Consider the following 55,852-nt stretch of genomic DNA (forward strand, 5'->3'; position numbering starts at 1 on the left):
AGACAGCCATGACCCAGACCGACCGCCGCGCCTTTCTCACCCTTGCCGCCAGCGGTGCGGCCCTGACCGGCCTGGCTGCCTGCACCACTGCGCGCGCCGCCTTCTCGCCGGGACTGAGCGCCCTGCCCACCGTGCCCGGCGTGCTGGCGGGCTCGGGGCGCTTTTCGCTGGCACCGCTGCCCTATGGCGAGGATGCGCTGGTGCCGGTCATCGACGCCGAGACCATGCGGCTGCACCACGGCCTGCACCACAATGCCTATGTGAACGGCCTGAACGACGCCATCGGGCGCGATCCCGCACTCGCCCCGCTCACCCTCGAACAGATGCACGCGCGCATGAGCACCCTGCCGGCGGCCGTGCGCAACAACGGCGGCGGCCACTACAATCACACCCTGTTCTGGGCGCTGATGGCCCCGCCGGGCACGGGCGGCGCGCCCTCGCCCGCCCTGCTGGCCCAGATCGAGCGCGACTTCGGCTCGCTGGAGGCCATGCGCGAGGCCTTCAACCAGGCGGGCACGGGTCAGTTCGGCGCGGGCTGGGCGTGGCTGATCTGGACCGGTCAGCGTCTTGAGGTCACCTCCACGCCCAATCAGGACAATCCGCTGATGGATCTGGCGGGCACGCGCGGCCAGCCGATCCTGGCCAATGATGTCTGGGAGCACGCCTATTATCTCGGCTATCGCAACCGGCGCGCCGAATATCTGTCAGCCTGGTGGCAGGTGGTGAACTGGTCCGTGGCCAGCGCCCTGTTCGATCAGGCCCGCGCGGGCAGCTGATCTTGGCCGGGGGGCAGAAGACATCCGCAGGCAGGGCGCGCGGTCGGGCCAAGGCCAGCGACCGGGCAGGCGGCTGGCCGCCCGATCCTGCGCGGGTCGAGGCGATCTTCACGCGCCTGTCGGCCATCATGCCCGAGCCCAAGACCGAGCTGAACTTCACCGATCCCTTCACCCTCGTCGTCGCCGTGGCCCTGTCCGCCCAGACCACCGACGTCGCCGTCAACAAGGCCACCGCGCGCCTGTTCGCCGATGCCCCAAGCCCGCACGCCATGGCGGCCCTGGGCGAAGAGGGGCTGATCCCCTACATCTCGTCCATCGGCCTTTATCGCAACAAGGCGCGCCACGTCATCGCCCTGTGCCGCATCCTGATCGACCAGCACGGCGGCCACGTTCCTCTGACGCGCGAGGGGCTTCAGGCCCTGCCCGGGGTGGGGCGCAAGACCGCCAGCGTGGTGCTGAACGAGCTGGGCATCGAGCCCGCCATAGCGGTGGACACCCATGTCTTTCGCGTCTCGCACCGCCTCGGCCTCGCCAATGCCTCGACGCCCGACAAGGTCGAGGACCAGCTTCACCGCGTGGTGCCGCTCCCCTGGCTGGACAAGGCCCATCACTGGCTGATCCTGCACGGGCGCTACACCTGCACGGCGCGCGCGCCCAAATGCCTGAGCTGTCCGATCAGCGATCTGTGCCCCGCCATTGGTCAGGCCAGCCTTCAGAGCACCCCGGCCACGGCCTCGGCAAAGCGGGCACCGCGCAAGGGATCAAAGCCCAGATAGAGATCGGGCTCGATCAGCTCGGCCTCCATCAGACAGGGTCTGCCCTCGTGGCGCACCAGATCGATGCGCGCATAGAGCAGCGGCTCGTCGATCACCGCCAGCACGCCCTGCGCCGCCTCGCGCACGTCTTCGGGAGGCGTCGCCGCCTCGATGTGCCCGCCGTATTCGGGCTGGATGCGGAAATCGCCGCTGCGGGGCCGCTTGGTGATGGCATGGCTGAAGGTGCCGCCACAGAAGATCAGCGACCACTCGCCCTCGCTCTCTATGGCCGGCAGATAGGGCTGGATGATCGCCGCGCCCTCCGGCCCCTCGCCCGTGCGCCAGTCATCGAGGCTGTGGATGCGCAAGGTGCGATAGGCACTGGCCGAGACCTGCGGCTTGACGATCACCGTGCCGTGGCGCGCCAGAGCCTGCGCCACCATCGCCTCGTCGAGACGCTCGACATGGCTTGAGGGCACCACCGGCGCGCCGCGCGCAGCCAGCTTCGCCAGATAGGCCTTGTCCGCATTCCATGACAGCACCTCAGGCGGGTTCATGACCGCCGCGCCCGCCTCGCGCCACAGCGCGCACGCGCTCTGCCAGTCGGCCCCGCGCCTGTGATAGCCCCAGACCATCAGCGGCAGCACCAGCCGCGCGCCCGCCAAAGGCCCCGTGTCCGCGATCACTTTCGTCCAGGGAAGATGGCTGACCGCCAGCCCGCGCGCCTCCAGCGGATCGGTCATCCTCTGGCAGACCTCGCGCCAGCGGCCCGAGAAGGCAGGATCATCGGGATCGGGGGTCAGGATCAGCACATCGCTCATGGCCCCTGCCTTAGCGTCGGTGCGTCTGGCTGTCATCACGGGCCCCTCGCCTGTCAGCCCTACACGTGTCAGCCCCCTTCGCTTGTCAGCCCCCCTCGCTTGTCAGCATGGCCTGCGCCCGCTAGAGCCCGCCCATGAACAGACCCGCCCCCCTGTACGACATCACCGCCATCGGCAACGCCATCGTCGATGTGCTGGCCCCCTGCGATGAAGCCTTTCTTGACCGGCAGGGGCTCGTGAAGGGCTCCATGCAGCTCGTCACGCCCGAGCAGAGCCACGCGCTCTATCTGGCCATGGCCGATCAGGTGAAGGCCCATGGCGTCGAGGCCTCGGGCGGCTCGGCGGGCAACACCGTGGCGGGCATCGCCTCGCTGGAGGGGCGCGCCGCCTATGTCGGCAAGGTCGGCACCGATGCGCTGGGCGAGGTGTTCACCAACGACATCCGCCGCGCGGGGCTTCATTTCGACACCGCTCCGCTTGCCGGTGCTCCCACCGGGCGCTGCCTGATCAATGTGACGCCCGACGGCCAGCGCACCATGTGCACCTCGCTGGGGGCCGCCAGCCAGCTTCAGGCCGATGACATCAACGAGGCCCTGATCGCCGCTTCGTCAATCGTCTATCTGGAGGGTTATCTGTTCGACCCGGCCCCTGCGCGCGCGGCCTTCGAGCGCGCCGCCCGGCTTGCGCACCAGTATGGGCGGCGCTGTGCCATCACCCTGTCCGATACCTTTGTGGTCGATCGCTGGCGCGCGCCGCTGATGGCCTTTGTCGAGGGGGGTGCCGACATCGTGCTGGCCAACGAGGCCGAGCTGCTCAGCCTGTTTCAGACCGACGACTTCGAGAGCGCCTGCACGGCCCTGGCCCAGCGGGTCGAGATCGCCGCCGTGACCCGCAGCGAGAAGGGCTCGCTGATCGTGTCGGGTGGCCAGCGCATTGAAGTGCCCGCCGCGCCGGTCGCGCAGGTTGTCGATACCACCGGCGCGGGCGATCAGTATGCCGCCGGTTTCCTGCTCGGGCTTTCGCGCGGCGAGAGCCTGGAGCGCTGCGGGGCGCTGGGCGCGATGGCGGCTGCCGAGGTCATCGCCCACTGGGGACCGCGCCCGGCCACGTCTCTTGCCCGTCTCGCCGAGCGCCTCTAGCGCCGCCCGCGGAAAAGTTCCTCGCGCCGAACGACATACATACGGCTTGATGCGGTAATTTCCGGGCGCATTTCGTAGGCATGCCACTCGGGCATTGTGCCATCCCACCCCGGTGGAGGGATGTGGGTGAACAGGAAGCGCTCGATTTCCGCAAAGGCCTCGTTCTGGTCAGGGTAACGCCAGCGCGAGTGGCGCGCAGAGCTCAGCCAGACCGTCTCGACCTCGTGCCCGGCCCGTCTCAGCGCGCGCGCCATGCTCTCCGACTGTTCAATGGGGACAACGCCGTCCAGCCGTCCGTGAATGAGCAGGGTCGGCAGACTCCAGCGGTCGGCATGGCGGATCGGAGAGATGCTCTCCAGACGTTCGCGGTCGTGGACCGGGTGTCCGAGTGACTGCGCCCAGTACTGGAAGCGCGTGGAGTCCTCACCGTAGGTGCGCCGCTCCCACTGCTGTATGGCGACCGGGTCGGACACCCCGGCAATGGAGATCACGCACCGGTAGATAGACTGCTGGGTCGCGCCGGCCCACAGGGCGACATAGCCGCCATAGCTGGCGCCCATGATGCACATGGCATCGCCATCGACGAGGTTCTCGTTGACCAGATGCATCACCCCGTCGGTGACATCATCCTGCATCAGCGCGCCCCACTGTCCATAGCCTGCGCGCGCAAAGTCCCGGCCGAAGCCGGACGAGCCACGGAACTGGGGCTGGAACACCGCATAGCCCCGGCTGGCCAGAAACTGGACCCAGAGGTCATAATCGTAGTGGTCACGCACTTCAGGCCCGCCGTGGGGCAGCACCACCAGCGGACGAGGCGCGCTCGCGCCGGGCATCTCGGTCAGATAGCCGAACAGGCGCGTGCCATCGCGGGCGGTATAGTCGATGCGACGCATCACCCCCATGCGCTCCATGGCAAGGGCGGGATAGGCATTGCCGATCAGCTCGACCTGCTGCCTGTTGCGATCGTAGAGATAATAGGTGCCCGGCTCGTCCGGTCCCGAGACGCTGAGAACCCAGCGCGCGTTATCCCGGCTCTGGGACGTGATGCGGATGTTGCGCTCGTCCTCGAAGAACCTGTGCAGCCCCGCCATGGTCTGCGCTGTCTCGGGATTGGCAAAGTCGCACCGGTAGACGTCTGCCCAGTAACATCCGGCAAGGAACTCGCCGCTGCTGCTGACCATGATCGCATCCGCATCGTATACGGGATGGGCATAGACCGAAGGCCCGAGTGATCCGGTGGTGAAATCGTAGCGGTGAACGGCCGAGGTGCCGCTGACACCGTCATCGGGACGACGGATCACGAAGAACTCGCCCGGGCTGTCCGTGGGTCCGAGGATGGTCAGCTCGGGCTGCGCCTCCAGGTCGCGCCGACTGATATTCGCCACGCGATGCCAGCGGCCGTCTTCGCCCCTGCGCTCGATGATGGACCTGTCGCCACGGGCATTGGCACCGCGAATACGCCCGACCACCTGACCGTTCGCGTCGATGTGATAAGCGCTGATATAGCGCACGCCCTCGTCCTGCATGCGGTGCTGGCCCGTGTGAATGTTCACGCGCCGTGTGCCCACATGTCCGGTGCGCGTTGTCACCGTGATGATGATCTCGTCGCTTTGACCCCTCAGCACGGACGCAAGCCCCACGATCCGGTCCGTGCCAATCGCGAAATCCGAAGTGATCAGCGAGCGGGTTCCATCGGGGCGGAACAGCAGGAACCCCCGCGCAGAATAGTCATCACGACGCCAGTTGCGTGACGGATCGATCAGCATGGGCAGGGAAGAGCCGGTCCGGATAATGCCATAGCGCTGCTCCAGCACCTCGACGACCAGACTCTCGTCGTTCTTCCAGTGCAGCGCTCCGACCCTCATGATCTGGGAATCGCCGATCTCGCCGACATCCATCAGGGACACGCGCTCGCCCGTTTCGAGATCGCGCAGATAGAGCCTGCCACGGCCCTGATGGCGCACCTCATAACTCAGATAGCGGCCCGACGGGGACAGCTGCACATGATTTAGCACCGGCTCCGACAGCAGTTCCCACATGATCAGGGGGCCCGCGCCACCCAGCTCCAGAGCGACTCCCGTGCCCTGTTCCTCTACGGCACCCTCAGTCCCCTCCTCGGCATCCTGCGCCTGAGCAGTCGTTGCCAGCAGCAGCGCCACGACCACAGACGCGAGCAGCGCCAGAAAACCGCTCACCCAAGCCTGCGGTGCGAAACCGGCAACACCATGGGCACGCACCCGCGAGCGCGCACGGCACGACATGACGAAAGACATTGAAACACTCCCCCCTACAACCGCTCCAGTGAGCCTGTCAGGCGGGCAGCCGTCAACCCCCGGGTGCGAAGTCGCCAGAACTCGCGTACCCACGCCAAAGCCCGAGCACTGCTGTCTGACAGGGGCGTTGCAGCGCACGACCGGACGAGCGCCGCGCTCAAATACTCCCTGAAATCCGCAGCTTCTGTGCGCTGGATGGCAATCTTCGCGCATCGCTTCTGGCGCGGGCCACGCTTGGGGTGCCCCTTCGGCATGGGAGAGCGCGCAAGGCCTTCGCAGCTTGTGTGCCTGAGGCGGCGCGAGAGGTGCGGGGCACTTTCTGGCCCCTGTCGAAAGCAGGGGTGTCCGCTCTGGCGTCAAGGCCGCCGGAGCGCCCGCCGGCAGCGAAAGCGCAAGTTCGTGAAGAGCGAGCCGCGCCTGGCCACCGCAAAACCTCTCGCGGTCAGATCAAGGGCGCGCGCCGAAACGGTCCCTCGCCTCAACATCCGGGCGCGTGCACCGGTCCGGCCGGACTCTCCCGCCTTCCCCCCGCTGGGCCAGCGCCCGCGGGGCCGCACGCGCAGCGGGTGAGCGCATGGCAATAAAGGCTGTGAGAAAAAAACTGGCGCACCCGACAGGATTCGAACCTGTGACCTCTGCCTTCGGAGGGCAGCACTCTATCCAGCTGAGCTACGGGTGCATCATCATGAGCGGCTGGTGCGACAGCCGCCCGCAGGCGCGCTGCTTACATCACGCCAGCGCCCCGCACAACCAAGCAGGCGAGAGCACCCGCCCGCCCCCAGTCTGTCAGACCTGCCCGCCCACCAGCCTACCCATGAGCCAGCCGGGCGCCTGATCGAGCCCCCTTTTTCACCCTGGCCCGCCCTGTGCTAGAGTGTGCACTCGATGACTGCGGCCCGAGACGGACCCGCCGCTGCACCCTCGCCGGGCGCTGGCGCGTTCCGCTCATGACGCCCAAGCCCGCGGCCCCCTGACGTGGCCGCCAGACAAAGGATCGAACCGCTATGAAAAAAATTGCCCCCTCCACCCTCATCGCCAGCCTGATGGCGGCCAGTGCCGTCCTCGCCGGATGCGTCGGCGGGCCTGTCCAGCAGACCTATGCCGAAGAACTGGCCGCGCTCAGTGCCAGCTGCGAGGCGCGCGGCGGCATTCTGACGCCCGCAGCAGGTGCGCCCACGGGCCGGGTCGCCACCGACCATGTGTGCGAGATCCGCGACGGCGGCTCGCGCGTTCGCCAGTAGACTTCGCCAGCAGGGCTCTGATCGGCCCGTCTCGCGGACGGTTCACGCCGAGCTAGAGCGGACCTGAAAAGGTGTCGCAGGCGGCCGGATCGCCCTGCTCATATCCGCGCCGCAGCCAGCGCGAGCGCTGTTCGGACGTGCCGTGTGTAAAGGTCTCGGGGCGCGCGCCCTCGCCCTGCAGCCGGTCATCGCCGATGGCCGCCGCCGCGTTCAGCCCCGCCTCCAGATCGCCGGCCTCCAGCGCCACCGCACCGCCCGAGACCCGCCCCGCGTGGTGCGCCCACACCCCTGCGTAACAGTCGGCCTGAAGCTCCAGCGCGACCGAATAGCGATTAGCCGCCGCGCCCCCGCCTGCCCTCGCCTGGGCCGCACGCACCCGGTCCGCCGTGCCGTCAAGCGTCTGAATGTGATGGCCGACCTCATGGCCCAGCACATAGGCCCGCGCGAACTCGCCGCGCGCGCCAAGCTGGCGCTCCATGACCTGCCAGAAGGACAGGTCCAGATAGACCGAGCGGTCGGCGGGGCAATAGAACGGCCCATAGGCCGCTTGGCCATAGCCGCAGGCCGTGCCCGTGCCCTGTTCGTAAAGCACCAGCCCCGGCGCGCGATAGCCGGGCAGAAGCTGGCTCCAGACATCGGTGGTGCTGGTCAGGATCACGTCGACGAACTGGCCGCCTTCGTCCTCGGGCGAGCCGATCTCTCCGGGCTGTTCGCTGCCGGCCTCGAACTGGTTGAGCACGCTGGTGGTCAGCTGCGGGTCGATGCCGAACAGAAGATAGCCGATCAGGGCCAGCGCCCCGACGCCCAGCCCCCCGCCCACCAGTCCGCCACCGCCGCGACCGCGTCGATCCTCGATACCGCCGCCCCGTCTTCCGCCCCGCCAGCGCATGCGTGCCTCCCGTGCCTCGCGCGATCAGTCCACGCAAAGGTCAAATGCATGAAAGGTCAAGCCGGTTCTGTCGGACCAGCAACGCTTCTCTCAGCGGGGATTTTCTCTCAGCGGGGATTTTCTGGGCGCGCCCGCTCGAGCCAGCCGTCCAGCGTGCCCAGATCGCGCTCCATGCGCTGGCGCCGCCCCTCGGCCTCCAGCCTGCGATCGCGCTCGACATCGAGGTTGAAACGCTCGGGCGGAGGCATGGACACCGCAGGCGCGGTACGGGCCCGCTCGATCTCATACAGCGTCAGGCGCGTCTCGATGTCCTGAGCACGCGACATGGCATCGTGCTGGTCGGCCAGCGCCCGCGCACGCTCGCGCATCAGACGGTCCTGCTCGGCGGCGCGCGCCGATGGATTGCCCGGCCACGGCTGGGCCACCGCAAGCGTGCCTGCGGCCAGAGCCACAGACAGGACGATCAGGCAAGGCGTCACGCGCTTCATGGCTCCATCATGCCCGCAGGCAGCGCAAATCCCAAGCGTGGCCGCAACTCTGGCTGAAACCGTGATTGCAACTCTGGCGGCCCTGCGCGGTTGTCGCCCTGAAAGCTCCCCGGCGCCGCACAAGGATCTCCCTTCATGGAAAGCACCACCGCCTCACGCCCCGACCTCAGCGGCCGCAAGATCGCCATTCTCGCCACCGATGGCTTCGAGCAGGTCGAGCTGACGGGGCCGCGCGACTATCTGAAGAAGGCGGGCGCGAGCGTGCATATCCTCTCGCCCGAAGGCGATGCCATCCAGGGCTTCAATCACTTCGACCGGGGCGAGTGCTTCGAGGCCGATCGCGCCCTCGGCGAGGTCAGCGTGGCCGATTACGACGCGCTGGTGCTGCCGGGCGGCGCGCACAATCCCGATCAGCTTCGCACCCGCGACGACGTTCGCGACTTCGTCAAGGGCTTCGTCGAGGCCGACAAGCCCGTGGCGGCCATCTGTCATGCGCCCTGGGTGCTGATCGATGCGGGCGTGGCCGAAGGGCGCACCCTGACCAGCTATCCCACGCTGCACCGCGATCTGGCCAATGCTGGCGCCCAAGTGGTGGATCGTGAAGTGGTTGTCGATGGCCCGATCATCACCAGCCGCAACCCCGATGACATTCCCGCCTTCTGCGCGGCCCTGGCCGATCGCCTCGGAGATGGGAGATGAGGGCGGGCAGGAGGCACGATCAGAATAGGTGCAGTGCGAAATGACCTCTTGCGTGCCCGATTGAGATCACCCTGTGGCCACATTGAGCAAGGTATCATCCCCGAGGTGTTAGCGGCGCGAGACAACAATCGTACCGCGATCACTCTGAGCCTCGTCATTTCGACGATTCATTTCCGAAGGTGCTGCCATCAGGCCCAGGTCTGATCTCATTTCCATTCCCTGTGCAGCGCCAGGGCCGGTCCTCTCTTTCCTCAAGCCTGCCCAGAACCAAAGGATTTCTCATGCGTAAGATGATTGTTGCTGCCGCATCCGCCGCCCTGATGACCGCCACCGTTGCCGTGGCCCAGGACGCCCCTCAGCAGGACGCCGCCCAGGACGTCACCCAGCAGGCCCCCGCCGAGGCGGCCACCAGCTTCAGCGACGAAGAGCTGCTCGGATATGCGCGCGCGGTCGAGGCGATCCAGCCGGTCGTCGCCCAGCTTGAGCCGGGCACCGCGCCCAACGAGGAACAGACCCAGGAGCTGGCCCAGCGCGTCGAGGCCTCGGGCATCTCGGTGCAGCAGTTCAACGCCATCGCCCAGGCGCTGCAAAGCGACCCGGCCCTTGGCCAGCGCATCGTCACGCTCGTCCACGGTGACGGCGAGACCACGCCCCAGAGCTAATGCTCTGGCGACGCAATAGACGTCGGGCCTCATCGACAGGTCTGACGGCACGGATCAGGGGTGCGGCCACGCCGCGCCCCTTTTTCGCGCCCCGCACGATATGCGGCATTCTCGCGGCTGGTCGGCCCTTCGTCTGCGGCCTAAGCTGGGATAAGCCTAGTTGAAGCAGGAGCCCGCAGGTCATGGACACCGTTTTCGACGTTCTCATCCTGGCTGCGATCGCCGGTGTGGTCATCACCCTCGGCTTCGGGCTGTGGAACCTCTACAAGGGCGATGAGGCGTCGCGCTCGCGCTCCAACAAGCTGATGCGCCTGCGCGTCGCGCTGCAAGCCACCGCCGTTTGCCTGCTGATCGCGGCCATGTGGTGGAAGTCGCAGGGGGGCTGATGATGGTCCGTCTGACGCGTATCTACACCCGCACCGGCGACGGGGGCCGCACACGCCTCGTGAACAATGCCGAGGTCAGCAAGACCGATGCGCGCGTCGAGGCGTTCGGCGGCGTGGACGAGCTGAACGCCCAGCTGGGCCTGTGCCGTCTGCACACTGGCGCACACGACGAGATCGAGCGCTCGCTGGCGCGCATCCAGAACGAGCTGTTCGATCTGGGCGCCGACCTGGCCACGCCCGAGGATCCCGACATGGGCTGGACGCCGCTGCGCATCACGGCCTCGCAGGTCGAGCGGCTGGAAGCGGACATCGATGCGCTGAACGCGAGTCTTGCGCCGCTGGAGAGCTTTGTCCTGCCCGCGGGCAACGCGCTGTCGTGCCAGCTTCACGTGGCGCGCACCGTGTGCCGCCGGGCCGAGCGCGAGGCGCTGCGGGCGCAGGAGACGGGCGCGGCGCTGAACGATCAGGCGCTGATCTATCTGAACCGGCTGTCGGACTATCTGTTCGTGGCCGCGCGCCTTGCCAACGATCAGGGTCGCTCTGACGTGCTGTGGCAGCCGGGCGCGTCGCGCTGAACACTCGCCGGCGGGCCGCAACCATGGGCGCACGAGATGCGTTTGGCCTGTCATTGCGAGGCGCTTAACGGCCTCGTGCACTCATTTCAGAAGGGCCAAAGCCATGACCATTCGTCGCCTCATGATCCCCGCCGCCATGATCCTGGCCCTCGGAGCCGCCGCCTGCACCCAGGCCGAACAGCAGCAGGCCGAGACCGAGGCTCAGGCTGCGGGCAACGAGATCGAGGCCGGGGCACGCGACCTCGGCGAGCGGATTGAATACGGCGCCACCGTCGCCGGCAACCAGATTGAGGCCGGGGCCATGAAGGCCGCACGCGCGGTCGAGGAAGGTGCCGCCGAGGCCGCCCAGAACCTCGAGGAGCGCCAGGCCCGCTCGGTCGCCGAGGGCCAGCCCGGCGCGGTCGATCCCGCCACGGGCCAGCGCGTCCAGTAACCCCTGGCCGCAAGGGAGTATGAAGGCCGTCGCGCAACCAGCGGCGGCCTTTTTGCTCTCCGCCCTAGAGGCTGCCCATACCGCCCAGATCGCCCGTGAAATAGAGCGCGATCAGCCCGATGCTGCCCACTGCGATGCGCCACAGGGCAAAGGGCGTGAAACCGTGGCGCGCGACGAAGCCCAGCAGGAACTTCACCACCAGCACCGCCGTGAAGAAGGCGGCGATGAACCCCACGATGATGATGCCCGCGTCATTCAGATCCAGGATGCCCCAGTTCTTGTAGAGGTCATAGACGAACGCCCCGGCCATGGTCGGCATGGCCAGAAAGAACGAGAACTCTGCGGCAGAGCGCTTGTCTGCTCCCACCAGCAGGCCACCGGCGATGGTGGCGCCCGAGCGCGACACGCCGGGAATCAGCGCCAGGCACTGAAAAAGGCCGATGATCAGGCAGGTGCGCAGCGAAAAGCGCGAGGCATCGCTGTATCTTGGCTCGCGCTTCATGCGGTCGAGGCCCAGCAGGGCAAAACCGCCGAGCACCAGCATGACGCAGATCAGGGTCGGGCTCTCGAAGAACACGCCCTTGATGATCGGGTGCAGCAGCACGCCCAGCACCGCGGCGGGCACGAAGGCGATGGCAATGCCGAAGATGAAGTTGCGCGCCTCCGGGTCATGGGGCCAGCGCGTGCCCACCTCGAACAGCTTGCGCGCATAGACCGACAAAAGGGCCAGGATGGCGCCGAGCTGGATCAGCACCTCGAAGGCGCGGCCCGTGCTCTCGAAGCCCATGAAGTGGCCCGCCAGCAGGATGTGACCGGTGGACGAGACGGGGATGAACTCGGTCAGCCCCTCGAGAAGCCCCAGCAGCAGGGCGATCAGCCAGTCGGACATCTACGCGTAAGCCCCCGATCCGTGGTCAGGCACCGCCTGCCTCGGGCCGGTGCGGCGCGAGGCCATCATGACAGGATCGGACCGGCAGCGGCCAGAGCCCGTTCAGCGGCCTGGTGTCTCACCCACATAGCGCAGACGTGCCCGCAAAGGCGAGCCGGAAAGCGCCTGATCCATGCCATGGGCCAGCCAGCCCGACAGGCGCGCGCACGCCGCCAGCGCAAAGGCTCCGTCGCGCGGAATCTCCAGCTTGCGCGCCACCAGTGCCAGCGCCAGCTTGAAGTTGGCAGGCGTGCCGGTCATCGTCTCGCCGACCTCGATGATGGCACGCAGGTCATCGGGCAGGCGCGCCGCCTCGATCAGGGCACGCGCTCGCGGGTCGCCCCCGGCATAAAGGTTCGAGCCGAAGCCGGGCACCTGTCCCGTCTCGCCCAGGTGGGCGCGAACGGCCGCGCGTGCATCGCGGCGCGCATCGTTGACGAAGGTCGAGACCTGGGACAGCGCGCCGCCGTTCTCCGGCCCCGAGAAGGCCGACAGCCCCGCCAGCGCCGCAGCGGCCAGCGAGGCACCGGATCCTGCCACGACGCGCGCGGCCAGCACCGAGCTGTCCAGTTCGTGATCGGCACCCAGTACCAGGGCGTGACGCACCAGATCGGCATCGCGCTCGATCATCTTCCAGCCGCGTGCCAGACGCTGATGGATGTGCAGGCGCGGGCCGGTGCCCACCAGGGCATCGGCCATCTCGTTCAGGATCGAGGCCGCCTCGCGCTGAAGCGAGCGCGCGCCGCGACCGCGCGATGAGGCATCCTCGTCCGCGCGCCGGGCGAGGGCGGCGAACAGGCGCTGGCGCGCCGTGCCCGGAAAGATCACGTCGACGCGCGGGCGCTGGTTGGCAAAGGGGTCTTCGTCGAAGGCGCCCCAGAGAATGCGCGAGGTCTGCTCCAGCGTGGCCCGGCGGGCCATGTCGATGGCCTTCTCGCCGCGATAGACCGGTCCTTCGGGCGAGATCAGTGTGATCTGGGATTCCACCAGCGCCTCGCCGCGCGCCGCCCCGCTGCTGCCACGGATGGCCACGGGCGAGGGTCCGCCCTCGCCGCTTTTCAGGCGCTGGATGTCCGAGGCGGCATAGAGCGAGCGGCGCGGATTGTCAGGGTCGGGCCGGGCGGCGATGCGCCCGCGCGAGACATAGGCATAGAGCGTCTGGGTCTTTACCCCCAGGCTCGACAGAGCCGTTTCACGGTCGATCCATTCAGGCTTGTCGCTCATGATTCTGTGGCGTTCATCCTATCGTCTGGCGGGGTCGATGTCCGGCAATTCACCTTAGCGCGTCAATCTTGACAGCATCTTGTCGAAGGCCTCGGGAAGCACGGCGACAAGACGCCCGTTTGTGATGTGGACGGTTTCGTCCTATCTGCGCACCTGACAGCCATGCCCGAATCTGCCCCCGCCCCCATCTCGGACGCCGAGCGCAACCGCCTGACGCGCGCCATCACCACCGCATCGGTGGCCGTGGCCGTGAGCCTGATCGTGCTCAAGACCTGGGCATTGTGGATGTCCGGCTCGGTGGCGGTGCTGGCCACCTTGATGGACTCCAGCCTCGATCTGATCGCCTCGCTGCTGACGTTCCTGGCCGTGCGCTGGGCCGCCGTGCCCGCCGATCACGACCACCGCCACGGACACGGCAAGGCCGAAGCCCTCGCGGCTCTGGTGCAGGCCGGGCTGGTGTTCGCCTCGGCCATCTTCGTGGGCGTGACGGCGGTGCGGCGCATGATCAATCCCGTGCCCATCGAGGCTGGCGGCTGGGCCATTGCCGTGATGCTGGTCTCCATGCTGATGACGGGCTTTCTGGTCTATGCCCAGTCGCGCGTGGTCCGGCGCACCGGATCCATCGCCATTGCCGGAGACCGTGCACACTACACCGCCGATCTTGGGGCCAATGCGGTGGTCATCATCGGCGTGGCGTCGGGCGTCTGGCTGAACGCGCCGGGCATGGACGCCGCAGCGGGCCTGATCGTGGGCATCTGGCTGTTCTGGGGCGCGTTCGGCCTGCTGCGCGAGGCAGGCGATCACCTGCTGGACCGCACGTCCGACCCGGCCACCGATGCGATGATCGTGGCCCTGGTCGAGCAGGACCCCGCCATCAACAACGTTCACCAGCTGCGCACGCGCCGGGTGGGCCATCGCCTGTTCGTGCAGCTTCATCTGGATCTGGACCCGGACATGAGCCTGCGCCAGGCCCACGACCATGTCGTCGAGGCCGAGAACCGCATCCGCGCGCATTTCCCCGGAGCCGACGTCATCATCCATCCCGATCCGCGCGGCCATGCCGAGCGGCGCACGGAGGGCACCAGCGTGCCCGTGACCGATGATGCGGGCGGGCAGGGCGCGTGATGCTGACGCGCGTGCTGCATCACTTCGCCTTCGATCCCGCCTCGCGCGCGGCGCGTCTGGCCCTGCACGAGGCGCGCATCGAGTTCAGCGAGAACCCGGTGCGCCCGTGGGAGCCGGACTGCGGGCTCGATGCGCTCAATCCCTCGGCCATGCCGCCGGTGCTTGTCGAGGTGCGCCCCATGGGCCAGAGCGCGGTGTGCGAACTGCTGGCCATTCTGGGCTATGTCGAGGACCACCTGAAAGGGGCCAGCCTGATCGGAGAGGGCGTGGACGAGCGCGCCGAGACGCGCCGCCTGATCCAGCATTTCGACCGGCGCTTCAATGACGAGGTCAATGCCCTGCTGCTGCACGAGCGCATGGAAAAGCCGCTGCTGCGCATGGGCCCGCCCGAGGCGCGCGCGCTGCGGGCCGGTCGGGAGGCGCTGAAATCCCATCTGAAACAGCTCGAAGCCCTGGCAGGCGAGCGCGACTGGCTGGCCGGGCGCACCCTGACCCATGCCGATCTGGTGGCCGGTGCGCACCTGTCGGTGCTGGACTATTTCGGCGAGGTGAACTGGGACGCAGTGCCCGCACTCAAGACCTGGTACATGAAACTGAAAAGCCGTCCGTGCTTTCGCACCCTTCTAACCGATCGCTTCCCCGGCGTGGCGGCGGCGGGGCACTATGGCGAGCTTGACTTCTGAGCGCGCCGCCGGGCGGCTGAAGGCGCGCATCCGCTCGCGGGCCGAGGCGCTGGGCTTTGCCGCCTGCCGCTTTGCCGACGCCCGCGCGCCCTGGCCCAATGGTGAATGGCTGGAGGACTTCGTGCGCGAGGGGCGCCACGGCGAGATGGGCTGGATGGCCGAGACCCTCGCGCGCCGCAGCCATCCTACCGCCATGTGGGACGGGGCGCGCACCGCCATCGTGCTGGCCCTCAACTATGGCCCCCCGACCGACCCCCTGGAGGGCCTGAAACAGACGGACGCGGGCTATGTTTCTGTCTATGCGCGCGGGGACGACTATCACGAGATCATCAAGGGTCGCCTCAAGGAGCTGGCCGGGCTGGTCGCGCGGGACACGGGCGCGGACGTGAAGGTGTTCGTCGACACCGCCCCGCTGATGGAAAAGCCTCTGGCCCAGCGCGCGGGGCTGGGCTGGCAGGGCAAGCACACCAATCTTCTGTCGCGCGAGCATGGCAACTGGCTGTTTCTGGGCGTGATCCTGAGTGCCGCCGACCTGCCTGCCGATGCGCCCGAGCAGGAGCACTGCGGCTCGTGCCGGGCGTGCCTCGATGCGTGCCCGACCAGGGCCTTTCCCGCACCCTTCCAGCTCGATGCGCGCCGCTGCATCTCCTATCTGACCATCGAGCACGCCGGGCCGTGGCCCGTGGAGCACAGGCTTGCGGCGGGCAACCGTATCTATGGCTGTGACGACTGTCTGGCGGTCTGCCCGTGGAACAAGTTCGCCGCCGCCGCCAGCGAGGCGCGGCTGATGGCGCGCGACGCCCTGAACGCCCCGCCGCTGGCGCGCCTTCTGGCTCTGGATGATGCAGGCTTCCGCGCCCTGTTTGCCAAGAGCCCCGTCAAGCGCATCGGGCGCGCGCGCTTTCTTCGCAATGTGCTCTATGCCGCCGCCAACAGCGCCGACGAGGCCCTGATCGCCCCGGTCATGGCGCTGATCGACGATGACAGCGCCCTGGTGCGCGGCGCGGTCGCCTGGGCCCTGTCGCGGCTCATGGCCGAGGATCGCTTCAACGCCCTGCGCGATCAGCGCCTGGCCTCAGAAGCCGACAGCGCGGTGCTCGGCGAGTGGCAGCGCCAAGTGACCTGGGCCATATGAACTGGGCCATATGATCTGGGCCAGATGACCTAGCGATCGCGCGTGGGATCGCGGCGGCTGGCATCGCCATAGGTCATGGCAAGGAACACGTCCTCAAGATCGGGATCCTCGGTGGCGATGTCGCGGATGGTAATGCCGCATGCGCGCACCGCGCCCAGCACCTGCTCCACGCTGGAGTGGCCCGTGCGATAGGTCACGGCAAAGGCGCCGTTGCCCCGAGGGCGGACCTCGAAGCCGGCCAGTTCAGGCAGGCGCTCGGGCGGGGTTTCGGGCGTCACCACCACATTGCGGGTGTCGAGACGGCGCAGCAGGGTCGGCGTGGGCTCGCACGCCACCACCTCGCCGTGGTTGACGATGGCGATGGTGTCGCACAGCTCCTGGGCCTCCTCCAGATAGTGGGTGGTCAGAAGGATGGTCACGCCCTCGGCATTGATGCGGCGCACATAGGCCCAGAGCTGGCGGCGCAGCTCTACGTCCACGCCGGCGGTCGGCTCGTCGAGAATGAGGATCGGCGGATTGTGAACCAGCGCCTTGGCCACCATCAGCCGCCGCTTCATCCCGCCCGAGAGCGCGCGCACATAGGCATTCGCCTTGTCACCGAGGCCGAGCGCTTCGAGCAGCTCCTGCGAGCGGCGCTCGTCCCTGGGCACGCCATAGAAGCCCGCCTGGACCTCCAGCGCCTCGATCGGGGTGAAGAAAACGTCGGCGGTGATCTCCTGGGGCACCACCCCCAGCGCCGCGCGCGCATCGCGCGGATGGGTGTCGATGTCGCGGCCCCAGATGCGCACCTCGCCGCCGGTCTTGTTGACCACGCCCGCCAGAATGTTGATCAGGGTCGACTTGCCCGCGCCGTTGGGCCCTAGCAGCCCGAACATCGAGCCGCGCCGCACCACAAGATCGACTCCGCGCAGGGCCTGCTTGGCCGCGCCCTTGCCCTTGGCGGCATAGGTCTTGGTCAGGCCACTGATCTCGATGGCATTGTCGGGAAGGGCGCGCGAGGCGTCACGCGCCGTGGTGCTCGCAACGGACTTCGGAGGCAGGGTGTCGGTCATGGTCGGCTTTCTTCTGGAGCCCGCTGGGAGACATCCGCTGGGCCGGGCGCGAACACGGTTTGACGCCACCGGATGTGGGGCATAGGTATGCAACACCATCCTCCCCGCCAAGACAGGCCCCGCAAGATCATGCCGCCGCGCCACGCCTCCGCTTCCATGAATGCCCCCCTCACCGCGCCCGAGGAGATCATCGTCACCTCCCACCGCATCGCCTGTGACGGCGGCGGCGGCGCGCTGGGACACCCGCTGGTCTATCTGGACATGGGCGATGACGGACAGGTGCGCTGCGGCTATTGCGACCGCCTGTTCCGACTGGGACGCAAGGGCAAGGGCGACTATCACGATCCCTCGCCGCGCGCCGGTGGCGGGCACTGATGCGCTATCTGCACACCATGGTCCGCGTCAGCGATCTGGACGCGTCACTGCACTTCTATCGCGACCTGCTGGGCCTGATCGAGACGCGCCGCATGGACAGCGAGAAGGGCCGCTTCACCCTGGTCTATCTGTCCACGCCCCACGACGAGGCGCGCGCGCGCGCAGAGCGCTCGCCCGAGCTGGAGCTGACCTACAACTGGGATCCCGAGGACTACACCGGCGGGCGCAACTTCGGCCATCTGGCCTACAAGGTCGATGACATCTACGGCGCGTGCCAGCGCCTGATGGATGGCGGCGTGACCATCAACCGCCCGCCGCGCGATGGCTACATGGCCTTTGTCCGCTCGCCCGACGGCATCTCGATCGAGCTGTTGCAGGAAGGCGAGGCGCTACCTCCCGCCGAGCCCTGGGCCTCGATGCCCAACACGGGCTCATGGTAGGTCGCCGCAAGGGTGAAGGACGCATGAGAGCCCTGCCCCGCAACCTGCTGGCCCTCGCCGCAACGGCCCTGCTGGCGGGTGCGTGCGCGTCCACCACCGAGAGCAACACCGGGCGCACCGCCACCGAGCAGCTCCTGATCGCCCGCGCCGCCGAGCGTGCCATCGAGGGGCTGACCCTGCCGGTCGAGGCCGACAAGCGCGTCTTTGTCGATGACACCTATTTCCGCGGCGAGAACGCACTTTATGCCGTCAGCGCCGTGCGCGCGGCCCTGTCCGCCTCGGGCCACGCCCTGGCCTCCAACCGGGGCGAGGCCGATGTGATCATGGAGCTGCGCTCGGGCGCGCTCAGCCTCGAGCAGATGCGCCGCCTGGTGGGCCTGCCGGCCATGTCCGTGCCCATCGCCGAGCGCCTGAGCGTGTTCACCATTCCCGAGCTGTCGCTCTATTCCAGCCGCGACCGCATCGGCGTGGCCGAGTTTTCCGCCTTTCTCTATGACGCCCGCACAGGCGCGCCCCTGGGAGCCATCGCGCCCATGACCGGCCAGTATCGCATCCGCAGCCATCGCCTGCTGATGATGGTCACCTGGGGTCAGCAGTCGGTCCAGCCCGGCGAGGTCGACCTCGGCCCGTCCTGGCGCGAGTGGTAGCAGCGCACAGGCCGCAAGCGGGGAGCGAAGCATGAGCATGATGCCCGCCCTGACATCGCGCCAGATCGGCCTGATCGTCGGCGTCGTGCTGGCCGTGGGCCTGCAACTGCTGCCCGTGCCAGAAGGCCTGGACCGGCGCGCATGGCTGCTGGCCTCGCTGATGCTGCTGATGGCGAGCTGGTGGGCAACCGAGGCCATCCCCATCGCCGCCACGGCCCTGGTCCCTCTGGCGCTGTTCCCTCTGCTGGGCATCGTATCGGTGCGCGAGGCGTCCCTGCCCTATGCCGATCCCATCGTCATGCTGCTGCTGGGCGGCTTCATCATCGCCCTGTCGATCGAGCGCTGGAACCTGCACGCGCGCATCGCCCTGCACGTGGTGCTGCGCTTTGGCGCGCGCCCGGCCCTGCTGGTGCTTGGCTTCATGGTGGCGGCTGCGGGCCTGTCCATGTGGATCAGCAACACGGCCACCTGTCTGATGATGCTGCCCATCGCGCTGAAGGTGGCCGAGAGCATGAAGGACGAGGGCGTGGACACGCGCATGTTCGCGCCCGCCCTTGCGCTGGCCATCGCCTATGCCGCCTCCATCGGCGGGCTGGGCACGCCGGTGGGCACGCCCTCGAACCTGATCGGCATCGGCTATCTGGAGAACACCCTGGGGCGCACCATCAGCTTTCCCCAGTGGATGATGATCGGCCTGCCTGCCGTGCTGCTCATCATCCCGGCCGCCTGGCTGATCCTGACAAGGCTGGCCTTCAGGGTCGAAAGCACGGCCAGCGCGGGCGCCAGCGGTCAGGCCGCCGTGCGATCGGCACTGGCCGCCCTTGGCACCATGAGCACGCCCGAGAAACGGGCCGCAGCCCTGTTCGCCACGGTCGCCGTGCTGTGGATGGGGCGCGAGCTGAACTTCGGCGGCGAGGCCAGCTATGGCTGGAACCCGATGCTGGCGTGGCTGGGCGCGGCGCTCGACCTGCCCGTGCGCATCGCGCTCAACGACACCCAGATTGCCGTGGCCGGGGCTCTGGCCACCTTTCTGGTTCCGGCGGGAGGGCGCACCGAGGACGGCCAGCGACGCCGCGTGGCGCTGATGGACTGGGATGCGACGCGTCGCCTGCCGTGGGCCGTCATCATCCTGTTTGGCGGCGGCATCTCCATGGCCGGCGCCATGACCGCCACCGGTCTCGATCAGTGGCTGGGCGCACAGCTTTCCTTCGTGGCCGGCCTGCCCACGCCGCTGGTGGTGCTGATCATCGCGTTCATGGTGGTGTTCCTGACCGAACTGACCTCGAACGTGGCCACGGCCACCGCCTTCATGCCCGTGCTCGGCGCGCTGGCCATCGCCATGGGTGTGCCGGTCGAGCACCTGATCGTGCCCGTGGCGCTGGCGGCGAGCTGCGCCTTCATGCTGCCGGTGGCAACCGCGCCCAATGCCATCGTCTATGGCGGCGGCAGTGTCACCATGGCCGAAATGATCCGCGCGGGCTTTCGCATCAATCTGGTGGCCGCACCGCTCATCGCCCTTGTGTCCAGCCTGATCGCGCCGCTGGTGTTTCCGGGCTGACATTCCGGCTGACGCCAGCGGCGTCCTTGCCTATGCTCGCCTTGATGAGCGAACAGCCCGACACCAGCACCCAAGCCGCCCGCCCCAAGCTCTATCTGATCGACGGATCGGGCTACATCTTCCGGGCCTATCACGCCCTGCCGCCGCTCACGCGCAAGTCGGACGGCCTGCCGGTGGGCGCGGTGCAGGGCTTTTCCAACATGCTGTGGAAGCTGATCTGCGAGATGCGCGGGCCTGATGCGCCCACCCATCTGGCCGTGGTGTTCGACCGCTCGGAAGTCACCTTCCGCAACAGGCTCTATCCCGAGTACAAGGCCCACCGCCCACCCGCGCCCGAAGATCTGGTGCCCCAGTTCCCGCTGGTGCGAGAAGCCACGCGCGCGTTCGGCGTGCCGGTGCTGGAGCTGGAAGGCTTCGAGGCCGACGATGTGATCGCGTCCTACGCCCACACCGCCGAGGCGGAAGGCTTCGACGTGGTCGTAGTGTCGTCAGACAAGGACCTGATGCAGCTGGTCACGCCGCGCATCTCGCTGATGGACCCGGTCAGGAACACCCTGATCGGGCGCGAGCAGGTGATAGAGAAGTTCGGCGTCGGGCCGGAGAAGATGATCGATCTTCAGGCCCTGATGGGCGACAGCGTGGACAATGTGCCGGGCGCACCGGGCATCGGCGTCAAGACGGCAGGCCAGCTTCTGGAGGAATACGGCGACCTCGACACCCTTCTGGCGCGCGCCCACGAGATCAAGCAGCCCAAGCGCCGCGAGACCCTGACGCAGATGGCCGAGCAGATCCGCCTGTCGCGCACCCTCGTGACCCTGGTCAGGGACGCCCCCCTGCCCCTGCCGCTGTCCGAGCTGACGGTGCGCGATCCCGAGCCCGCGGAGCTGGCGGGCTTTCTGGAAAAGATGGAGTTCAGAACCCTTGCCCGGCGCGTCGGCGGCGGACCGGCCCCTGCGGGCGAGACCGGCGCTGCTGCGGGCACCGCAAAGGTGCCTTCCGCGCCGGTGCTGGATACGCCCAGAGCCCCCCAGCCCAGCCGCGCTGCCGCCCCCGACACCTTCGATACCGGCGCCTATGAGTGCGTGACCACCATGGAGCGGCTGGAGCACTGGATCGCCGAGGCCAGCGCGGCAGGCACCATCGGCTTCGACACCGAGACCGACGCCCTGTCCTCCAGCCACGCGCGGCTGTGTGGCATCTCGCTGGCCACCGGCCCCAACAGCGCCTGCTACATCCCGCTCGATCACGCGCCTTCGGACGGGCTGGACCTCGGCGGCGCAGAGGTGATGGTGCCGATGGATCAGGCGCTGGCGGCCCTGAAGCCCCTGCTGGAAGACCCGGCGGTGCTGAAGGTGGGCCAGAACATCAAATACGATCTGGCGGTCATGTCGCGCTATGGCATCAGGATCGCGCCCTTCGACGACACCATGCTGATCTCCTACGTGCTGGAGGCGGGCGAGCACGGTCACGGCATGGACGAGCTGTCGCGCCTGCACTTCGATCACACCCCCATTCCGTTCAAGGCGGTGACGGGCACGGGCAAGGCCCAGAAGAGCTTTCGCCACGTGCCCCTCGATCAGGCGACCGCCTATGCGGCCGAGGACGCCGACGTCACCTTGCGCCTGCATGCCCTGCTGAAGCCGCGCCTGATGCGATCAGGGCTGATGAGCGTCTATGAGACCCTGGAGCGCCCCCTGCCGCCGGTTCTGGCCGCGATGGAATGCGCGGGCATCCGCGTGGACCCCGAGCGGCTGCGCCATCTGTCCGCCCGCTTCGGCGCGCGTATGGGCGAGCTGGAGGCCCGCGCCCACGAAATCGCCGGCCAGCCCTTCAATGTCGCCAGCCCGCGCCAGCTCGGCGAGATTCTCTATGACAGGCTGGGCCTGCCCGGCGGCAAGCGCACTGCCCAGGGCCAGTGGAGCACCGACGCCAGCGCGCTGGAGGAACTGGCTGCCCACGGGCACGAGCTGCCGCGCGTGCTGCTGGACTGGCGCCAGCTGGCCAAGCTCAAGGGCACCTATGCCGATGCCCTGCTGCAGGCCGCAGACCCCGAAACCTCGCGCGTGCACACCAGCTTTCAGCTGGCGGCGACCACCACCGGGCGGCTGTCATCGTCCGACCCGAACCTTCAGAACATTCCGATCCGCTCCGAAGCGGGCCGCGAAATCCGCCAGGCCTTCACCGCGCGCACCGGCCATGTGCTGATCAGTGCCGACTACAGCCAGATCGAGCTGAGAATTCTGGCGCACATGGGCGACATCGCCGAGCTGAAGCGCGCCTTTGCCGCCGGTCACGACATTCACGCCGCCACCGCATCAGAGATGTTCGGCGTGCCCATCGAGGGTATGCCCGCCGAAACGCGACGGCGCGCCAAGGCGATCAATTTCGGCATCGTCTATGGCATTTCCGCCTTCGGGCTGGCCAACCAGCTCGGCATCGACCAGGGCGAGGCGGCGACCTATATCCGCACCTATTTCGACCGCTTCCCCGGCATCAAGGCCTATATGGACCGCACCCGCGCGCAGGTGCGCGAGGACGGTTTCGTCACGACCCTGTTCGGGCGGCGGATCAGCATTCCGGCCATCCGCTCGAAATCCGTCGGCGAGCGCCAGTTCGCCGAGCGCGCCGCCATCAATGCACCCATTCAGGGCTCGGCCGCCGACATCATCCGCCGCGCCATGATCCGCATGCCGGCCGCGCTGGAGAACGCCGGGCTGGGAGCGAGGATGCTGCTTCAGGTGCACGACGAGCTGGTGTTCGAGGCCCCCGAGGCCGAGGCCGAACAGACCGTGGCCCTGGTGCGCGAGGTCATGGAAAGGGCCAGCGCCCCCGCCGTCAGCCTCAGCGTGCCGCTGGTGGTCGATGCACGCGCCGCCCCCAACTGGGACGAGGCCCACTGAGCGCCCCCGCTGGCTGGCTGGCTGTCTGGCTGTCTGGCTGGCGTGCTTGACAGGCCGGGCGGCAGGCTTGACGCTCGGCCCATGGCCTACAAGCCCGAGGGTTACACCGATCTCGCCCCCTATCTGCTGGTCAGGGATGCCGAGGCCGTGCTGCGCTTTTGCGAGGCGGTCTTTTCAGCGACGCGCCTGAGAGTCTTCCCGGCCCAAGGCGGCGGCATTATGCACGCCGAGTGCCGCATCGGCGATACGGTGCTGATGATGGGCGAGGCGGAGGGGCCGCCAGCCATGCTGCACCTTTATCTGGACGATCCCGACGCCGCATTCGCTCGCGCCATCGAGCACGGTGCGGAGATCATCCAGCCCATGATGGAAAAGGGCGACGGCGACAGGCGCGGCGGCGTGCGCGCGCCCGACGGCACCCAGTGGTTCCTCGCAAGGCAGATGGCATAGGCCCGGCCCGGCCCGCCTGCCTGCCTGCCTGCCTGCCTGCACGCCTGTATCACTCGGCCGTGGCGCGCTTTTCCAGAAGCTGCTCGAAGTTGCTCCACACTCCGTCCGCCCCGTGCCACGAGCCCTTGGTGGCAGCCTTGGAATATTCGGTGGCGCGGGCCTCGAAGAAGTTGGCGTGCTCGACGCCCGACAGCAGCTGCTGTAGCCACGGCAGCGGGTTTTCCTTCACGCCGTAAACCTCGGGCAGTTCGAGCTGGCGCAGGCGCCAGTCGGCGATGAAGCGGATGTAGGCCTTGATGTCGTCCGGCGTCATGCCCTCGACGGGGCCCATCTCGAAGGCCAGGTCGATGAACTTGTCCTCCATGGTGATGACCGTCTTGCAGCACTCGACGATGTCGTCGGCCACCGCCCTGGTCACCGCGCCCGTTTCCTTGTTGAAGGCGTGATAGAGCTTGATGATGCCCTCGCAGTGCAGGCTCTCGTCGCGCACCGACCACGACACGATCTGGCCCATGCCCTTCATCTTGTTGAAGCGCGGGAAGTTCATCAGCATGGCGAAGCTGGCAAACAGCTGCAGCCCCTCGGAAAAGCCCCCGAACATGGCCAGGGTCCGACAGATGTCGGCATCGGTCTCGACCCCGAACTGGCCCATGTAGTCGTGCTTGTCCTTCATGGCCTCATATTCCATGAAGGCGCCGAACTCGCTCTCGGGCATGCCGATGGTCTCGAGCAGCAGGGCATAGGCCGCGATATGGATGGTCTCCATATTGGCGAAGGCGGCCAGCATCATCTTCACCTCGGTCGGTTTGAACACCCGGCCGTAGCGCTCCATGTAGTTGTCCTGCACCTCGATGTCGGACTGGGTGAAGAAGCGGAAAATCTGGGTCAGCAGGTTGCGCTCGTTGTCGTCCAGCTTGGCCGCCCAGTCCTTGCAGTCCTCGCCCAGCGGCACCTCCTCGGGCATCCAGTGGACCTGCTGCTGCTTCTTCCACATGTCGAAGGCCCACGGATAGCGGAACGGCTTGTAGGCCAGCGAAGGCGTCAGCAGACCGGGCGTGGAGCTCTTGATGGGCGTGTGCGCATTCATGGGAACAGGTCTTCTTCAGGAGGGCTTAGAGCGGGGCGCGACTCGCCCGGCAGCGCCCATTATTGACCCCTCCGCCCCCACCCGATCAAGAGCAGATCGCATGATCTGGTAAGAAGCTTTCTCGTGCACACAAGATGTAGTGTGCGTTATCGGATTATCTGGGGACGGGCCGGTGGATGGTTTGGCGCCGCTCGGCTCTGGCCCCCATGGCCCGCTCGGCCAGGTGCGAGACAAGCCACAGCGCCATGGCCCAGGTCGCACCCACGCTCCAGCCCGCCAGGACGTCGCTGGCCCAGTGGGCACCCAGATAGACGCGGCTGATGCCGACCAGAAGCGCCAGGGCGACGCCTGCGCCCACGACATAGGCCTTGAGACGCCTTCGCTCCAGGCTGCGCGCGATCATCACCGCCAGGGTCAGATAGAACACCGTGGACAGCAAAGCGTGGCCGGACGGAAAGCTGGCATTCAGGGTCTCGACGGTGCGGAACACCGCTGCGGGGCGATCGCGCTCGAAGATGTCCTTGAGCCCCTCGCTCAAGACCACCCCGCCGACCAGAGCCGCGATCAGGCGCAGCACCGAGCCGGGGCGGCGGCGCATCAGCAGGAAGCCCGCCGCGATCAGGGCGAACAGCCCCAGCACCGCAATGCCGCCCAGCGAGGTGATGTCGGCCATGGCCTCATTCAGCCACCACGGCCCTATGGGGCGCGACAGGTCGTCATGGGGACGCAGCCACATCAGGATGCGCTGATCCAGCCCGCGCCCGCCCGCATCCTCGACCATCTCGGCCAGTTCCAGGAACGCCCACAGCCCCAGCCCGATCACGAACAGGGCGATCAGGGCGGCCATCTCGGCGCGTGCCCGGCCAACCACGCGCAGCCCCCAGCGCCACAGACGCTCACGCTCGCGCGCATCGAGCTGTGCCAGCGCCTCGCGCGGGCGGCTGAACAGGGCGCGGTGCTGTGTGGGCGGCTTCATTCCCTGCCCAACGGTCACGCTGGCGCACGCGTTCCGATCACGCGTTCGTGATGACAAGGATGCAGGCCGTCACACCCGTGTCACGCGCCCTTTTCCACAGGGCGGCGAGTCTTGTCCCGTGATTCGTGATCACGAATGCCCGTCAAGCCCGTTGACCGATCGTTAGGGATATGGCCCCCATATGTGGACGCTGGATTGCCCCCGACCACTATATGCTGTGTCTCCGAACGAGGCCCGGCGCACGGGCGGGGTTCTCCAGGGCGGCGGAAGTCGCACTCTCGGGGCTGTTTTTTCATTCTGGGGCAAGGGCTTGTGATGGCTGGTGGTGAAGTTCTGAAGGCCGAGGTCGAGGCCAACCGCGTTGACGCCGAAGCGCTGGCGCTGCGCGCCGAGAGCGCGCGTCCGCATCTGTCGCTGGTGCCCAAGGTGGTGGTGGATCGCTCGCGCGATGCCCTGCTGACCGATTTCGGCAAGAAGACCCTGGAGGACCGCTACCTCCTGCCCGGCGAGAGCTATCAGGACATGTTCGCGCGCGTCGCCGAGGCCTATGCCGACGACGAGGCCCACGCCCAGCGCATCTATGACTACATCAGCCGCCTGTGGTTCATGCCCGCCACCCCGGTGCTGTCCAACGGCGGGGCCAGCCGCGGCCTGCCCATCTCGTGCTTCCTCAATGCGGTGCCCGACAGCCTGGAAGGCATCGTCGGCGTGTGGAACGAGAACGTGGCGCTGGCGTCCAACGGCGGGGGCATCGGCACCTACTGGGGCGGGGTGCGCTCCATCGGCGAGAAGGTGAAGGGCGCGGGCCAGACCTCGGGCATCATCCCCTTCATCCGCGTGATGGACTCGCTCACCCTCGCGATCAGCCAGGGCTCGCTGCGCCGGGGTTCGGCGGCGGTCTATCTGGACATCCACCATCCCGAGATCGAGGAGTTCCTCGAGATCCGCAAGCCGTCGGGCGACTTCAACCGCAAGTCGCTCAACCTGCACCACGGCATCAACATCACCGACGCCTTCATGGAAGCGGTCCGCGACGGCACCGGCTTTGACCTGCTCTCGCCCAAGACCGGCGAGGTGGTGCGCCGCGTCGATGCGCGCACCTTGTGGACCAAGATCCTGGAAATCCGCCTGCAGACGGGCGAGCCCTATCTGATCTTCTCGGACACCGTGAACAGGGCCATGCCCTGCCACCAGCGCGAGCTGGGCCTGAGCGTGCGTCAGTCGAACCTGTGCAGCGAGATCATGCTGCACACCGGCCCCGACCACCTCGGCATCGACCGCACCGCCGTGTGCTGCCTGTCGTCGGTCAATGCCGAGACCTTCCTGGAATGGCGCGAGGAGCCCCGCTTCATCGAGGACGTGATGCGCTTCCTCGACAATGTGCTGGAGGACTTCATCCGCCGCGCCCCGCCCGAGATGAAGGCCGCCGTCTATTCGGCCCGGCGCGAGCGCTCGGTCGGTCTCGGCCTGATGGGCTTCCACTCGTTCCTTCAGGCCCAGGGCGTGGCCTTCGAGAGCGCCATGGCCAAGAGCTGGAACATGCGCCTGTTCAAGCACCTGCGCCGCGAGGCCGACAAGGCCAGCCGCCTGCTGGCCGAGGAAAAGGGGCCGTGCGAGGACGCCGCCGAGCGCGGCATCATGGAGCGCTTCAGCCACAAGCTGGCCATTGCGCCGACCGCCTCGATCTCGATCATCTGCGGGGGCACCTCGGCGGGCATCGAGCCGATCCCGGCCAATGTCTATACCCACAAGACCCTGTCGGGCAGCTTTGCGGTGCGTAACCCCTATCTCGAGCAACTGCTGGAGCAGAAGGGCCACAACACCGATGCGGTCTGGTCCTCGATCCTCGAGAATGAAGGCTCGGTCCAGCATCTGGCCTTCCTGAGCGAGGACGAGAAGGCCCTCTACAAGACCGCCTTCGAGATCGACCAGCGCTGGGTGGTGGAACTGGCCGCCGACCGCACGCCCGAGATCTGCCAGTCGCAGTCGGTCAACGTCTTCCTGCCCGGCGATGTCGACAAGTGGGACCTGCACATGCTGCACTGGACGGCATGGGAGCGGGGCTGCAAGTCGCTCTACTATCTGCGCTCCAAGTCCGTTCAGCGCGCCGCCTTCGCAGGGGCCGCCGACAAGGCCGAGGGCGCGCCCGACATGGCCGCCAGCGCGCGCACCGACTACGAGGAATGCCTCGCCTGCCAATAGGCGCGGCGCCCTCGGACGCGCCTTGAACAACACGGGACCGGTTCACCTCCCCACCGCCATGCGCGGAACCAATCCCGGCCTTCCCTGTTGCCTGTGTGTAACAGTTGGCAAGATTATGGATGACCTCATCGCCCATGTCGGGCACTATGGGCTCACCGTAACGGATGGGGACCGTGATGCGGTTTGGGAGTGGCGTTTGTGCAGGTGTGATTTCGGCGGCCAGCCTGGCCGTGGCCTCTGGCGTATGCGCTCAGGGCATCGGGATCGCCACAGCCGCCGAGCCTGCCGTTTTCCTTGATGACAGCACCTATGGTCCGCGACTCGGCGTGGACGCGCGCGCGCTCGACGAGCGCGTGGACGAAGACACCACCTACGCCTTCGGCTCGCGTGTGGACATCGAGACGGACCGCGCCATGGGCGGCCCGTTCAGGGTGCAGAGCCTGTCCCTTTACGAAAGCGAGGCCGAGCGCGCCTTTGCCGTGACCCGCCAGCGCGACAGCTGGCGTCAGAATGCCGACGGCTCGGTCGAGCACTTCCGCGTCAGCTCCACGGGAACCCTGCGCAACATGGGCGGGGGCGGCTATTACCTCGGGCCATCAGGCGCGGGCCGCTTCGAGCCGGACAGCCACGCCTTCAGCTACACGCGCGGCTTTGCCCCGGCGCGGGGCTATACGCGCGACGGGCTGGAGGTCGAGTTCGTGCCCCATGCAGGCATCAGCGTCAGCTCGGACGGCAGCGCCGCCGAGGCCGGGGCCACCTTGCGTGTTGGCGAAAACCTCGAAGGCATGGTGCGCGACGGCGATGAGGCCTTTGGCGATCGTGGTCGCTGGTACCTGTTCGCGGCGGGCTCGCGCCGGGCCGTGGGCTATAACTTTGCCCGCACGCGCGACGGCGATTTCGAGCGCGCAGGCATGAGCCACGATTCCGGCGCCTTCATCGGCGATGCTCAGGTCGGCGTGGCCTGGCGGCGCGGCAATACCCAGGCCTCGTTCGGCTATGTCCACCGCGAGATTCGCGCCCGCGAGCTGCGCCGCGACAGCATCGACCGCGAGCAGTCCGAGGGAATGGTCGCCTTCCAGTTCTCGATCCGCCCCGGCAACTGACCGCAGACGCGCCTTCATGCCTCCCTAGAGATTGAGCAGGGCCGGGTCGCCGCCTTGCGCCGCGATATTGACCGTGACCGCACGCTCGGCCCCATAGCGGATCAGGCTGTGCGGACCGCCCGCCTTGGGCCCGGTGCCCGACAGGCCATCGCCGCCGAAGGGCTGCACGCCCACCACGGCGCCGATGATCGAGCGGTTCACATAGACATTGCCCGCAGGCACCAGGGCCTCGACCCTCTGGGCGAAGGCCTCGATGCGCGAATGCACCCCCAGCGTCAGGCCATAGCCCGGCGCGGCAAAGCGCCTGGCGACGCTCTCCAGCTCGGCCGGATCATAACGACAGATGTGAAGGACGGGGCCAAACACCTCTCGCTCCAGATAGTCGGGCCTGTCCACCTCCGCGATGGTTGGGGCGAAGTAGTGGCCGCTGGCATCATCAGGCAGGGCGGCTCTGGCGATGATGCGCGCATCCCGCTCAAGGCGCGCAACGTGCCGGTTCAGGGCGTCGAGCGCATCAGCGTCAATGACCGGGCCAATGTCGGTGGCCGGATCGGAGGGATCGCCCACCACCTGCGCCGCAAGCGCGCCCGCCAGCCGTTCGATGAAGTCATCGGCATTGGCATGGGGAATGAACAGCACGCGCAGCGCCGAGCAGCGCTGGCCCGCAGAGCCGAAGGCCGACAGGATCACATCGTCGATGACCTGTTCGCGAAGCGCCGTGGTGTCGACGAACATTCCGTTCAGCCCGCCCGTCTCGGCGATGAACGGTATGATGGCCCCCTCGCGCGCGGCCAGGGCGCGGTTGATGCTGGTGGCCGTGTCGGTGCCACCGGTAAAGGCCACGCCGTCGATCAGCGGGTGGGCGATCAGCTTTGCGCCGACGCGCACGCCGTCTCCGGACAGCAGGGCCAGCAGGTCAGGATCGAGCCCGGCGCGGTGGAACAGGCGCACGGCCTCGGCAGCGATCAGGGGCGTCTGCTCGGCCGGCTTGGCCAGCACGGCATTGCCCGCCGCCAGAGCGGCAGCGATCTGGCCGGTAAAGATGGCCAGCGGGAAGTTCCACGGGCTGATGCAGGCAAAAACGCCGCGCCCGTGCAGGCGCAGCACATTGGTCTCGCCCACCGGGCCGGGCAGGCTCATGTCGCCGGTGAACTGGGCCTCGGCCAGATCGGCATAGTAGCGGCAGAAGTCGGCGGCCTCGCGCACCTCGGCCACCCCGTCGTTGAGCGTCTTGCCCGCCTCGCGGGACAGAAGCGCGACCAGACGGTCCATCTCGGCTTCGAGCGCATCGCCCATGGCCCTCAGCACCACCGCCCGCGCCGCGCCGCCGCGCCCGTCCCACCGCGGTTGCGCCCCGGCGGCCAGCTTCGCGGCCTCTTCGATGTCGGCCTCGCTGGCCCCGCTGACGTGGCCAAGCACGCGCGACAGGTCGGAGGGCGCGCGCACCTCGAAGGCATCCGCGCCCGCGCGCATGACACCGCCAATCAGCGGCCCGGCGTTCAGGGTCTCGCGGTCCAGCGCCTCCAGTGCCATCGCATGGCGCTCACGGTCGGCCTTGAGGGTGTAGTCGCGCCCGAGGCTGTTCTGACGCGCGCCGTAGATGTCCTTGGGCACAGGGATTCTCGCATGGCGGTCGGGGTGTTCCTCGACCTTGGTGATGGGATCAGCGACGACATCGCCCGCAGGCACGCGCTCGTCGAGCAGGGCATGGACGAAAGAGGAGTTGGCCCCGTTCTCCAGCAGGCGGCGCACCAGATAGGGCAGCAGTTCCTCGTGGCCGCCCACGGGCGCATAGGCGCGCAGTGTGATGTCCGCCCCGTCGGGCCAGCACGCGCGCACGGCGTCATAGAGGGCTTCGCCCATGCCGTGCAGACGCTGGAACTCCACGCGCACGCCCGCCTCGCGCGCCATGGCGTGCACCGCCGCGAGGGTATGGGCGTTGTGGGTGGCGAACTGGCCATAGATGTGCGGCGCCGCCTGGATCAGAGCGCGCGCACAGACCAGATAGTTCAGATCGGTGGCCGCCTTGGTGGTGAAGACCGGATAGTCGGGACGCCCGGCGACCTGTGCGCGCTTGATCTCGGTGTCCCAGTAGGCGCCCTTGACCAGACGCACCATCAGGCGACGCCCGCTTTGCTCGGCCAGCAGGGCCACCTGGCGCACCACGGCCAGGGCGCGCTTCTGATAGGCCTGAACCGCCAGACCCAGCCCCTGCCACTGCGCCAGCTCGGGCTCGGCGCACAGGCGCTCCAGCAGCTTCAGCGACAGCACCAGCCGGTCGGCTTCCTCGGCGTCGATGGTGAAGTTCAGATCGTGGCGGGCGGCGATGAGCGCGAGGCGATAGACGCGCGGATAAAGCTCGCTCCACACGCGATCTTCATGGGTGGCCTCGTAGCGCGGCGACAGGGCCGAGAGCTTGACCGACACGCCGTGCCCATCCTGCGGCCCCTCGCGCGAGGCCTTGCCCACCGCCTCGATGGCATTGGCATAGATGGCCTCGTAGCGCGCGGCATCCTCGGCGGTGCGCGCACCCTCGCCCAGCATGTCGAAGCTGCACAGCCAGTCCTCGCGCCGGGCGCGCTTCAGGGCCTGCTCGATGGTCGAGCCCAGCACGAACTGCTCGCCCATTATGCGCACCGCCGCCGCGACCGCCTGACGAATCACCGGCTCGCCGATGCGCCCGGCGACGCGGCGCAGGAAACCGGGCAGATCACGGCGCGCGTCCTCGTCCACATCGACCAGCTTGCCCGTCAGCATCAGCCCCCAGGTCGAGGCATTGACGAACAGGCTGTCGGACTGGCCCAGATGGCGCGCCCAGTCCGCAGAGCCGATCTTTTCGGCGATCAGAAGGTCGCGCGTCGCATCATCGGGCGTGCGCAGCAGCGCCTCGGCCAGGCACATCAGCGCCAGACCCTCGCGGGTGCCCAGCGAGAACTCCTGCAGGAAGCTCTCGACCACGCCCTGGCGGTGACTTGAGCTGCGCGCCATCTCGACCAGACGCAGGGCATCGGCCACGACCCGGGCGCGGCCCGGCTGATCCAGCGGCACCTGCGCCAGCAGCGCACGCACGCTCTCGCCCTCGTCGACGAACTTCAGATCGTCGAGCCGGTCCCAGTCGATGCGAAGGACGCGGTCGGATGTCTCGTGTGCGCGGGTCATGGCCGCCCTCTAGCCCAAAGCGGCCCGCCCCGCGAGAGGATATGTGACGCAGCGGAACCGCCGGGCATTTATGGGCGCAAACTCTGGTCCAAAGGCGCGCAAGGGGCTATGGCATAGGCGTCTTTCACAACGTGAGGCGTCAAGGCGCATGCGTATCGTTCTGGCCACTGATGCCTGGGAGCCCCAGGTCAATGGCGTCGTCCGCACCCTGACTCGCACCATCGCGGAGTGTCAGGCCATGGGTCACGAGATGGAGGTGATCCATCCGGGCCAGTTCAAGACCATTCCCTGCCCCACCTACCCCGAAATCCGGCTGGCGCTCGGGGCCGAGGAGGAAATCCGCGAGCGCCTGCGCGCCTTCGAGCCCGAGGCGGTCCACATCGCCACCGAAGGGCCGATCGGCATCGCCACGCGGCGTATCTGTGTGGAATGGAAGCTGCCGTTCACGACCAGCTATCACACCAAGTTCCCCGAATACGTCTCGGCGCGCTTCCCGATCCCGGTGCAGGTCGGCTACGCCTACATGAAGTGGTTCCACAAGCCGTCAGGGCGCCTGATGGTGGCCACGCCCACCTTGCGCGACGAGCTGGAGTCCCACGGCTTCAAGAACGTCTCGCCGTGGACGCGGGGCGTGGACACCGAGCTGTTCAACCCCGCTCTTGAGCCCATCTATGCCGAGCTGGGCGGCGCGGACTGGCCGCGGCCGTTCTGGCTCAACGTCGGGCGCGTCGCGGTCGAGAAGAACATCGAGGCGTTCCTCAAGCTCGACCTGCCCGGCACCAAGATCGTGGTGGGCGACGGCCCGGCCCGCGCGGACCTTGAAGCCGCCTATCCCGACGCGAAGTTCCTTGGCGCACGCTTCGGCGAGGAACTGGCGCGGTGCTTCCGCGATGCGGACGTGTTCGTGTTCCCGAGCTGGACCGACACCTTCGGACTGGTGATCCTGGAGGCCATGGCCACGGGCACGCCGGTGGCCGCCTATCCAGCCCACGGGCCTATCGACATCATTCCCGGCTCCAACGCCGGCGTGATCGACGATGACCTGCAAAAGGCCTGCATGGCCTGCCTCGATCTCGACCGCGCCACGGTGCGTGCCTATGCCGAGCGCTTCAGCTGGCGGGCCTGCGCCGAGGAGTTCGTGCAGAACCTCAAGCCCTACCCCGAGGCCGAGAAGACCCGCTTCTGGCGGCGTCTGCGCCGCCTGGCACGCACGCGCCGCCGCGCCGCCTGAAACCCGGCCGCCGCTCATGAAAAAAGGGCGCCGGATCGCTCCGGCGCCCCTGGGATTCGGTCTGGATGACGCTCAGCTTCCCGAGGGCCGCGTCATCAGGGTGCGGCTGCGCGCCCGGCCCTGCATTTCCGCCAGCAGACCCGGCAGCATGGGCACGATGCCACGATCCTGCAAATAGCCGCCCGCCCCTGCCGAGGCATCGGACATGTACTCGTCCACGAACTCGGCCAGGCCCGGAATGACGCCGATGTGCTGGGCCTTCACATAGATGAACATGGAGCGCGAGATCGGATACTCGCCCGACGCGATGGTCTCGAGGCTGGGCGCAACGCCATTGATCGTGGCCGCCTTCACCGCCTCGCGGTTCTGGGCCAGGAACGAGAAACCGAACACGCCGAGTGCGCCGGGCGTGCGCGTCAGGGTCTGGACGATGGCGTTGTCGTTCTCGCCCGCATCGATCCAGGCCCCATCCTCGCGCAGGGTGTGGGAGATGGCCGTGAAGCGTGCGCCATCGCTGGCGCGCAGGGCCTGAAGGGTGGGGAACCGCTCGCTGCGCGCGCCCGCTTCCATGCCCAGCTCGAGCCAGGAATCTCGGGTGCCGGAGGTGGGCGGCGGGCCATAGACCTGGATGCGCGTACCCGGCATGGACAGCCCGCCGATCTGATCCCAGCTGGTGTAGGGATTGCGCACGATCTCGCGCCCGCGCAGCACCTCGCGCGCCAGCCCCAGATAGAGGTGCTCGAGCTGGAAATCGAAATCGGCCCCGTTGCGGGCCGTGGCGATGACTATGCCGTCATAGCCGATCTGCAGCTCGATGATGTCGGTCACGCCGTTGCGGCGGCACTCGTCGAACTCGCTGGGCAGCATCTGGCGCGAGGCATTGGCGATGTCAGGCGTGCTGGCACCGATGCCCGAACAGAAGGCGCGGATGCCCCCGCCCGTGCCCAGCGCCTCGACCTGGGGCGCAGGTCCGCCCGAGCGGCGCTGGAAGTTCTCGGCCACGCGGGTGGTGAAGGGAAAGACCGTCGAGGAGCCCGCCGCCCACACATAGTTGCGCGTGGCCTGGGCCTCGCCCTGCGGCGCCACGATCAGGGCCGTGGCCAGCACGGCGGCGAGGGCAGCAAGGCGTTTCATCTCGGTCTCTCCCTTGAGGCGTCAGACGATGGTTTGAGGTGCGATCACAGCAGACGCTTACGCATCATCTGTGACAGCATGTCGATCAGGGTCACGGCCACGACGATCACGATGGCGATGGCCGACACCAGACGATAGTCGAAGGCCTGGATGCTTTCGAACAGAAGCTGGCCGATGCCGCCCGCCCCGATCAGGCCCAGCACGGTGGCCGCGCGGCTGTTGGACTCGAAGCGATACAGGGCAAAAGAGGTCCACAGCGGCGCAACCTGGGGGATCACGCCCCAGACGATCTCGTGCAGCCGCTGGCCGCCGGTGGCGCGCACGCCCTCCACGGGGCCGTGGTCAATCGATTCCACGGCCTCCGAGAACAGCTTGGCCAGCACGCCCGCCGTGTTGAAGGCGATGGCCAGCACGCCCGCCAGCGGGCCGAGGCCCACGGCGACGATGAACAAGGTGCCCATGACCAGGTCGGGCACCGAGCGCAGCACGTCCATCACGCGGCGCACCGGCCAGACAATCCAGTCGGGTGCGATGTTGCGCGCGGCCAGCAGGCCCAGAGGCACACCGAGGAACACGGCAAGGAAGGTGCCCCACAGCGCGATCTGCACTGTCAGCCACATCTGCTGCACCAGGATCTGCCAGTTCGAGAAGTCCGGGTTCAGGAAGTCCCGGCCATAGATGCGGACGTTCTCGGTCTCGCTGAACAGGCGCGTGATGTTCTGAAGCTCGACGCGCTGGAAGCTGAGCGCCAGCACGATGGCCAGACCGCCCCACAGCACGATGTCCATCATCCACGACGACAGCGACTTGACGGGCGGAGGCGGAATCTCGGCCGGATCGCGCGCGACGGGCGCAGCGGGGGCCTTTGCCGGGAACAGGCGCTTTGCCACGCTGCCGCCGATGGCGATCAGCAGGGCCCCGGCGACCACGGCCACCAGCACCCAGAAGCCGGTGGTGGGCCGGAACGGCTCGCGGCTCTCGCCCTCGGCCGCCTCGCGGCGCTGCTGGTCCTCGCGCATGGCGCGGATGGGGTCGAGGTAGCTGTCGTCAGCCTCGCGGAACTCGGAATAGTTGAGGTTGGCGAGAATCTCGCGCTGGCGGGCCGCCTCGGGGCCATCGCCCTTGCCGTAGGTCAGGAAGAAGGCGCGGATGCGCTCCTTCAGCACGGGATCGAGATCGGCGCGCAGAACGATGCCGGACTCAGGAATCGGCGGCGATTCCCAGATGTTCTCGATCTGGGCGGCGATCTCGGGGTTGCGGCGCTCGAGAAAAACGGTGTTGACCGAGTTCGAGGTGGCCACATTGACCACGCCGGTGGCCACGGCCAGCGAGTTGGCCTGGTGGTTGGCCGAGCGCACGGTGGCAAAGCACTGGGTCGGATTGATGTTGCGCGGGCTGAACAGGAAGGTCATGGGCGCCAGCGTGCCCGAGGTGGACTGGGCATCACCAAGACCGAACGTCAGCGAACGGTCGCAGCGCAGCACGTCATCGAGCGTGATGCCCGACCCGCGCCGCACGATCAGGGTCGAGACATAAGAATCGCGCCCCTCCAGATCGACGGTGCGCGCGATCACCTCGCCCTGGGCGCGGTCCACCGCCTGCAAGGCCGGCAGGGCCGAGAACCAGCCCACCTGGGTCTGGTTGAATCGCATGGCCTCGATCAGGGTATTGTAGTTGGTGCCAAAGCGCGTGGAGACCGGCACGCCGAGCGCGCGCTCCATGTCCTCCAGCAGAGGCTCCCACAGGGGGCCGGACGCGGTCTGGCCCTCGGCCGAAAGCACCGAGAACACGATGCCGCGGCGCGAGCTTTCGGACAGCTCGCCCGATGCCGCCGAAGGCGCGGGAATGGCCGGGGCGGGCGTTTGGGAGGACGGCGTCTGGGCCACGGCTCCGGCCAGCAGGCCGCCGGTGACGCCCTGACCGAACAGGGTGCTGAAGGGCGTCGACACGATCAGGGCCACCAGAACGGTGGCGATCAGGGCCGGGACGGTATGGCGGCGGCTCATGCCTGGGTTTCCCAGAAGGCGTCCTCGAACTCGGGACCGTAGATTCCGATCAGGGTCTGCTTGTCGAGACCGGAGCTGGGCCCGTCATAGACGATGCGACCCTTTTGCAGCGCAATCACGCGCTTGCAGTAGCGGATGGCGTAGTCGACCTGGTGCAAGGTGACGATCACGCCCATGTTGTCGCGGCTGTTCAGCTCGACCAGCTGCTCCATGACCTTGCGCGCCGAGACCGGATCGAGCGAAGCCACCGGCTCGTCAGCCAGGATCGCCTGGGCGCCCTGGACGATGGCGCGGGCAATGGCACCGCGCTGCTGCTGGCCGCCCGAGAGGGTGTTGGCGCGCTGGGCGGCATAGTCGGCCACGCCCACGCGGTGCAGGGCGGCCATGGCGCGCAGCTTGTCTTCCTCGGGCCAGCGGCCCAGCAGACCGCGCCACAGGGGCAGGCGCCCCAGAGCGCCCAGCATCACATTGGCGAAGAGCGACAGGCGCCCGACCAGATTGAACTGCTGAAAGATGAAGCCCAGCCTGGCGCGAGCGCGACGCACCTGGCTGGTGGTGCGTCCGTTCTGCTGAACCCGCTCGCCGAACACCTCGATATAGCCCTTGCCGGAATCGATCGGGATGAGGCCGGTAATCGAGCGCAGCAGGGTCGACTTGCCCGAGCCGGACGGTCCGATCAGGGCGACCATCTCGCCTGGCATGACCTCGACGCTGACATTATCGAGCGCCTTGTTCTTACCGTATGTCTTCGACACGTCGCGCACGAGGGCAACGGCGGCGGGAGTTGAACTCATGGTATGGGCTTTGCGGATCAGGCTCTGCGGTTCGTGAGGCGCGCAAGGAGGGGCTTGGAGGGCTGGACGTGAGTGCTCTTGGGCCAGCGCCCACGATTAGCGAGCGCGAATGACGGGTTAATGACAGCCCGCCTGCGCGAAGTCCAGTATGCCCACTGGCCTGCCACCAGATTCGTGCGCCTCGCTTGCGCGCAGAAAAGGCGGCATTGGACTCGCAGCCGCATCAGCCGCGCGTCAGCCGCTCGCGTGAGCCGCCGCCGCCCGCACCCGTGCCCTGTCATCCTCGTAGCTCAGTTCGGCCATGGCCCGCTCAAGGGCCTGCCTGCGCATGGCGGCAATGGCCCCGGCAGCGGTTCCCCCCGGCACCTCCTCACGCCCGACATGGGCCTCAAGCGCCGCGAGCAGCTTCTGAAGGCGCGTGGCCACGGCCACGTCACCGGCCCCGTCGCGGGCCGTGGCGGTAAAGGCATCGTCGATCATGTCCGCCTCGGACAGGGCCGGGCCGTAGAGGCGCTCCAGCGGCGGCTCGGGGCGCACCTTCGCGCGCCCGCTGACCCAGAGGTTTATGAGGCGGGCCTGCACACCGATCACCTCGATGGCCGTGCCATAGTCGTTGACCCCTGCCGACAGGGCGCGCGCGGAAATCTCGGACAGCACCACGAGGCCAAAGCGGGGATCCTGCTCGAAGGTGCGCGCTTCACCCAGAGTGAAGGCCCCGGCCAGCTTGTCGATCACCCTCCTGTCGACCTCGGCGCGCGAGATGCGGGCGAGCGGCTCACCGGCAAAGACGAACTGGCCCGGCATGGCGAGGATCTCGACATCAAAGTCACCCTTGCGTGCCAGCGAACACAGGCTGTTCGGGTCAATGTTCTGGACATAGCCGGTGTGGACAGAGGTCACCTCGCGCCCGCCCTCGACTTGGCCCTCGGCCCCGCAAAGGCGAGGGGCCTTCAGCCGGTGCTCCATGGCCGCGCGCGTCTCGCTCTCGACCTGGTGGAGGATTTGGCCCATGCGCCCGAGACGCGACAGGCGGCTGATCCAGGCCAGCAGGCGAAAGGCCACAAGCGCCACCACCGCGAGGCTGACCACGAAGATGATCGCGCGGCCCTCGGCACCATAATAGTTGGCATTGACCGCCGTGACCCCGACGATCGCATAGAGAAACACGCCGATGAAGGTGGCCAGCGCCCTCTGGGAGCCCTCGTCACCGGTGACCAGACTGGCGACGCGCGGGCTTATCGCACCGCTGACAGAGGTATAGGCGGTCACCAGGGCCCCCAGCGAGAAGGTCGCCACCGCCAGCAGGCTCGAGGCCAGGATCGTCAGTATGGCCTCGACCGACTCCCCGCCCAGACGCTCGGCCATGGCCTCGGGAACGAAGGGTGCGCCCAGCACGGCGGCCAGCGCCGTGATGATGCCCACCGCGCCATAGAGCGACGCCCGGAACCACAGCTGCTTTCTCAGCCTGCGCCAGAAGAACTGCCACTTTTCCATGGTGCATACCGCCCTGACTTGCGCCCTTGAGGAGAGCTAACGCACAGGCATGGGCGATGGTGCCGGAATGGGATGCGAACAGGCCGTCTCGCGACCGCGCAAAGCCTGCCCGGCCTTGGCCGCGCGCGTCCTTGCCATGAAATTACCTCTTTACATCGGGGGCCGGGTTCCTTATGTCGCGCGTTCCGGCGGACCCCGTGTCCTCATTGCGCTGCTAACGCCGGTCTGGGTTCAACAACTTGCAGGGGGTTACGTGAATTGCACACGTACCATATGCCCCTGGACCTGGTCCGCGAGCGGTCCCCGGAGCGTCCTGTCGCCCTCGTGCGACCGGGCGTGGTGGCCGTAGCGGCGCGCTGGTTCCAGGACAATTTCAACGGCGACGTCTTCTACGCGGTCAAGGCGAACCCTTCGCGCTGGGTGATTGAAACCCTCGTGAAGGCGGGCGTGAACGCGTTCGATGTGGCGTCCATGGCCGAGATCGAGCTGGTTCGCTCCGTCATGCCTGAAGCGCGTCTGGCCTTCATGCATCCGGTCAAGAGCCGCTCTGCGATCACGCGCGCCTATTTCGATCACGGCGTGCGCACCTTTGCCCTCGACAGCCACGAGGAGCTTCAGAAGATTCTCGACGCCACCGGCGGTGCGGGCGATCTGAACCTGGTCGTGCGCATGGCCGTCTCGGCCGATGGCGCCGCCTATACACTGTCGGGCAAGTTCGGCGTGTCTCCCGATCAGGCCCCCGCCCTGCTGCTGGCCACGCGCCGCGCGGTCCGCGACGGGCTGATGGGCGTCAGCTTCCATGTCGGCAGCCAGTGCATGCGCCCGTCCGCCTATGAGGCGGCCATGGCCCAGATCAGCCGCGCCATCACCCGCGCAGGCGTGTTCGTGGACATCGTGGACGTGGGCGGCGGCTTTCCGTCGGTCTATCCGGGCATGGTGCCGCCGGACATGAGCGAATACATGGACGCCATCCATCGCGGCTTTGCCGAGATGCCGGTCTCCGAGACCACCGAGCTGTGGTGCGAGCCGGGCCGCGCGCTGGTGGCCGAGTCCACCTCGGTGCTGGCGCGCGTGGACCTGCGCAAGGGCGATGCGCTCTATCTGAACGACGGTGCCTATGGCTCGCTGTTCGATGCGACGCACGCGCGCTGGCCCTTCCCGACCAAGCTGGTGCGCCCTGACAGGGTGAAGGGCGGCGAGGCCAGCGGCGATCTCAAGCCGTTCCGCTTCTACGGGCCGACGTGCGATTCCATCGACCATATGCCCGGTCCCTTCCACCTGCCTGCCGACATGGATGAGGGCGACTTCATCGAGATCGGCATGCTGGGCGCCTATGGGGTGGCCATGACCACCGGCTTCAACGGCTATGGCGAGCACGACATCGCCATCGTCGAGGATGCACCCATGGCTTCGCTCTATGGTCTGGCGCCGCGCTCCATCCCGACCGTGCGCACCACGGCCGAGGAGCAGGCCCGCAAGGTCGTGCGCCTGTCGCGCCCCAAGGGCAAGGCGGGCCAGAGGAAGTCGCGCCGTCGCTGAACCGTCGCGAGAGCGCGTATAGACTGAAACCCTCAAAGCAGCGGTCCGTCGCGCCGTCCGGGCCGCTGCAAACCCCTTGACGACGGGCGCTCAAACCAAAGGGAAACCCGCGAGATGAACGCACCCGTTACGCCCAACACCAAGGCCGAGCTGCTTCAGAAGACCGTCGAGCACATCGACATCACCAGCTTCGATGCGCGCCCGATCATCGATGCCATGCGCAAGATGAGCTTCTCCTCGCGCGACACGGCCCGCGCCGCCGACATCTTCAACATGGCGCTGGAAGACAGGGACTGCTCGCCGTGGCTGATCCTGGCCGGCTCGACGTCCGCGGGCGGCTGCATGCACGTTTACCGCGACATGGTGAAGTTCGGCATGATCGACGCCGTGGTCGCCACGGGCGCCTCCATCGTGGACATGGATTTCTTCGAGGCCCTGGGCTTCAAGCACTATCAGGCCGCCGGTCCCGTCGACGACAACGTGCTGCGCGAGCACTACATCGACCGCATCTATGACACCTACATCGACGAGGAAGAGCTTCAGGCCTGCGATCACACCATCTACGAGATCGCCAACCGGCTGGAGCCGCGCGGCTATTCCTCGCGCGAGTTCATCTGGGAGATGGGCAAGTGGCTGTCCGAGGGCAACGCCAAGAAGCCCGGCAGCCTGATCCAGACCGCCTACGAGGAAGGCGTGCCGATCTTCTGCCCCGCCTTCGTCGACTCTTCGGCGGGCTTCGGCCTGGTCAAGCATCAGAAGGAGCGCGCCGCTGCGGGCCAGCCCTATATGATGCTCGATGCCATCGCCGATTTCCGCGAACTGACCGACATCAAGATCGCGGCGGGCACCACGGGTCTGTTCATGGTCGGTGGCGGCGTGCCCAAGAACTTTGCCCAGGACACCGTGGTGTGCGCCGAGATCCTCGGCATCGAGGCGGACATGCACAAATACGCCGTGCAGATCACGGTGGCCGACGTGCGTGACGGCGCCTGCTCGTCCTCGACGCTGAAGGAGGCGGCGAGCTGGGGCAAGGTGGCGACCACCTTTGAGCAGATGGTGTTCGCCGAAGCCACCACCGTGGTGCCCCTGATCGGCTCGGATGCCTATCATCGCGGGGCCTGGAAGGGCCGCGAGAAGCCCCGCTGGCAGAAGCTGTTCGGCTGAGCTGCTCGGCTGATCCGGCCATCGCGTCCGGGAACCTGCGAGGAAGTTGCGCGCTCGACTCATCGGGCGCGCATTTTCTTTATGGAGCCAGAGCATGAGCACCGCTCAGGACGGCAAGAGCGAGGACATCTGCGAGGACGCTCGCGAGGCGGACATGACGGGCGAGAAGTCCGACACGGGCCGCAAGCCCGACGCCCTGCGCAGCACGGTCGATGAAGCGCTGTCGGGCAGCAACGGCGGGTCGGACACGCGCGCAGGATCGCTGCGCGGCGGCGCGGCCAGCGGCCACGAGGACGACAGCGACCAGAAGATCATCGACGAGGCCTTGCGCGAACAGGGCGAGGCCATGGCGCGGCAGGGCACTGATCCCCGCCGCAGAGGCGTGAGCGCCGAACAGTCCGTCACCAACACCGGCGAGGACGACACCTCGGACCAGCGCGGGGCGGACGCCGCCACCGGCTGAGGCTTTTTCCCGCGCGATTTCGACCCCTTGTGCCCGCCGGGCAGGCGGGGCAGTGTGCCGCAGCGCGGCCCGTCCAGGCTGGACACCGCGCAAGGATTGCGCCCGCCCGGCGCGTAATGGTGACCCATGATCTCCAGACCCTTCAGCCTTGATGCCTGCATGGTCGTCTGCGTCGGGGCGCTTGCCCTGCTCGGTGCCTGTAGCGATCAGGCCCCGGACAGCGCGAGCAGGACCGGCGAGGCCCCTGTCGGGTCGCCTGCCTCCGCGTCTGGTAACGGGGCTGGCGGGGGCGGCAGCGAAGATGCGCGCGACGCGGCATCCGAAGGCACATCCAGCCCAGCCTCGGCCAGCGTGCCTGCGCGTCCGGCCTATGCCCCGCTCTATCCGGCCGCACGTGTGCAGCGTGAACAGAGCGAGGGCGGCACCGAGACACTGACCCTCGTCACCAGCGACAGCCCCGAGGCCGTGATCGAGTTCTATCGCCGCTCGGTCGAGGAGGCCGGGCTCGATGTCGCTGCGGTCCTGTCCCAGGGCGACACCCGCGTGTTGGGCGCGCGCGAGGCCGAGCGCGGCATCGAGGTGCTGGTCATGGCGCGGCCGACCGACGAGGGCACGGTCGTGGACCTTGCATGGAGCGACGCGGAGTGAAACGCGCAGCCGGGCTTCTCGCCGCACTGGCGCTGGCGGCGTCCTGCGCGCCCCTGCCCGAGTTTCCGGCCCCACCTGTCCCTCAGGCTTCGGACAGCGCAGGCTATCTCGATGCCGAGGCGATCGCAGCCCTCGCCGCGCGCACGCCCCTGCCACCGGCGTCCGGCTCTGCCCAGGCACAGGCCGATCGCGCCGCGCTGGAGGCGCTGCTGGCCCGTGCCTCTCCCCAGCGGGTGCTGCTGGCCCAGACCCATGCCGAGGTGCGCCCCGCCCTTGCCGTCCAGCATTTCGACTGCACCCTCGGCACGCGCCTGGCCGCCGATCCGCCGCCCGCGCTTCTTCGCCTGATGACCCGCACCCTGCGCGATGCCTCTGCCGCCTCGGAAGCGGCCAAGGCACGCGGGCACCGCGCCCGCCCCATCGCTGAGGGCTTCGAGCCGTGCATCCGTGCCGACGATGCGCTTCGCGCCAGCGCCTCGCACCCGTCAGGCCATGCCACCATCGGGGCACTGTGGGGGCGGATCGTGGCTGAGCTGGCCCCTGATCGCGCGGGGGAGGCGCGGCGCATCGGCCAGGAGATCGGCCACAGCCGCGCGGTCTGTGCCCTGCATTATCCCGCCGACGTCGCCGCCGGTCAGGCGCTGGGCGAGGCCCTGTTTGACGCCCTTTTGCGCGACCAGACTTTCCGCGCCGATCTGGAAGCGGCCAGGGTCGAGCTGGCCGAGGCGCGCGCGCGCGGCCTCACCTCGCCGGGATGTGCGGCCGAGGATTACGCCCTCAGACCTGCGGGCTGACCAGCCGCCCGTAGAGATCCGTGCGCCGGTCGCGGAAAAAGCCCCATGCGGCGCGGTGGCGGTCGAGGAAATCGAGATCGAAGCTGTGCACCAGCACGCCCTCGTCCTCGCGCCCGAAGCTCTCGACCAGATCGCCCCTGTGGTCGGCGATGAAGCTGGAGCCGTAGAAGGTCTGACCGGGGCCTGCGACCTGCTCGAAGCCGATGCGGTTGGCGCCCACCACCGGCACCACGTTCGAGACGGCATGGCCCTGCATCGCCCGGCGCCACGGCTCGGCGGTATCGAGGCTGTCGTCGTGGGGCTCGGAGCCAATGGCGGTGGGATACATCAGCACGTCCGCGCCCATCAGCATCATGGCGCGCGCGCTCTCGGGGTACCACTGGTCCCAGCAGATGCCCACGCCCACGCGCCCGAAGCGCGTCTGCCACACGCGAAAGCCCGTATCGCCGGGGCGGAAATAGTACTTCTCCTGATAGCCCGGCCCGTCAGGGATATGGCTCTTGCGATAGACGCCCAGCGCGCTGCCATCGGCATCGAGCATGACCAGCGAGTTGTAATAGTGCGGCCCCTCGCGCTCGAAGATCGACACCGGAATGGCGACGCCCAGCTCGGCGGCCACCGGCGAGAGCGCGCTCACGCAAGGGTGCTCGCGCCACGGATGGGCATGGGCGAACCAGCGCTCTTCCTGATGCACGCAGAAATAGGGGCCCTGGAACAGCTCGGACGGCAGGATCACCTGGGCGCCGCGACCGGCGGCCTCGCGCACGAAGGCGATCGTGCGGGCGATGTTGTCCTGCAGGTCCTCGCCGTATGCGGTCTGGATGGCGGCCACGGACAGGGTGCGGGTCATGCAAGCGGCTCCTGCTGGGAGATGCAGTGGAACGAGCCCCCGCCGGTCAGGATGGCGCTGGAGGGCAGAGGAATGATCTGGCGGTCGCCAAAGACCATCGCCAGGGCGTTGCACGCCGCGCGCGCGGCACTCTCGTTGCCATATGTCGGCACGATCACCGCGCCATCGGTAATCAGAAAGTTCATGTGGCTGGCCGGAACGATCTCTCCGTCCTCGTCCTCCACCCGCCCCGGCGAGGGGATGCGCACCACACCGAGGCCCGCCGCGCTGATGTCACGGGCCGCCGCCTCATAGATGTCGGCATTGGGGTCGTCATCGCCGCTGGCCACCGGGCAGGCCACCAGATTCTCGCCCACGAAGCGGGCCAGATTGTCGACATGGCCATCGGTGTGATCGTTGACCAGACCATCGCCCAGCCAGATCACGCGCCGCGCGCCGAGGCTGTCGGCTAGAGCGCGCTGCGCATCCGCCTCTGTCCAGCGCGCGTTGCGATTGGGGTTCAGCAGGCACTGGCGCGTGGTCAGGATCGTGCCGCGCCCGTCATGATCGAGTGCGCCGCCTTCCATGATGAAATCGTTCTGACGAAGGGGTGCGCCCGCGTGATCCGCGATGCGGGCGGCGACTTCGTCGTCATGGGGCAGGTCATACTTGCCGCCCCACCCGTTGAAACGAAAGGCACTGGCCACGGAGCCGTCCTCGCCGAGGCAGAAGATCGGGCCGGTGTCGCGCAGCCAGATGTCACCGAAGCGCCCCGGCACCACCTCTATGTCCGCATCCTTCGCAAAGGTCGCCCGCGCACGGCTCAGTCCCTCGTCGCTGCCGCACAGAAGGCGCACCGGCACGCGCCCCGGCCCGGCAACGGCGCGGGCGAGGGCCGCCACCTCCGCGCGCGCAGGCGCAAGGTCGTCCGCCCAGAGGTCTTCATGGCTGGGCCAGCCGATCCACATGGCTTTCTGGGGTGCCCATTCGGCGGGCACGCGAAGGGATGTCATGAAGACTCCGAAGGGCACGAAATGTCGGGGCCGCGCAGATAGCGTCTCGGCGCGGGCGTTTCAATGACCCTAGCAGGAGGCGTCCACGCCCCAAAGCGCCACCGCAACAGAGAAAGGGCGGCCCGTTGCCGGACCGCCCTCGCTCTTCGTCTCTGACTTGCGCGTCGCTTAGAAGCGCGTGCGCAGCGACAGCATCACCGTGCGCGGCGCGCCCAGCGAGGCGGTGCGCGGGCTGCCCGAGCGGATCACGCCCGGCGCCACTTCCACCGGCAGGGCATTGGTGCCGGTCGAGATGTTGGCGGGGTAGATTTCGTCGAACAGGTTGATGACGTTCAGCTGCAGCGAGGCATCGCGGATGCCGAACACCTGACCGAGGTCGTAGCGGGCGTCGAGATCCCAGACCGTGTAGGCCGGAGCAATCTCGTCGTTGACGTCGGTGGTGAAGCGGTCACCGGTGTACTTGCCTTGCAGACCAACGGTGAAGTTGTCGGTCACGGCCCAGGAGCCGCGCAGGGCGAAGGTCCACTCGGGCGTCGAGACCAGACGCTTGCCGCCGGTGGGCAGGAAGGTCTGGACCGGGGTGGTGCCCAGCAGCAGGTCGTCCTGTACTTCGCTGTCGTTGTAGGAAGCAGAGGCATAGAGGCTGATGGTCGGGCTGACCTGCCAGCCGAGCTGGGCGTCCACACCGCGCAGGATCACGTCGCCCACGTTGCGGTCCACGACGCGGTCCAAGACCTCGTCGAAGGCGAACACGATGCGGTTCTGGAACTCGGAGTGCCAGAAGCCCAGCGTGGCAATGATGGTCGGGCTGGTGAAGCGGTAGCCGAAGTCGAAGGTCTGGCTGGTCTCGGGCTGGGCGCTCGAGAAGCTCAGACCGCCCGAAGCGTTGCGCGTCGGCTGATAGAGGTTGTCGGTGCGGGGTGCCGACAGGCTTTCAGCGTAGGACGCATAGACCGAGTGATAGTCGGCGAAGCGGAAGGTGGCGCCCACGTTCGGCAGGGTGCGCTGGAAGCGGAAGTCCTGCGAATAGGGGGCAACCCACTGGGTGGTGCCGGTGCTTGCGAAGGTCACGTTGCCGTTGGCCAGCGTGGCGTTCGGGGTCTCGGTGGTGCAGCGCACGTTGGTCGTGCCGTTCTGCGAGAAGCAGTACTGGTTCAGTTCGCGGTCCAGGACCGGACGGCGCACCCCCAGCCACACCGACAGGGCGTCGCTGAAGAACTGGCCGCGGTACTCGAAGGCCAGCTGGTTCAGCTCGGCGATCGAGAAGCGGTCACGCGAGCGGTAGAAGCTGCCGTCGGCAGTCATCACGCGCTGCTCGGGACGGCCCCAGCCTTGCTTGCCGCCGTAAACCGAGCAGGGGTTCATGGCGAAGTCGTAGAAGCAGGCTTCGCCCGTCTGACGGTGACGGCCGTAGTCGCGGGTGTAGGCGACACGGACGCGCTGGCTGGGCGCGATGTCCCAGATCAGCGAGGTCAGCACGCCGTAGCGACGGGTGTTGGTGTTGGAGGGCGTGTAGATCGACACGTTGTCCAGCAGGTCGCCGTCACCGTTCAGGTCCACACCGGCCGCAGCCGAGGAGCCGCGCAGGCGGCCGTCGGTCTCGGCGATGGTGGTGAAGCCGCCGCCGTTCGCCATGACGTACTGGAACGAGGGGTCGAAGGTGAAGCGCAGGTTCGGCAGCACCGCATAGCTGAAGCGGCCGCGGATGTTGCCCGTGTCAGACGGGTTGATGCGCAGGTTGTAGTAGTTGGTGCAGCTGCCGGTGCCGGTGGTGCCGTCCCAGCGCACGAAGCTCGACTGGGTGTTCGAGTTCTGGGCGCCGGCGCCGGGGATCGGCTGGCGGCAGGCCTGGTCGTTCTCGGGGAACGGGCCTTCGGCCTCGAACAGGGCCATGTTGTAGAAGTTGTTGTAGAAGTTGTTGCGGTTGCGGTTCCAGTGGAACGACAGGCTCGCGTAGTTGTTCTGGCCGCCGAGGTCCTGGAAGATCTGGGCGTTGAACTGGCGCTTGTAGAGGTTGCCCGGACCCTTGAACTTGTCATAGTTCTGGGCCGAACCGGCGATGAACATGCGCGTGCCCCACGGGCCGAACTCGCCCGTGTCGAACATGGCGAAGCCACGCTGATAGTTGAACGAGCCGAGCGAGCCCACGAGCGTCAGGCCGGGCTCGACGCTGGGACGGCGCGTCACATAGTTCACGGTACCGCCAACGGCCGAGGCGGTGGGGCTGTCCACGTCGGTGGTGCCCTGGTTGACCGCGGCGCGCTCGATCAGCTCGGGGTCGAGCTGCTGGTTGGTATAGATGGCGTAGTTGCCGGTGTCGTTCAGCGGGATGCCGTCAAAGGTCAGCGAGATGCGGTTGCCGTCGAAGCCGCGAATCACCAGGTTGCCGCCCGACGAACCGTAGGGGTCGGAGTTGGTGAAGGTCACGCCGGGGACCAGGTTCAGCGACTGGATCACCGTCTGGCCGGGGGCCTGGGTGGAGATGTATTCCTGGGTGATGGTCGAGCGGGTCTTGGCGATGGTCTCGGCGACGATCGTGCCGTCGACGCTGCGCGGGCCGCGCGTGCCGGTGATGACCACTTCGGAAACCGCAGTGGTTTCCTCGACGGCGACGGTACCCGACGACTGGGCGAAGGCGCCCGAAGCCATCAGCACACCACCCATGAGGGCCGTGGAGGCCCAGAACGCGCGCTTGCGGTTCGACATGATAAGGTATCCCCTTGAGTGAAGGCCCGAGCGTCAGTGCCAGACCCAGCTTTCGATGATTGGACGCGACCGCCCCACAGCCCGGACACATGCCCGCCTGTATTGCCCCCCGTTTAGGCCCGCTCTTGAAAGCTCGGGCGACAGTTGCATGACAGTCCGATGACAGCGCACCCGCCGTGTCGTCACCGCCACACCTGAATCCGTCACGCCGACATGCTAGGCGACAGCCATGACAAGGCTCATATCTTTCATCGCAAAGGGCTTTCGGGGCCGCGCCGATGCCAGCGGCCCGACTGCGGCATTGACGCCACACAGCCCCCTGATCGCACCCTGGCACGCGACTCTGCTGCTGGTGGGCGCGCTGACGCTGGCGCGCCTGATCGCCCTGTTCGTCACACCGCTCGAGCTGTACCCGGACGAGGCGCAGTACTGGGTCTGGGCCCAGTCGCCCGCGCTCGGCTATTATTCCAAGCCGCCCCTGATCGCCTGGCTGATCGCGGGCACCACGGCGCTGGGCGGGGATTCCGAGCCCTTCGTGCGCCTGTCATCGCCCCTGCTGCACGCCATCGCCGCCCTGGCCCTGTTCAAGGCCGGCGAGCGCCTGTTCGATGCACGCACGGGCCTGTGGGCAGCGGTGATCTACAGCCTGATGCCGGGCGTGCAGCTCTCGGCCGGGGTCGCCTCGACCGATGCGGCGCTGCTGTGCGCGCTCAGCCTTGCCCTGTGGGCGAGCGCCTGCCTTGGCTGGCGCGACGAGGAGACCCGGGGGGGCGCAGGCCATGGCCCTGCTCCGGCACTGGCGCTGGGAATCGCTCTGGGCCTGGCACTCCTGTCGAAATACGCAGCGCTGTATTTTCTGGCAGGCCTGGTGCTGCACGCCATCGTCCACCGCAGCCGGGGGCTTTTCTGGAGCGCGGGGCGCGTGATGGTCGCCGCGCTCGCCACCTTGCTGCTGATCGCGCCCAATCTGATCTGGAACGCGCTCAACGACTTCGCCACCGTGTCCCACACCGCAGACAACGCCAACTGGACGGCTGGGGCGCTATTTCATCCGCTGAAGATGCTGGAGTTTCTGGCCAGCCAGTTCGGCGTGTTCGGCCCTGTGCCCTTTGCCATTCTTGCGATGCTGTCGGTGATGGCTGCGCGCAGGCGCAAGCTGGAGCCACGCGCCAGCCTGCTGCTCACCCTCGCCCTGGTGCCGATTGTCATCGTGACGGTTCAGGCCCTGCTCTCTCGCGCCCACGCCAACTGGGCGGCGGCGGCCTATGTGCCCGCCAGCGTGCTGGTGGCCCACTATATACTCGCGCGCGGGCAGCAGGTGCAGCGGCGCCTCAAGGCGGCGATCGTGATCCCGCAAGCCGCCATCGCCGCCGTGTTCATACTGGCTGCCTGCCTGCCTTCGCTCGCCGATGCCATCGGCCTTGCGGGCAGCTTCAAGCGCGCGCGCGGCTGGGAGGCGACCACCCGTCTGGCCCTGTCCGGTGCCGACAGCCTGGGAGAGCCGGCAGCCATCGTCGTCGACGACCGCTTTACCTACAATGCCCTGCGCTATTACGGCCGTGCACACTTTGGCACCCCCGGGGGACCGGGCCTGCTGATCCTGCCCTCGCACGGCAGAGCGGACAGCCAGGCCGAGATCGACGCGCCCCTGACGTCTGCCGAGACGCGCCTGATGCTGGGCATGGCGCTCGATCCCGCGCGCTGGAGCGCACAGCGCTTTGATGTCTCATCGCCGTGGCGCGCCTATGAGCTGGAGCTGGGCGGGGGCGAGCACCGCACCGTCCATCTGGCTATCCTGCAAGGCTACCAGGGCCGCGACGCAAGCCCGGACTGAGGGCTCAGGCCGGGCGACGGGTATCGGGATTGTCGATGATCAGCGTCGGCCCGCGCGGCGGGGCCGTCATGATGCGGGACGCGAAGAGGTCGGACTGGCCGCTGCTGCCGACATAGCCGGTGCTGGACTGGGTGAGCAGGCGGCAGATCGCGGCGGCGTCGTTGCGCTCGCACGCCTCGGCCAGCGCCTCCAGCACGGATTGAAGCTCACTCCACGGCAGGTGCGGCTCGGCAGCGGTCATGATGCGTGGATGCAAGGTGGGCCGGGCCGCCTCGTCCACCAGCAGTTCCTCGTACAGCTTCTCGCCCGGCCTCAGGCCGGTGAACACCACATCGATGGTGTCGCGGCTGAGCGTGGCGGCCTTGAGCCCCGCATCCATGCGCCGGGGCACATAGCCCGCCAGCCGGATCATGCGCTCGGCCAGATCGACGATGCGCACCGGCTCGCCCATCTCCAGCACGAACACATCACCGCCGCGCGCCATGGTGCCGGACTGGATCACCAGCTCGGCCGCCTCGGGGATGGTCATGAAATAGCGGGTGATCTCGGGATCGGTGACTGTGAGCGGCCCGCCGCTCTCGATCTGGCGGCGGAACAGCGGAATGACCGAGCCGGACGAGCCCAGCACATTGCCGAATCGCGTCATGCAGATGCGCGTGGCCACGCCCTCGGAGGCGCGGGCCTGACAGACCAGCTCGGCCATGCGCTTGCTGGCACCCATGACATTGGTGGGGCGCACGGCCTTGTCGGTGGACACCAGCAGGAAGGTCTCGGCCCCTGCCGCCAGCGCCGCATCAAGGCACGCTGCCGTGCCCAGCACATTGTTGCGCACGCCCTCGGCCACATTGTTCTCGACCAGCGGCACGTGCTTGTAGGCTGCGGCGTGATAGACGGTCTCGATACCGAACGCCTCCATGATCTGCGAGAGGCGCGCCCGGTCCGTCACCGTGCCCAGCACCGGCACCGCCCGGGCCTCCGGCTCGCCCATGCGCGCGAGAGTGCGGGTCAGCTCGGTATGGATGGCATAGAGGGCGAACTCGCTGACCTCGAACAGCACCAGCAGGCGCGGGCGCTGGCGCACGATCTGACGGCACAGCTCGGCGCCGATGGAGCCGCCCGCCCCGGTGACCAGCACGGCCTTGCCCGCAATGCACGCCGCCATCAGCCCCGGGTCAGGCGCGACGGGATCACGGCCGAGAATGTCCTCGATGGCGATGTTGCGCACCTCGCTGACGCTGGATCGCCCCTCGACCAGATCGGCGATGCCGGGAATGGTCTGGACCTTGACCGACAAAGGCTCGAGGCGCGCGACCATGGCCGCCCTGCGCGAGCGCGACGCGCTGGGCGTGGCCAGCATGACAACATCAATTTGCTGGCGCGCGATCACATGGGCCAGCTCGGCACCCGAATGCACCCTCATGCCCTCGACCATCAGGCCCTGAAGGGATTCGTCGTCATCGACAAAGGCGACCGGCAGATATTCGGGAGAACGCGCCAGGGTGGCGACGAGCTGGCGCCCGGCATTGCCCGCGCCATAGATCAGCACCCGCTGGCGGGTCTGGCGGGGCGTGCGCGTCAGGGCGGCACGCGCCAGCAGCCTGAGCCCGATGATGCCGCCAAAGATCAGAAAGGCGAAGATGATCGGCACCGAGCGCGGCACGGGCAGCCCCAGCATGTAGGAGCTGAATCCAATGCACAGGGCCGAGATGCCCACGCCGGGAACTAGCAGCCGCGCCATGCGCGCGATGGAGGCATAGCGCACGACGGACTGATAGAAACCGAACCAGGTGAACACCACCAGACAGATCGGTACCGCCACCGGGAATACCAGCCAGAACCGGGGCAGGAGCAGGAACAGCAGGCTGTCGAGACGCAGCCACATCGCCACGATCAGCGCGACGCACACCAGCCCCGCATCCGCCAGCGCCTGAATGGCCAGCTTGGACCTGCGGGACAGCCGGGTGACGGCTTCGGCCAGTCTGTTCGCCATGACGCCCTCCCGTCCGCGCCCGGTTGCCACCCGGTGACCCTTTCAGGCAGCCTCCCGGGATCACGGCACAGCTTGCACCGGGCGCAGGGCGCTATCACGCAAACGCGCCGCGCTCAATGCGGCTCCCCGGAAACCGGCGTTTTGCCAACGGGCTGTCAGCACGGGCTGCCAGCAGGGGGGCAGCAGGGGGGTGTCAGCGCAGCGTCACCTTGTCCGAGACGCGCGGGCGCAGATAGTAGGTGTGCGAAAAGCGGGTGATGCCCTTGACGATGTAGTCGATGGCCGAGTCGTAGTCATAGCTGACCTCGGTCATGATCAGGCTCTCGCCGTTCTCGACCAGGCCCGCAGGGACCGTGACGGTCGAGCCTGCCGCGCGCGCGCTCATGCCCTGGCCGCGGCTCCAGTCGATGCGCGCCACGCCGTTGGCGTCCACGCTGACGCTGCTGATGCGCTGGGACAGGGCCGGTGTGGGAAAAGGCGCCATGATGACATTGCCCGCCGCGAACAGGTCGGTGATGTCGCTCGCCGACAGGCTCGCTTCCTGGGTGGCCAGATCAGCCACCGTCGAGGAAACGTGGGTCATGCGTTTCAGGGCCATGAACCCCTGACAAAGCTCGACCAGACCGAAATAGAACACGATCATCAGCGGCGCGATCAGGGCGAATTCCACCGCCGAGACGCCGCGCCGGTCGCTGCCGAAGCGCCTCAACATGCCCGGCCGGGTGCCCGCGCGCGCCATCAGAACGGCTCGTTGCGAAAGGCGGTGGCCGCGGTCAGCCAGATGGAACCGTCGTCGAAGCGCGACAGGGAGTGCCACATGTAGGGAATCATCAGGGGCTGGCTGTACCAGCTTCTTACCAGGATGATGTCGCCCGCCTCGCCCTGGTTGAACACCAGCGCGCCCTCGTTGAAGCTGCCATCGGCGGTGGGATCGGGCGGGGTGTCGGCAAAGCGGGGCATGACCCGCACATCGATGCGCAGGCGCGAGGCACAGTCGGGCGCAAAGATGCTCATGCGCGAGCAGACCTCGTCGCGGAAGGTGTCGGCGCTGGCGCCGCTCTCGTGGGTCTGGCCGGTGCGGATCAGCCGCCCGGCGGAAATGGTGGCGGTCTCAAGCGTGCTGTTGAGCACGAACACAAGGCCCAGCTCCAGAATGGCGAACATCATGAAGAAGAACGGCGCGGCGATCAGGGCGAACTCGACCGCAGTCGCGCCCTTCTCGTCAGCGCGAAAACGCCGTGCGCGCAGGGCATTCATGCGGCGCCGGGCCAGAGTCATCAGCATCGCGCCCTATTGCGGCGCGCTGCGCACGCTGGGCGCGCAGGTGCTCGCGCAGGCCATGTCCGTAGCGCTGGCCCCGCGCCAGACGCGCACATGGCCCGTGGTGGGTGCCGTCACCACCACCTCGCCCTGGAACAGGGTGCGGCCGATGGAGTCCACCGCGGTGACCTGGCTCACGCCATAGCCCCGCCCGGTGATGTAGAGCGTGCCCGAATCCACGATGGTCACATCGGCAATCTCGGGATTGCCCACGATCACAGAGGCCGCAGAGCCGCGCAGCTGCACACGCAGGGAGTGATCGATCTCGACGGTGACGGCACGCGAGCGCCCGTCCTGGGCCGCAGCATTACCGGCCATGGAGGGCAGGATCATAAGCGCCGCCGCCAGCAGGGGCAGCAGCATGGCCCGAGCGAGGGCAGGGCTGTTAAGGGGGCGGCGTGCGCGCATGGCTCGTGTCCTGATCGGGCTCGTGGGTGTCTCGATGCCAAGGCCCGCACGCGCGCGCCATTTTCATGGAGACGTGCGCCAGTCTGGCTGCAGACAGGATAACAAAGACTGAATCGAGCGCGCGTCCGTTTTGTCTCCCGGAAAATACCAGCCTTTTCATAGGCTTGATCGACAGTCGGCATGATTAAATCCCATTAGGGTAAACGCATGTTTACAGTAAAGATCAAGTAACCATCAAATGTCCGAAAAAATCTTCGGTGATTTACTTGGAATTAAGCGTGCCTGCCGCATTGTCCCCTCGTGAACGGGGTGAAGCGGGCGACCGAACGATCCTCGAAGTGATGGAAATGCGTTGCTCGCTACAGCAAACCAACAAGGGAAGTCTCAGATGTCGAAGTTCATCAACAAGTTCATGAATGATGAGTCGGGTGCCACGGCCATCGAATACGGCCTGATCGCCGCTCTGATCGCCGTCGTGATCATCGCGGCCGTGACCACGCTCGGCACGACCATCAGCAGCAAGTTCGATGAAGTCACCACGGGCATGGGCGGCTAAGCCCCACCCTGATTTCTCAAGTCACGAAGGGGGCCGGGGCGCGCAAGCGCTCCGGCCCTCGGCGTTCAGGGCCTGCCCTCGCTCCAGGCCCTGCCCTGACGCAGGTTTGAAACCCCGGTTTAAGACTGTTGTGCGAGAGATGATCTCATGGAGAGCCTGATCCCCGTCCTGTTGAGCCTGCTGCCCGCACTGGTGATCGTGGCGGGCCTGCGCGATCTGACGAGCATGACGATCCCGAACTGGATCTCTCTGGCCCTGATCGCAGGCTTTTACCCGGTCGCCCTGATCGTGGGGCTGCCGCTGGCAATGATCGGGCTGCACACCCTGATCGCGATTGCAGCCCTGCTGGTGGGCATGGGTCTGTTCGCCCTGCGCTGGATCGGCGGGGGCGATGCCAAGCTGATGGCCGCGGCGTGCCTGTGGCTGGGGCTGCAGGGCTCGGGGCTGTTCCTGCTGTGGACCGCCCTGGCCGGGGGCGCTTTCTGCCTTCTTCTGATTGTGGCACGGCGCTCCATGGCCCCGCTGGCGGCAAGGCTCGGCGGTTGGCCCGCGCGCCTGCTGGAGCCCAAGGGCGACATTCCCTATGGCGTTGCCATCGCCGCCGGTGCCCTGATGGCCTTTCCCGCCAGCACCCTGGTCCAGACCTTCGTTCAGGGCGCCTGACAGGGCGCCTGAACCCTGCCCGCCGCACGCGGGCGTCGCACCGTCTTTCCGACCGGCGGGCTGCTGATCTATAGAGCGGCTCATGACCAAGCCCGTCACTGCCGCCCGCCCCTTTCGCACCCTCGATGACCTGACCGCTCTGGCGGGCAAGGTCGCGCTGGTTCGCGTCGATTTCAACGTGCCCATGAGCGAGGGCCGCGTGACCGACGACACGCGCCTGCGCGCGGCGGTGCCGACCATCCAGCGCCTACGCGACATGGGCGCAAAGGTGGTGCTGCTGGCCCACTTCGACCGCCCCAAGGGCCGACGCGAACCCTCCATGAGCCTGAAGCCCGTGGTGATCGCGCTGGAGACGATCCTGGGCGCGCCGGTGCGCTTTGCCGAAGACTGCCTGGGCGAGGCCGCGCGCAACGTCATCAGCGATCTCGATCCCGGCGGGCTGGCCCTGCTGGAGAACCTGCGCTTTCACGCCGGGGAGGAGGCCAACGATCCGGCCTTCGTGGCCGAGCTGGCCCGCCTTGGCGACATCTATGTCAACGACGCCTTCTCCGCCGCTCACCGCGCCCATGCCTCGACCGAAGGTCTGGCGCGTGCCCTGCCCGCCTATGCCGGAGAGGCCATGGCGCGCGAGCTGGCCGCGCTCGATCTGGCGCTGGGCAATCCCAGCCCTCCCGTGATCGGCATCGTCGGCGGGGCCAAGGTCTCGACCAAGCTGGCCCTGCTGGAGAACCTAGTCACGCGCCTTGACCGCCTCGCCATCGGCGGCGGCATGGCCAACACCTTCCTGCACGCGCAGGGGTTCGATGTCGGGGCGAGCCTGTGCGAAAAGGACATGGCCGAGACCGCCCGCGCGATCATGAGTGCCGCGCGCGCGGCCGACTGCGAGCTGCTGCTGCCCGTGGACGTGGTGGTGGCCAAGACGGTGGCGCCGGGCGTCGAGACGGGGGTGCGCGCACTCGATCGCATCGCCGCTGACGACCTGATCCTCGATGCCGGGCCAGAGACGTTGGCGCGCCTGAAGCGCGGCATCGACCTGTCGCGCACCCTGGTCTGGAACGGCCCGCTGGGGGTGTTCGAGGTGCCGC

General features: G+C 67.7%; 51 protein-coding genes, 1 tRNA gene and 1 pseudogene (1 of these 53 cut by a window edge). 30 read left to right on the plus strand and 23 right to left on the minus strand.

From position 1 onward, the window contains the following. The first annotated feature begins 8 nt into the window (after positions 1–8). Both ACK4E3_RS06005 and nth read left to right on the plus strand, forming a co-directional pair. The gene (locus ACK4E3_RS06005; protein WP_409697762.1) at positions 9–776 is read left to right on the plus strand and encodes a superoxide dismutase; all 768 of its coding nucleotides are present in this window, start codon (positions 9–11) and stop codon (positions 774–776) included. A gap of 104 nt (positions 777–880) precedes the next feature. Further along, entirely contained in the window at positions 881–1,552 is a 672-nt protein-coding gene (gene nth / locus ACK4E3_RS06010; protein WP_409701125.1) for an endonuclease III, read from the plus strand. Here nth and ACK4E3_RS06015 read toward each other — a convergent pair. After that, positions 1,489–2,388 carry a RimK family alpha-L-glutamate ligase gene (locus ACK4E3_RS06015; RefSeq protein WP_409697765.1) on the minus strand — a complete coding sequence of 300 codons (900 nt, stop codon included), beginning with the start codon at positions 2,386–2,388 and terminating at the stop codon, positions 1,489–1,491. The genes nth and ACK4E3_RS06015 overlap by 64 nt on opposite strands. A 98-nt stretch (positions 2,389–2,486) precedes the next feature. Between ACK4E3_RS06015 and ACK4E3_RS06020 the strand changes: the two genes are divergently transcribed. Continuing rightward, entirely contained in the window at positions 2,487–3,491 is a 1,005-nt protein-coding gene (locus ACK4E3_RS06020; RefSeq protein WP_409697768.1) for an adenosine kinase, read from the plus strand. Here the strand turns inward: ACK4E3_RS06020 and ACK4E3_RS06025 are convergent. Continuing rightward, positions 3,488–5,764 (minus strand): alpha/beta hydrolase family protein, encoded by a 2,277-nt coding sequence (locus ACK4E3_RS06025; RefSeq protein WP_409697771.1) that lies wholly within the window; start codon positions 5,762–5,764, stop codon positions 3,488–3,490. The genes ACK4E3_RS06020 and ACK4E3_RS06025 overlap by 4 nt on opposite strands. Before the next feature lie 602 nt (positions 5,765–6,366). Further along, positions 6,367–6,443 (minus strand) — tRNA-Arg (locus tag ACK4E3_RS06030). Positions 6,444–6,768: 325 nt separating this feature from the next. On the opposite strand from ACK4E3_RS06030, the gene ACK4E3_RS06035 reads away from it, so the two are divergent. Continuing rightward, complete coding sequence (locus tag ACK4E3_RS06035) at positions 6,769–7,005, plus strand: hypothetical protein (RefSeq protein ID WP_409697774.1); 237 nt, start codon at positions 6,769–6,771, stop codon at positions 7,003–7,005. Between the two features lie 52 nt (positions 7,006–7,057). Here the strand turns inward: ACK4E3_RS06035 and ACK4E3_RS06040 are convergent, their stop codons facing one another. After that, the gene (locus ACK4E3_RS06040; RefSeq protein WP_409697777.1) at positions 7,058–7,894 is read right to left on the minus strand and encodes a neutral zinc metallopeptidase; all 837 of its coding nucleotides are present in this window, start codon (positions 7,892–7,894) and stop codon (positions 7,058–7,060) included. A 107-nt stretch (positions 7,895–8,001) separates the two neighbouring features. Then, entirely contained in the window at positions 8,002–8,382 is a 381-nt protein-coding gene (locus ACK4E3_RS06045) for a hypothetical protein (RefSeq protein WP_409697780.1), read from the minus strand. Positions 8,383–8,517: 135 nt separating this feature from the next. Between ACK4E3_RS06045 and ACK4E3_RS06050 the strand changes: the two genes are divergently transcribed. From ACK4E3_RS06050 to ACK4E3_RS06070, 5 genes are all read left to right on the plus strand, one after another. Then, positions 8,518–9,081 (plus strand): type 1 glutamine amidotransferase domain-containing protein, encoded by a 564-nt coding sequence (locus ACK4E3_RS06050; protein WP_409697783.1) that lies wholly within the window; start codon positions 8,518–8,520, stop codon positions 9,079–9,081. A 281-nt stretch (positions 9,082–9,362) separates the two neighbouring features. Then, positions 9,363–9,743: a DUF4168 domain-containing protein gene (locus tag ACK4E3_RS06055; RefSeq protein ID WP_409697786.1), complete on the plus strand. Its 381-nt coding sequence runs from the start codon at positions 9,363–9,365 to the stop codon at positions 9,741–9,743. Positions 9,744–9,925: 182 nt separating this feature from the next. Next, positions 9,926–10,129: a twin transmembrane helix small protein gene (locus ACK4E3_RS06060; RefSeq protein WP_409697789.1), complete on the plus strand. Its 204-nt coding sequence runs from the start codon at positions 9,926–9,928 to the stop codon at positions 10,127–10,129. A gap of 2 nt (positions 10,130–10,131) precedes the next feature. Further along, positions 10,132–10,704, plus strand: a complete 573-nt coding sequence (locus tag ACK4E3_RS06065) for a cob(I)yrinic acid a,c-diamide adenosyltransferase (protein WP_409701128.1) — start codon at positions 10,132–10,134, stop codon at positions 10,702–10,704. A 103-nt stretch (positions 10,705–10,807) separates the two neighbouring features. Next, positions 10,808–11,137: a hypothetical protein gene (locus ACK4E3_RS06070; RefSeq protein WP_409697792.1), complete on the plus strand. Its 330-nt coding sequence runs from the start codon at positions 10,808–10,810 to the stop codon at positions 11,135–11,137. Positions 11,138–11,201: 64 nt separating this feature from the next. Here the strand turns inward: ACK4E3_RS06070 and ACK4E3_RS06075 are convergent, their stop codons facing one another. Together ACK4E3_RS06075 and ACK4E3_RS06080 are read right to left on the minus strand one after the other, a co-directional pair. After that, the gene (locus tag ACK4E3_RS06075; RefSeq protein ID WP_409697795.1) at positions 11,202–12,026 is read right to left on the minus strand and encodes an undecaprenyl-diphosphate phosphatase; all 825 of its coding nucleotides are present in this window, start codon (positions 12,024–12,026) and stop codon (positions 11,202–11,204) included. Between the two features lie 102 nt (positions 12,027–12,128). Continuing rightward, complete coding sequence (locus ACK4E3_RS06080; protein ID WP_409697798.1) at positions 12,129–13,289, minus strand: citrate/2-methylcitrate synthase; 1,161 nt, start codon at positions 13,287–13,289, stop codon at positions 12,129–12,131. A 162-nt stretch (positions 13,290–13,451) separates the two neighbouring features. Here ACK4E3_RS06080 and ACK4E3_RS06085 point away from each other — a divergent pair, with 162 nt between their 5' ends. The 3 genes from ACK4E3_RS06085 to queG are packed head-to-tail and all read left to right on the plus strand — an operon-like array spanning position 13,452 to position 16,232. Then, the gene (locus ACK4E3_RS06085; RefSeq protein ID WP_409697802.1) at positions 13,452–14,414 is read left to right on the plus strand and encodes a cation diffusion facilitator family transporter; all 963 of its coding nucleotides are present in this window, start codon (positions 13,452–13,454) and stop codon (positions 14,412–14,414) included. Beyond that, positions 14,411–15,097, plus strand: coding sequence for a glutathione S-transferase family protein (locus tag ACK4E3_RS06090; RefSeq protein WP_409697805.1), 687 nt, complete (start codon positions 14,411–14,413; stop codon positions 15,095–15,097). The genes ACK4E3_RS06085 and ACK4E3_RS06090 overlap by 4 nt, the downstream gene beginning before the upstream one ends. Continuing rightward, positions 15,078–16,232 carry a tRNA epoxyqueuosine(34) reductase QueG gene (queG, locus tag ACK4E3_RS06095; protein ID WP_409697808.1) on the plus strand — a complete coding sequence of 385 codons (1,155 nt, stop codon included), beginning with the start codon at positions 15,078–15,080 and terminating at the stop codon, positions 16,230–16,232. Before ACK4E3_RS06090 ends, queG begins: the two co-directional genes overlap by 20 nt. 29 nt (positions 16,233–16,261) lie before the next feature. On the opposite strand, the gene ACK4E3_RS06100 is transcribed toward queG, so the two are convergent. Next, on the minus strand, positions 16,262–17,284 hold the full coding sequence (locus tag ACK4E3_RS06100; protein WP_409697811.1) for an ABC transporter ATP-binding protein: 1,023 nt from the start codon (positions 17,282–17,284) through the stop codon (positions 16,262–16,264). Between the two features lie 156 nt (positions 17,285–17,440). Between ACK4E3_RS06100 and ACK4E3_RS06105 the strand changes: the two genes are divergently transcribed. From ACK4E3_RS06105 to ACK4E3_RS06130, 6 genes are all read left to right on the plus strand, one after another. Next, on the plus strand, positions 17,441–17,659 hold the full coding sequence (locus ACK4E3_RS06105) for a zinc-finger domain-containing protein (RefSeq protein WP_409697814.1): 219 nt from the start codon (positions 17,441–17,443) through the stop codon (positions 17,657–17,659). Beyond that, entirely contained in the window at positions 17,659–18,099 is a 441-nt protein-coding gene (locus ACK4E3_RS06110; RefSeq protein ID WP_409697817.1) for a VOC family protein, read from the plus strand. The genes ACK4E3_RS06105 and ACK4E3_RS06110 overlap by 1 nt, the downstream gene beginning before the upstream one ends. A gap of 23 nt (positions 18,100–18,122) precedes the next feature. Beyond that, positions 18,123–18,746: a DUF6655 family protein gene (locus tag ACK4E3_RS06115; protein ID WP_409697820.1), complete on the plus strand. Its 624-nt coding sequence runs from the start codon at positions 18,123–18,125 to the stop codon at positions 18,744–18,746. A gap of 31 nt (positions 18,747–18,777) precedes the next feature. After that, the gene (locus ACK4E3_RS06120; RefSeq protein ID WP_409697822.1) at positions 18,778–20,304 is read left to right on the plus strand and encodes an SLC13 family permease; all 1,527 of its coding nucleotides are present in this window, start codon (positions 18,778–18,780) and stop codon (positions 20,302–20,304) included. A 44-nt stretch (positions 20,305–20,348) separates the two neighbouring features. Then, complete coding sequence (gene polA / locus ACK4E3_RS06125) at positions 20,349–23,204, plus strand: DNA polymerase I (protein ID WP_409697825.1); 2,856 nt, start codon at positions 20,349–20,351, stop codon at positions 23,202–23,204. An 81-nt stretch (positions 23,205–23,285) separates the two neighbouring features. After that, positions 23,286–23,654, plus strand: coding sequence for a VOC family protein (locus ACK4E3_RS06130; RefSeq protein WP_409697828.1), 369 nt, complete (start codon positions 23,286–23,288; stop codon positions 23,652–23,654). A 49-nt stretch (positions 23,655–23,703) separates the two neighbouring features. On the opposite strand, the gene ACK4E3_RS06135 is transcribed toward ACK4E3_RS06130, so the two are convergent. Both ACK4E3_RS06135 and ACK4E3_RS06140 read right to left on the minus strand, forming a co-directional pair. Then, a complete protein-coding gene (locus ACK4E3_RS06135) occupies positions 23,704–24,741 on the minus strand; it encodes a ribonucleotide-diphosphate reductase subunit beta (protein ID WP_409697831.1) in 1,038 nt (345 codons plus the stop codon). 154 nt (positions 24,742–24,895) lie between these two features. Then, a complete protein-coding gene (locus ACK4E3_RS06140; RefSeq protein WP_409697834.1) occupies positions 24,896–25,717 on the minus strand; it encodes a phosphatase PAP2 family protein in 822 nt (273 codons plus the stop codon). Between the two features lie 315 nt (positions 25,718–26,032). Between ACK4E3_RS06140 and ACK4E3_RS06145 the strand changes: the two genes are divergently transcribed. Both ACK4E3_RS06145 and ACK4E3_RS06150 read left to right on the plus strand, forming a co-directional pair. Continuing rightward, complete coding sequence (locus ACK4E3_RS06145; protein ID WP_409697837.1) at positions 26,033–27,919, plus strand: ribonucleoside-diphosphate reductase subunit alpha; 1,887 nt, start codon at positions 26,033–26,035, stop codon at positions 27,917–27,919. Between the two features lie 176 nt (positions 27,920–28,095). Then, positions 28,096–29,022: a lipid A-modifier LpxR family protein gene (locus ACK4E3_RS06150; RefSeq protein ID WP_409697840.1), complete on the plus strand. Its 927-nt coding sequence runs from the start codon at positions 28,096–28,098 to the stop codon at positions 29,020–29,022. A gap of 24 nt (positions 29,023–29,046) precedes the next feature. Here the strand turns inward: ACK4E3_RS06150 and putA are convergent, their stop codons facing one another. Further along, positions 29,047–32,181 carry a bifunctional proline dehydrogenase/L-glutamate gamma-semialdehyde dehydrogenase PutA gene (putA, locus tag ACK4E3_RS06155; protein ID WP_409697843.1) on the minus strand — a complete coding sequence of 1,045 codons (3,135 nt, stop codon included), beginning with the start codon at positions 32,179–32,181 and terminating at the stop codon, positions 29,047–29,049. A 148-nt stretch (positions 32,182–32,329) separates the two neighbouring features. On the opposite strand from putA, the gene ACK4E3_RS06160 reads away from it, so the two are divergent. Next, on the plus strand, positions 32,330–33,412 hold the full coding sequence (locus ACK4E3_RS06160) for a glycosyltransferase family 4 protein (protein WP_409697846.1): 1,083 nt from the start codon (positions 32,330–32,332) through the stop codon (positions 33,410–33,412). Positions 33,413–33,484: 72 nt separating this feature from the next. Here the strand turns inward: ACK4E3_RS06160 and ACK4E3_RS06165 are convergent, their stop codons facing one another. From ACK4E3_RS06165 to ACK4E3_RS06185, 5 genes and pseudogenes are all read right to left on the minus strand, one after another. Continuing rightward, entirely contained in the window at positions 33,485–34,546 is a 1,062-nt protein-coding gene (locus ACK4E3_RS06165; protein ID WP_409697849.1) for a substrate-binding domain-containing protein, read from the minus strand. A gap of 44 nt (positions 34,547–34,590) precedes the next feature. Next, a complete protein-coding gene (gene phnE, locus ACK4E3_RS06170) occupies positions 34,591–35,334 on the minus strand; it encodes a phosphonate ABC transporter, permease protein PhnE (RefSeq protein WP_409701131.1) in 744 nt (247 codons plus the stop codon). A gap of 264 nt (positions 35,335–35,598) precedes the next feature. Beyond that, a pseudogene (phnD, locus tag ACK4E3_RS06175) lies at positions 35,599–36,552 on the minus strand (phosphate/phosphite/phosphonate ABC transporter substrate-binding protein); the annotation flags it as partial. Continuing rightward, a complete protein-coding gene (phnC, locus tag ACK4E3_RS06180; RefSeq protein ID WP_409697852.1) occupies positions 36,549–37,346 on the minus strand; it encodes a phosphonate ABC transporter ATP-binding protein in 798 nt (265 codons plus the stop codon). The gene phnC and the pseudogene phnD, both read right to left, overlap by 4 nt. A 234-nt stretch (positions 37,347–37,580) precedes the next feature. Continuing rightward, positions 37,581–38,840, minus strand: a complete 1,260-nt coding sequence (locus ACK4E3_RS06185) for a DUF2254 domain-containing protein (RefSeq protein ID WP_409697855.1) — start codon at positions 38,838–38,840, stop codon at positions 37,581–37,583. 258 nt (positions 38,841–39,098) lie between these two features. Between ACK4E3_RS06185 and ACK4E3_RS06190 the strand changes: the two genes are divergently transcribed. From ACK4E3_RS06190 to ACK4E3_RS06210, 5 genes are all read left to right on the plus strand, one after another. Next, positions 39,099–40,379: a type III PLP-dependent enzyme gene (locus ACK4E3_RS06190; protein WP_409697858.1), complete on the plus strand. Its 1,281-nt coding sequence runs from the start codon at positions 39,099–39,101 to the stop codon at positions 40,377–40,379. 114 nt (positions 40,380–40,493) lie between these two features. Continuing rightward, positions 40,494–41,543, plus strand: a complete 1,050-nt coding sequence (locus ACK4E3_RS06195; RefSeq protein ID WP_409697861.1) for a 1,9-bis(guanidino)-5-aza-nonane synthase — start codon at positions 40,494–40,496, stop codon at positions 41,541–41,543. Between the two features lie 94 nt (positions 41,544–41,637). Then, positions 41,638–42,006 (plus strand): ribonuclease, encoded by a 369-nt coding sequence (locus tag ACK4E3_RS06200; protein ID WP_409697864.1) that lies wholly within the window; start codon positions 41,638–41,640, stop codon positions 42,004–42,006. A gap of 126 nt (positions 42,007–42,132) precedes the next feature. Then, a complete protein-coding gene (locus ACK4E3_RS06205) occupies positions 42,133–42,654 on the plus strand; it encodes a hypothetical protein (protein WP_409697867.1) in 522 nt (173 codons plus the stop codon). Continuing rightward, on the plus strand, positions 42,651–43,448 hold the full coding sequence (locus ACK4E3_RS06210; RefSeq protein WP_409697869.1) for a PA-phosphatase: 798 nt from the start codon (positions 42,651–42,653) through the stop codon (positions 43,446–43,448). The genes ACK4E3_RS06205 and ACK4E3_RS06210 overlap by 4 nt, the downstream gene beginning before the upstream one ends. Here the strand turns inward: ACK4E3_RS06210 and aguB are convergent. The 3 genes from aguB to ACK4E3_RS06225 all read right to left on the minus strand — a co-directional run bounded on the left by aguB (position 43,432) and on the right by ACK4E3_RS06225 (position 47,996). Beyond that, a complete protein-coding gene (gene aguB / locus ACK4E3_RS06215; protein ID WP_409697872.1) occupies positions 43,432–44,298 on the minus strand; it encodes an N-carbamoylputrescine amidase in 867 nt (288 codons plus the stop codon). The two genes, ACK4E3_RS06210 and aguB, sit on opposite strands and share 17 nt — an antisense overlap. After that, positions 44,295–45,290, minus strand: coding sequence for an agmatine deiminase family protein (locus ACK4E3_RS06220; protein WP_409697875.1), 996 nt, complete (start codon positions 45,288–45,290; stop codon positions 44,295–44,297). Before ACK4E3_RS06220 ends, aguB begins: the two co-directional genes overlap by 4 nt. 168 nt (positions 45,291–45,458) lie before the next feature. Then, positions 45,459–47,996 (minus strand): TonB-dependent receptor, encoded by a 2,538-nt coding sequence (locus ACK4E3_RS06225; protein ID WP_409697878.1) that lies wholly within the window; start codon positions 47,994–47,996, stop codon positions 45,459–45,461. Between the two features lie 229 nt (positions 47,997–48,225). Here ACK4E3_RS06225 and ACK4E3_RS06230 point away from each other — a divergent pair, with 229 nt between their 5' ends. Continuing rightward, positions 48,226–49,830 carry an ArnT family glycosyltransferase gene (locus ACK4E3_RS06230; protein ID WP_409697881.1) on the plus strand — a complete coding sequence of 535 codons (1,605 nt, stop codon included), beginning with the start codon at positions 48,226–48,228 and terminating at the stop codon, positions 49,828–49,830. Positions 49,831–49,834: 4 nt separating this feature from the next. Here the strand turns inward: ACK4E3_RS06230 and ACK4E3_RS06235 are convergent, their stop codons facing one another. From ACK4E3_RS06235 to ACK4E3_RS06250, 4 genes are all read right to left on the minus strand, one after another. Beyond that, the gene (locus ACK4E3_RS06235; RefSeq protein WP_409697884.1) at positions 49,835–51,820 is read right to left on the minus strand and encodes a polysaccharide biosynthesis protein; all 1,986 of its coding nucleotides are present in this window, start codon (positions 51,818–51,820) and stop codon (positions 49,835–49,837) included. A gap of 193 nt (positions 51,821–52,013) precedes the next feature. Further along, positions 52,014–52,559, minus strand: coding sequence for a TadE/TadG family type IV pilus assembly protein (locus tag ACK4E3_RS06240; protein WP_409697886.1), 546 nt, complete (start codon positions 52,557–52,559; stop codon positions 52,014–52,016). Next, positions 52,559–53,098 (minus strand): TadE/TadG family type IV pilus assembly protein, encoded by a 540-nt coding sequence (locus tag ACK4E3_RS06245; RefSeq protein WP_409697890.1) that lies wholly within the window; start codon positions 53,096–53,098, stop codon positions 52,559–52,561. Before ACK4E3_RS06245 ends, ACK4E3_RS06240 begins: the two co-directional genes overlap by 1 nt. Before the next feature lie 12 nt (positions 53,099–53,110). Further along, positions 53,111–53,548, minus strand: coding sequence for a pilus assembly protein N-terminal domain-containing protein (locus ACK4E3_RS06250; RefSeq protein WP_409697893.1), 438 nt, complete (start codon positions 53,546–53,548; stop codon positions 53,111–53,113). A 388-nt stretch (positions 53,549–53,936) separates the two neighbouring features. On the opposite strand from ACK4E3_RS06250, the gene ACK4E3_RS06255 reads away from it, so the two are divergent. From ACK4E3_RS06255 to ACK4E3_RS06265, 3 genes are all read left to right on the plus strand, one after another. Next, positions 53,937–54,104: a Flp family type IVb pilin gene (locus ACK4E3_RS06255; protein WP_409697896.1), complete on the plus strand. Its 168-nt coding sequence runs from the start codon at positions 53,937–53,939 to the stop codon at positions 54,102–54,104. A 147-nt stretch (positions 54,105–54,251) separates the two neighbouring features. Then, on the plus strand, positions 54,252–54,767 hold the full coding sequence (locus tag ACK4E3_RS06260) for a prepilin peptidase (RefSeq protein WP_409697899.1): 516 nt from the start codon (positions 54,252–54,254) through the stop codon (positions 54,765–54,767). Positions 54,768–54,849: 82 nt separating this feature from the next. After that, positions 54,850–55,852, plus strand: partial view of a phosphoglycerate kinase gene (locus tag ACK4E3_RS06265; RefSeq protein ID WP_409697902.1) — the 5' portion only. The gene runs 221 nt beyond the window's last position; 1,003 of the gene's 1,224 nt are visible here — the first part of the coding sequence; the start codon lies at positions 54,850–54,852; its stop codon lies beyond the right edge, outside the window.

The organism is Brevundimonas sp. (assembly GCF_046299595.1).
In the GTDB taxonomy this organism is placed as follows: domain Bacteria; phylum Pseudomonadota; class Alphaproteobacteria; order Caulobacterales; family Caulobacteraceae; genus Brevundimonas.

Coding starts and splice junctions, on each gene's coding strand:
- ACK4E3_RS06005 (WP_409697762.1), top strand. CDS start 9: ATGACCCAGACCGACCGCCGCGCCTTTCTCACCCTTGCCGCCAGCGGT.
- ACK4E3_RS06015 (WP_409697765.1), bottom strand. CDS start 2,388: ATGACAGCCAGACGCACCGACGCTAAGGCAGGGGCCATGAGCGATGTG.
- ACK4E3_RS06020 (WP_409697768.1), top strand. CDS start 2,487: ATGAACAGACCCGCCCCCCTGTACGACATCACCGCCATCGGCAACGCC.
- ACK4E3_RS06025 (WP_409697771.1), bottom strand. CDS start 5,764: ATGTCTTTCGTCATGTCGTGCCGTGCGCGCTCGCGGGTGCGTGCCCAT.
- ACK4E3_RS06035 (WP_409697774.1), top strand. CDS start 6,769: ATGAAAAAAATTGCCCCCTCCACCCTCATCGCCAGCCTGATGGCGGCC.
- ACK4E3_RS06040 (WP_409697777.1), bottom strand. CDS start 7,894: ATGCGCTGGCGGGGCGGAAGACGGGGCGGCGGTATCGAGGATCGACGC.
- ACK4E3_RS06045 (WP_409697780.1), bottom strand. CDS start 8,382: ATGAAGCGCGTGACGCCTTGCCTGATCGTCCTGTCTGTGGCTCTGGCC.
- ACK4E3_RS06050 (WP_409697783.1), top strand. CDS start 8,518: ATGGAAAGCACCACCGCCTCACGCCCCGACCTCAGCGGCCGCAAGATC.
- ACK4E3_RS06055 (WP_409697786.1), top strand. CDS start 9,363: ATGCGTAAGATGATTGTTGCTGCCGCATCCGCCGCCCTGATGACCGCC.
- ACK4E3_RS06060 (WP_409697789.1), top strand. CDS start 9,926: ATGGACACCGTTTTCGACGTTCTCATCCTGGCTGCGATCGCCGGTGTG.
- ACK4E3_RS06065 (WP_409701128.1), top strand. CDS start 10,132: ATGGTCCGTCTGACGCGTATCTACACCCGCACCGGCGACGGGGGCCGC.
- ACK4E3_RS06070 (WP_409697792.1), top strand. CDS start 10,808: ATGACCATTCGTCGCCTCATGATCCCCGCCGCCATGATCCTGGCCCTC.
- ACK4E3_RS06075 (WP_409697795.1), bottom strand. CDS start 12,026: ATGTCCGACTGGCTGATCGCCCTGCTGCTGGGGCTTCTCGAGGGGCTG.
- ACK4E3_RS06080 (WP_409697798.1), bottom strand. CDS start 13,289: ATGAGCGACAAGCCTGAATGGATCGACCGTGAAACGGCTCTGTCGAGC.
- ACK4E3_RS06085 (WP_409697802.1), top strand. CDS start 13,452: ATGCCCGAATCTGCCCCCGCCCCCATCTCGGACGCCGAGCGCAACCGC.
- queG (WP_409697808.1), top strand. CDS start 15,078: ATGGCGAGCTTGACTTCTGAGCGCGCCGCCGGGCGGCTGAAGGCGCGC.
- ACK4E3_RS06100 (WP_409697811.1), bottom strand. CDS start 17,284: ATGACCGACACCCTGCCTCCGAAGTCCGTTGCGAGCACCACGGCGCGT.
- ACK4E3_RS06105 (WP_409697814.1), top strand. CDS start 17,441: ATGAATGCCCCCCTCACCGCGCCCGAGGAGATCATCGTCACCTCCCAC.
- ACK4E3_RS06110 (WP_409697817.1), top strand. CDS start 17,659: ATGCGCTATCTGCACACCATGGTCCGCGTCAGCGATCTGGACGCGTCA.
- ACK4E3_RS06115 (WP_409697820.1), top strand. CDS start 18,123: ATGAGAGCCCTGCCCCGCAACCTGCTGGCCCTCGCCGCAACGGCCCTG.
- ACK4E3_RS06120 (WP_409697822.1), top strand. CDS start 18,778: ATGAGCATGATGCCCGCCCTGACATCGCGCCAGATCGGCCTGATCGTC.
- polA (WP_409697825.1), top strand. CDS start 20,349: ATGAGCGAACAGCCCGACACCAGCACCCAAGCCGCCCGCCCCAAGCTC.
- ACK4E3_RS06130 (WP_409697828.1), top strand. CDS start 23,286: ATGGCCTACAAGCCCGAGGGTTACACCGATCTCGCCCCCTATCTGCTG.
- ACK4E3_RS06135 (WP_409697831.1), bottom strand. CDS start 24,741: ATGAATGCGCACACGCCCATCAAGAGCTCCACGCCCGGTCTGCTGACG.
- ACK4E3_RS06140 (WP_409697834.1), bottom strand. CDS start 25,717: ATGAAGCCGCCCACACAGCACCGCGCCCTGTTCAGCCGCCCGCGCGAG.
- ACK4E3_RS06145 (WP_409697837.1), top strand. CDS start 26,033: ATGGCTGGTGGTGAAGTTCTGAAGGCCGAGGTCGAGGCCAACCGCGTT.
- ACK4E3_RS06150 (WP_409697840.1), top strand. CDS start 28,096: ATGCGGTTTGGGAGTGGCGTTTGTGCAGGTGTGATTTCGGCGGCCAGC.
- putA (WP_409697843.1), bottom strand. CDS start 32,181: ATGACCCGCGCACACGAGACATCCGACCGCGTCCTTCGCATCGACTGG.
- ACK4E3_RS06160 (WP_409697846.1), top strand. CDS start 32,330: ATGCGTATCGTTCTGGCCACTGATGCCTGGGAGCCCCAGGTCAATGGC.
- ACK4E3_RS06165 (WP_409697849.1), bottom strand. CDS start 34,546: ATGAAACGCCTTGCTGCCCTCGCCGCCGTGCTGGCCACGGCCCTGATC.
- phnE (WP_409701131.1), bottom strand. CDS start 35,334: ATGGACATCGTGCTGTGGGGCGGTCTGGCCATCGTGCTGGCGCTCAGC.
- phnC (WP_409697852.1), bottom strand. CDS start 37,346: ATGAGTTCAACTCCCGCCGCCGTTGCCCTCGTGCGCGACGTGTCGAAG.
- ACK4E3_RS06185 (WP_409697855.1), bottom strand. CDS start 38,840: ATGGAAAAGTGGCAGTTCTTCTGGCGCAGGCTGAGAAAGCAGCTGTGG.
- ACK4E3_RS06195 (WP_409697861.1), top strand. CDS start 40,494: ATGAACGCACCCGTTACGCCCAACACCAAGGCCGAGCTGCTTCAGAAG.
- ACK4E3_RS06200 (WP_409697864.1), top strand. CDS start 41,638: ATGAGCACCGCTCAGGACGGCAAGAGCGAGGACATCTGCGAGGACGCT.
- ACK4E3_RS06205 (WP_409697867.1), top strand. CDS start 42,133: ATGATCTCCAGACCCTTCAGCCTTGATGCCTGCATGGTCGTCTGCGTC.
- aguB (WP_409697872.1), bottom strand. CDS start 44,298: ATGACCCGCACCCTGTCCGTGGCCGCCATCCAGACCGCATACGGCGAG.
- ACK4E3_RS06220 (WP_409697875.1), bottom strand. CDS start 45,290: ATGACATCCCTTCGCGTGCCCGCCGAATGGGCACCCCAGAAAGCCATG.
- ACK4E3_RS06225 (WP_409697878.1), bottom strand. CDS start 47,996: ATGTCGAACCGCAAGCGCGCGTTCTGGGCCTCCACGGCCCTCATGGGT.
- ACK4E3_RS06230 (WP_409697881.1), top strand. CDS start 48,226: ATGACAAGGCTCATATCTTTCATCGCAAAGGGCTTTCGGGGCCGCGCC.
- ACK4E3_RS06235 (WP_409697884.1), bottom strand. CDS start 51,820: ATGGCGAACAGACTGGCCGAAGCCGTCACCCGGCTGTCCCGCAGGTCC.
- ACK4E3_RS06240 (WP_409697886.1), bottom strand. CDS start 52,559: ATGGCGCGCGCGGGCACCCGGCCGGGCATGTTGAGGCGCTTCGGCAGC.
- ACK4E3_RS06245 (WP_409697890.1), bottom strand. CDS start 53,098: ATGACTCTGGCCCGGCGCCGCATGAATGCCCTGCGCGCACGGCGTTTT.
- ACK4E3_RS06250 (WP_409697893.1), bottom strand. CDS start 53,548: ATGCGCGCACGCCGCCCCCTTAACAGCCCTGCCCTCGCTCGGGCCATG.
- ACK4E3_RS06255 (WP_409697896.1), top strand. CDS start 53,937: ATGTCGAAGTTCATCAACAAGTTCATGAATGATGAGTCGGGTGCCACG.
- ACK4E3_RS06260 (WP_409697899.1), top strand. CDS start 54,252: ATGGAGAGCCTGATCCCCGTCCTGTTGAGCCTGCTGCCCGCACTGGTG.